This is a genomic window from Enterobacter sp. PTB (assembly GCF_051130085.1).
Lineage (GTDB): Bacteria > Pseudomonadota > Gammaproteobacteria > Enterobacterales > Enterobacteriaceae > Enterobacter > Enterobacter ludwigii.
Window position 1 is genome coordinate 1 of record NZ_JBDKEE010000011.1, and the last position, 56,343, is coordinate 56,343.

Here is a 56,343-nt window from a genome sequence, read left to right on the forward strand (position 1 = left end):
GCCGATGGTAGTGTGGGGTCTCCCCATGTGAGAGTAGGGAACTGCCAGGCATCAATTAAAAGAACCCCGTACCGTATGGTGCGGGGTTTTTTGCTTTGGTTTTTTCCCGCCGCCGGAGACGGCATCAGACTGCACACCGCCACACCAGCCAACGACCCTTAGTCTTTATCCTATAACTTACCTTGCTAACAGAAAATGTGATCTTACTCTCAATGTTATTTATAACAAAATAATAACATTTGCTTTACAAGATCGTGAGTTCTCAGGACTCAGCATGCCGTTTTTATGGCAGGAGCATAATCACAATGACAGAAAGCATAACATCGAACGGGACGCTGGCTGCCAGTGATTCCCGTAGAAGGGTATGGGCAATCGTCAGTGCCTCTTCAGGGAACCTGGTGGAATGGTTCGACTTTTACGTCTACTCATTCTGTTCACTTTACTTCGCACATATCTTCTTCCCGTCCGGCAACACCACCACACAGCTTCTGCAAACGGCTGGCGTATTTGCTGCGGGCTTCTTAATGCGCCCCATTGGTGGATGGTTGTTTGGACGGATCGCAGACCGTCGAGGACGTAAGGCATCCATGCTGATTTCGGTCTGCATGATGTGCTTTGGCTCGCTGGTGATCGCCTGTCTTCCCGGTTATGACGCTATCGGGACATGGGCGCCGGCTCTTTTGCTACTGGCTCGTCTGTTCCAGGGACTTTCTGTTGGAGGAGAATACGGTACCAGCGCCACTTACATGAGTGAAATTGCCCTTGAGGGCCGGAAAGGGTTTTACGCCTCTTTCCAGTACGTCACGCTTATTGGTGGCCAGCTTCTGGCCATTCTGGTGGTGGTTATTCTGCAGCAGGTGCTTACCGACAGCCAGCTTCATGAGTGGGGATGGCGAATTCCTTTCGCGATGGGCGCTGTACTGGCGGTCGTCGCACTCTGGTTGCGTCGTCAGTTGGATGAAACCTCGCAAAAAGAGGTCCGGGCGCTGAAGGAGGCGGGGTCGTTTAAAGGGCTGTGGCGTAACCGCAAAGCTTTCCTGATGGTTCTCGGGTTCACCGCGGGCGGTTCTCTCAGCTTTTACACCTTCACCACCTACATGCAAAAATATCTGGTGAACACCACGGGCATGCACGCCAACGTCGCCAGCGCTATCATGACCGTCGCGTTGTTTGTCTTTATGCTGATTCAGCCACTTATTGGCGCGCTCTCCGATAAAATAGGGCGTCGCACATCAATGCTGATCTTTGGCGGCATGTCCGCGTTATGTACTGTTCCCATTTTAACTGCGCTTCAGCACGTTTCCTCACCGTACGCCGCCTTTGGTCTGGTCATGCTGGCGATGGTTATTGTCAGTTTTTACACATCGATCAGTGGGATCCTGAAGGCTGAGATGTTCCCGGCACAGGTACGCGCTTTGGGGGTAGGGCTTTCTTATGCGGTCGCCAATGCACTGTTCGGTGGCTCTGCGGAGTACGTCGCGCTGTCGCTTAAATCATGGGGAACGGAAACAACCTTCTTCTGGTACGTGACGGTGATGGGGGCACTGGCCTTTATTGTCTCCCTGATGCTGCATCGAAAGGGTAAAGGTATTCGTCTCTAATAGCGAGCCATCTGCCACACGGCATAGCCGGTCGTGGCACCGGCTACGTCCCAGGCAAAGTCTTTCCAGCTCCAGCCGCTCCCCGCGGGGCGGCTATCCCACAGTTCTTTTGAAGCCCCAAGGCTTACAGAGAACATCAGGCCGATTGCCGCACTACGATCCCGACTGTACCCTTGATGTTGTGCATACTCATTACCGGCAGCGGACAACATTGCGGAGGCGAGAAAGTGTTGCGCTTTATCCTGCCCGGACCAGCTATCGTTAGCCATGTGGCTACAGCCACTGAGAAAGAGAGCACTCAGCAAGAGAAGAACACGCATTAGCGGACTCCAAAAAAAAGCCCTGTCGCTGACAGGGCCTGGACATCACAGAATACGGCTGATAAGTCTGTCAATACGGATTCGACGCAGGCGACGAATAAGCTTGCGGACTTTCACCGGGTAATCGGCAATGCTCTGCAGTTCGCGGTAATGCTGAACCACAGTGGTATGCGTCCGAATAAGCTCGAGCTCACGTTCACGACTGGTCGCTAACTCATGTTTCGGGTCATGGATCAGGATGGCATTTTCGAGATCCAGACGCCAGGCGCGAGGGTTCAGGTTATTGCCCGTAAGCAGCATCCATTCATCGTCGACCCACATTCCTTTCAGATGATAACTGTTGTCTTCATCTTTCCACAGACGCACGACCAGCTGGTCAGTGTTAACGTAATACTGTAAACGGCTCAGGAAACGGCGCAGGTTAATCTCATAGAGATAAGGGAGGGCACCGATAATCTTGAACGGTTGATCTTCAGGAATAAAGAAGTCGTTAGCCGTTTTGTCACCGACGATAATTTCAACTTTTTTACCATCACGCAGCAGCTGAATGATATTACGCACCAGCACGGCGGGAAGGTTGAAGTAAGGGGTGCAGATGATGAGTTTCTGCTCCGCACACGGCATCAGGTGGAAAATCGTTTTGTTCAGCAGGCTTGATTTGCCTAACCCCACCAGCGGTGTAACGGACAGCTCTTCGTTATTGGCATCGCCCTGGAAATGGTAGACCGCATCACGCAGTTCCTGGCGGAACGCGCGGATATCATTTTTAATTTCCGGGCTTTTAGGACGGTGTGGATCGTCAAGACGATTTACGCCGCGACCCTGTACTAAGTTCTTATCAACCCAGTTAAACATGATATCCGCCATCTGCGGATTACGAACCAGATGGTAACGGTCATATCGATATTTATCGAGCTGATGGAGGTAAACATCATTCAGGCTCGCGCCGCTGTACAGCACGCTGTCATCAATGATGAACCCTTTGAAATGAAGGACGCCGAGCGCTTCCCGGGTATTTACAGGTACGCCGTAAACGGGCACATCGACGCCAGGATTTTCCTGCGCCGTGCGGCAATACCAGTCAGCATTGGTGTTTGAAGCAGCAGCGCCTATACGGCCACGCTGAGCGCGGTGCCAGTCGACCAGCACGCGAACATCCAGTTCCGGACGTTGACGCTTGGCTTCATAGAGCGCATTTAAGATCGCGCGCCCACCTTCATCTTGTTCAAGATACAGGGCCACAATGCAAATGCGACGCGTAGCGCCGGCAATCTTTTCCAGAAGCGTCTCCCGAAAATGGGCGGGAGCGTAAAAGAACTCTACATCATCAACTGACTGAGAAATCTTCGGTAGTTGAGCAAGGTGTTGTTGATGTTTATTACGCTTAAATTTTGACAACATCACAGTGCGTTTCTTCTCTGTTCATTGAAGGGTTGTCTGTACCATGCAAACAACATAAGCGGACAATGATACCACCAGTCCCGTCCAAAGTGGGTAACATTTCCAGTAGCTTACTCGGCTTTATCCGCTGATATCAGGCTCAGGGATAAGGCCACAATACCTTCGTCCAGCTGAATATCAACGTCAAATCCAAGTTTTCGCGCCAGGGTCACCATACCGCGATTGTTAGGCATAGTAATGCCATTGAGGCGTAACAATCCGTGATCTCGCGTATAACTGATGAGTTTTTCCAGCAGCCGTCGCCCCAGACCCAACCCTTTCAGATCGGAGCGCACCAGCACAGCAAACTCCGCATCAACATTATCCGGGTCGGAAATAGCACGCGTAACGCCGAGGATCTCATCGCCCTTATCGGAACGACGAACGGCGACAAATGCCATTTCTCGATCGTAGTCGATTTGGGTCATATTGGCTAAATCATCGTGGGTAAATTCGTTGATTTCGCTAAAATAGCGATAGTAAAGATCCTCTTTCGTTACCTGAGAGATGAACGTGCGCAGCTGCGGTTCATCTTCCGGCAGGATAGGGCGGAACAACACGCGCTCCCCGTTTTTCATCTCCACCCACTCCTCCAGCTGCAGAGGATACGGACGGATCGCAAGGCGGCTCTCCCTGTCACCCTCGAAAGGCGCGATATCCAGCGTGACGTCCAGGGCCGTAAACTCACTGCCGGAGGCGAGCAGCGGGTGGATGTCCAGCCGCTGGATCTCCGCGCAATCAACAATCAGGTTAGACACCTGCACCAGGAACTGACTCAACCCGGCAATATCAAGAGGGCGCAGCGCGCTTCGGCCCCGTATTTTTTTGCTTTTGATGGCCTGAATGATCAGATAACGCGCCAGGTTCATGTTCAGTGGTGGCAAAGCCACGACCGCCTGCTCCTCAGGACGCCACTCGACGCCGCCTTCCCCCAGCATGATAAGCGGGCCAAAGACAGGATCGTATTCAACCACCACGCGCAGCTCCTGAGCGCCCGCGCGATTAGCCATGCTTTGCACCAGCAACCCGTGGATCCGCGCCTGAGGCCAGGCCATTTTGACCCGGTCGAATATGGCATCAGCGGCTTGCTGTACCTCGGTCGCAGTCCGCAGGTATAACATCACCCCCTGGACATCAGACTTATGCGGGATGTCCGGTGAGCGAAGCTTGAGGGCAACGGGATAGCCAATCTGTTCGGCAATATGCACGGCTTCGGCGCTGTCGCCGGCAATCCAGGTGGGCAGGGTTTGCATCCCGTAGCTGCCCAGAATCGGCTGCACTTCGTGCGTATCAAGCGAGGTGGCTCCCTCTTCGATAGCCTGCTGTAAAAGCCGGTGAACATCCGCCGTGTTCGCCGTCAGGTTCCCCGGTAAAGCCGGGGTTTCACGAAGCTGCTTCTGGTTGCGGCGATACTCCACCATATGCATAAACGCCGTAATCGTGCCTTCCGGAGTGCGGTAGGTGGGCAGACCGGCTTCACTGAACAGGCGTCGTGCCTCCTGGGAAGAGAACTCACCGCACCAGTTGGTCAGCAGGGTGACATATTTACCACGAGGATGGTTCCGGACGGCGTCAATCAGTGCGCGCGCGCTTTCACTCCCGGGAGCGACCGCGCTGGGGGAGTGAATAATCATCAGCGCGTCGAAATCCTGGCTATCCAGTAAAAGGGAGATCGCCCTGATATAGTGATCGCTACTGGCGTCATCGCGCAAATCGAGGGGATTGCCTGGGCTAACGCTTGCCGGCAGCGCCTCTTTCAGGCGTTGTAGCGTCTCCTCACCCAGGGTGGCCAGCTTGCCATTGCGCAGCCACAGTTCATCCAGTGCAAGTGCGGCAGGAGCCGCGCCATTACTGACAATCATTAACTTCTCACCGCGTAACGGACGCATATGGCTTAACGTCTCGACGGCGGAAAAAAGCTCGTGTGTATCCTGAACCCGTAGCAAACCTGCGCGTTGAATCGCGGCATCCCAGGCGGGATCCATGCCGGAATGCGACTGCAGCAGACGCTGAGCGGCGGGGCTACGCCCGCTTTTAATCACCAGAATCGGCTTGTTACGGGACGCGCTACGGGAAGCCGACACAAAACGACGGGCGTCGCTCAGGTGCTCAAGATAAAGAAGAATGGCGCTGGTTTTGCTGTCGCGAGCCAGAAAATCGAGCAGTTCATCAACGTCGATGTCCAGGCTGTCACCCAGAGCAATGAAGTAGGAAAACCCCATCTCACGCTGTTGTGCCCAGTCGAGGATCGTGTTCGATACCGCAGCCGATTGCGAAATGAAAGCGAGTTTGCCTTTGCGGATAGGGACCGGGGAGAAGCTGGCATTCAGCCCCTGCCACGGGGCGAGCAGGCCCAGACTGTTTGGCCCAAGAATGCGCATCTGGTAGCGACTGGCGCATGCCAGAAGCTCCGGCTGCTGTTCGGGCGGAGACGAGAGAATAATGCAGGTTTTACATCCTTTCCTGCCGAGCGACTCCAGCAGGGCTGGATTACGTTTCGCATTTGTACACAGGATGGCAAGGTCCGGTATGAAAGGCAGGCTCTGCACGTCCGGCCATGCCAGCACCCCCTGAACAGCCTTATAGGCAGGCGTCACGGGCATGACGGGGCCATTAAATCCGCCGGCCAGCAGGTTACGCATCATCAGATAGCCTGCGCGATCCGGTTTCATTGATGCGCCGATAACGGCAATGGATTTAGGACGAAGTAGCGCTTCTAACCCTCGCTGGCTCATGCAGGCCTCCTGTGAATGCAAGCGACCTGATGATTTTAAACGTTTTCTGTCTCCGTTGCTGTGACGCTGCCCTTATGAACGGTTTTTCCTGCCAGGTAGCGTTCACGAAAGCGGGAGAAATGGCTCCCCAGCGCACCTGCCGCGACGGTATCTCCCGCTAAATCCAGAAGGGCAATCGCCACTTCAGCGGTACAGTACTGCCCGTCAGCATGCGCTTCTCGCAGGCGGTAGGCCGAGACGCGTGAAAGGTCGACCGAAATCACCGGCAATGAATCGAGATAAGGACTTTTGCGGAACATTTTTCGCGCTTCGGTCCAGGTTCCGTCCAGCATAATAAACAGCGGCGGTTTACCAGATGGCGGTGCCGAAAGCACCTGGCGATCTTCGCCAGCATACGAGGCCGGAAATACGACCATTGGCTGATAGTCCGGGTTTGCCACTAAGTCGAGCAGGGCTTGAGGCGGTTCCGTGCGTGACCACTGAAATGCCGCGGTATCCGGCAGAATGTCGGCAATAAGGCGTCCGGTATTGCTGGGTTTCATTGGTTCGGTATCGAACATGACCAGGCAAAAACGACTCTTCGCCGTGCTCGGCGCAAGGGTCTCGCACAGACAAACTTTTAGCGGCAGCAGACAACGCTGACAGCGGCGAACACGATTGCCGCGGGCAAGAAAAGGGCGAGTCGCGCGGGCCAGGCGTGCGGCGCGCAGTTGAAGAACAGCGTTATCAGTCATGGGCGAAGTGCAGGAAAAACCCTATTTTCGCAGAGGAAGGAACGGGGCACAAGATGCGCCCCGTTAATGTTACAGCGATTCGTTTAACCAGCTATCAAACGGTGCTTTAGGAACGGCACCGTTAAGCATGTCGATCACTTCACCATTTTTGAAAATCATGATGGTTGGGATGCTGCGAATGCGAAAGCGTGCGCTCAGCTCACGTTCTGCTTCGGTATTGACCTTAACAAAACGCATTTTGCCGCTGCGTTCTTCGGCAACATCTTCGAAGACTGGCGCGAAGCTACGGCACGGACCACACCACGGTGCCCAAAAATCGACAACCACCGGAAGATCGTCCTTGAGGAGTTTGTCCAGCGTAGCACCCGTAGCGTTGATAACATCGCCATCAAACAGTTCATGGCCACAACGCCCGCATTTCGCACCATCTTCAATCCGATCGTCCGGAATGCGATTAAGAGCCTGACAGTTGGCACATACGGTATTCATAACTAACCTCTGATAGAGCCGTGGGACAGCGGCAGAATGCCGATAATGTTTCTAATATGTTACATATTATCATTCAGCCTGTTTGAAACGACAATGCGTTTTATTCAATGAGAACAATAGTCACAGGCTTTTGTACGAATTTATGGCTATGAGCTTGCACATCGGGTAATCTGCGCGCTTCGCGCAGCGCTGGTGGAGAAAAGCATGAACGACGAAATGAAAAACAAAAGCGGCAAGGTCAAAGTGATGTATGTCCGCAGTGATGATGACTCTGATAAACGCACCCAAAATCCGCGTACCGGAAAAGGTGGCGGGCGTCCGGCGTCTTCTCGTGCAGACGGTGGCCGTCGCCCCGCCCGCGATGACAGAAATAACCGCGGTGATGACCGCAAACGTGACGATCGCAAACGCGATGATTTCTCGCGCGAGGGTTCATCCCCCTGGCGTACCGTTTCTCGCGCCCCTGGTGAAGAGGCGCCTGAAAAAGCCGATCACGGCGGTATCAGCGGGAAAAGCTTTATTGACCCGGAAGTGCTGCGCCGTCAGCGTGCAGAAGAGACCCGAGTCTATGGCGAGAACGCCTGCCAGGCGCTGTTCCAGAGCCGTCCTGAGTGCATCGTTCGCGCATGGTTTATCCAGAGTGTAACCCCACGCTTTAAAGAAGCGCTGCGCTGGATGGCGGCAAACCGTAAAGCCTACCATGTGGTGGATGACGCTGAGCTGACGAAAGCATCAGGCACTGAACACCACGGTGGCGTGTGCTTCCTGATCAAAAAACGTAACGGGACTACCGTACAGCAGTGGGTTAGCCAGGCGGAAGCCGATGACTGCGTGCTGGCGCTTGAAGATGTGGGCAACCCGCATAATCTGGGTGCAATGATGCGTAGCTGCGCGCACTTTGGCGTGAAAGGCGTGCTGTTACAGGATGCCGCGCTGCTGGAATCGGGTGCCGCGATCCGTACCGCAGAGGGCGGGGCAGAGCATGTTCAGCCGATCACCGGCGACAGCGTTCTGGATGCTATTGAGCAGTTCCGTAATGCGGGATATGCCATCGTCACAACCTCCAGCCATGCCGCTACGCCGCTGTTTAAAGCGACACTGCCGCGTAAAATGGTGCTGGTGCTGGGTCAGGAGCGTGATGGCCTGTCGGATGCTGCGCTTTCCAGCGCGGATCTGAGCGTCTCTATCGACGGTACAGGCAATGTTGAAAGTCTGAACGTTTCCGTTGCGACTGGCGTACTGCTGGCGGAATGGTGGCGTCAGAATAAAGCATAAGACTGTGCGTCGGATGTGCCCGCTAAAACGGGCACATCCGATGCGTTACTCACTCTCAGCCGGTAACACTGGCATCCAGTCAATTGGCATTTCGCCACGTTTTTCCAGCCACTCGTTCGTCAGAACAAAATGATTACAACCAAAGAAACCACGATGCGCTGACAGCGGTGACGGATGCGGTGCCTTCAGGACATGATGACGCTGCCTGTCGATAATCGCCCCTTTCTTCTGCGCGTGGGAACCCCACAGTAAAAACACCACCCCTTCACGATGCTCGTTGATAAGGCTGATGACTTTATCGGTAAAGGTTTCCCAGCCCAGGCTGGCGTGAGAATGTGCCTGACCGGCACGTACGGTGAGTACCGTATTCAGTAACAGCACGCCCTGGCGCGCCCAGCTTTCCAGATAACCATGAGTGGGCCGGGTAAACCCGGGCACGGTCTTTTCGAGTTCTTTGTACATGTTCAGAAGCGAAGGGGGGATAGCAACCCCAGGACGTACAGAGAAAGCAAGCCCGTGAGCCTGTCCCGGTCCGTGGTAAGGATCCTGACCGAGGATAACAACTTTCACATCGCTGAGTTCGGTATAGCGAAACGCGTTGAAAACATCTTTTTGTGGCGGATAAATCGTCTGGCCAGACTGCCGCTCTGCCGCAACGGTGCTGAGGGTGTTAATAAAATAGGGCTGCTGTTTCTCTTCTGCCAGCACATCGTGCCAGGTCAACGGTGTCGTCATCTCGCTCTCCTGCGAATCACATTCTGCGCCTAGCTTAACCGCTAAAACCCGGGGTGCAAAATCCCAGGCATAAAATCACCGTAAGTCATTCAATTTATTTTGAATAGATGCGAAAGGAGTTGAGCTGGCAAAGCAATGAAATTGATCTGGAACAATAAAATCAAACCACACTCTTTGTGTGGTTGGTATTTTTGTTGATTTAAATCAATAAATGACCGGGGTGCGAGTGATATATATACACACAAGAAACAATGGTTTTACCAATTGGCCGCGCGAGGCCGACACCAGTTAATGTAGCCTAAGGGAGGCAACACATGATTACAGGTATCCAGATTACTAAAGCTGCAAATGACGACCTGCTCAACTCTTTCTGGCTGCTGGACAGCGAGAAAAATGAAGCGCGCTGTGTAGTAGCGAAAGCGGGTTTTGCTGAAGATGAAATCGTTCCGGTGAACAAACTGGGCGAAATCGAATACCGTGAAATCCCAATGGAAGTAAAACCGGAAGTGCGCGTTGAAGGTGGTCAGCACCTGAACGTGAACGTGCTGCGTCGTGAAACGCTGGAAGATGCGGTTAAGCACCCGGAAAAATACCCACAGCTGACCATTCGTGTATCAGGTTATGCAGTACGTTTTAACTCTCTGACCCCGGAACAGCAGCGCGACGTTATTGCGCGTACCTTTACTGAAAGCCTGTAAGGTTTCAGTCTCGGGGGTGGAATAAAAAAGCCGGGGTTTTCCCCGGCTTTTTTTACTCTTCAGTTTTCGTCTCTGGTGCGGCAGAGCTTGGTTTACGGCGCTTACCAATATTCTTGGTATCGCGGTGGCGCTGCTTCACGCGCGGCTTCTCTTTTTCTTTCTCTTTTTTCTCAGCACGTTTTGCGAGCGCTTTTTTAGACGGTTTGCCCGTCATTTTTTCACTCGGTGCACGTGTGGTCGGGCGAAGCTCATCAATAACGCGTGCTTTCAGTGGCTCATCAACGTAGCGGCCAATTTTCTGCAGCAGCAGGTAGTCATGCGCTTCGACCAGAGAGATCGCGATACCTTTGCGTCCGGCACGGCCGGTACGGCCAATGCGGTGCAGATAGGTGTCGCCGCTGCGTGGCATATCGAAGTTAATGACGTGACTGACGTCCGGAATGTCGATCCCGCGTGCAGCAACGTCTGTTGCGACCAGCACGTTCACGCGACCATCAGTCAGACGTTTAATCCCTTCGGTACGCTTAACCTGCGCCATCTCGCCTTCGAGATAGCAGTTATTGATCCCGGCATTACGCAGCATTTCAGCCAGTTCATGCACACGCTCGCGCTTACGCACAAAGACGATGGTACGGGTGGCATCGTCCTGCTTCAGCAGGTGCTTAAGTAACTCAACCTTGTGTTCAAGGTTATCTGCACGGTAATACCACTGGTGGATCTTCTTGCGCTCGCGCGTGGACGGCGTCGCGGAAACTTCCACCGGATCTTCAAGCAGGCGCTCTGCGAAGTCTTTGATCGCGTCCCCTTCAAGGGTGGCAGAGAACAGCATCGTCTGGTTACGCCAGCGTGTCTCACCCGCGATATGTTCGATATCCTGCGCGAAGCCCATGTCCAGCATGCGGTCAGCTTCATCCAGAATCAGTGTTTCTACCGCGCGGCAGTCGAAGTTCTCTTCTTTAATGTACTGCAGCAGGCGACCGGTCGTCGCAACGACGATGTCCTGATTTTCGCTGAACACTTCGGCGTGGTTCATATACGCAACGCCGCCAGTGATCGTGGCGATATCCAGATGGGTATTGGCCGCCAGCTCGCGGGCGTGATCGGCAACCTGCATCGCCAGCTCGCGCGTCGGCGTCAGGATCAAAATACGCGGCGGGCCTGATTTTTTACGTGGAAAATCGAGCAGATGCTGCAACACAGGCAGCAAGTAAGCTGCTGTCTTCCCCGTGCCGGTTGGCGCAGAACCGAGCACATCGCGGCCCTCAAGCGCAGGCGGAATGGCCGCTGCCTGAATGGCGGTCGGGCGTGTAAAGCCTTTGCTCTCAAGTGCATTGAGCAGGCTTTCATCGAGTTCAAGTTCGGAAAAAGTCGTTACAGTCATGTTCTACCTCTGTGTGGGGCGCTGATTATAGACGTTACGGCTGTAATCTTCATCTGTTTGTATGGATATCGCTTTGCGGCCACTTCGCTTTCCCCTATGCTACTCCAGTTTCACTTAGAAGGTTGCCCTGACATGTCTCAACTCAAAGCGCAGTTGCGCCGCGATGGTTTTACGTTTAAACAATTTTTTGTCGCTCACGATCGCTGTGCCATGAAAGTCGGTACAGACGGTATTTTACTGGGTGCCTGGGCACCTGTCGCAGGTGTAAAGCGTATTCTGGATATTGGGACGGGCAGCGGACTGTTGGCGCTGATGCTGGCGCAACGTACCGAAGCGCATGTCACCATAGATGCGGTGGAGCTGGATGCGCAGGCGGCAGAGCAGGCGAGTGAAAATACGGCTGAATCTCCGTGGGCCGCCCGGATTAACGTTGAATGTGCAGATGTGCTCGACTGGACGCCGGAGCAAACCGCGCGTTACGACCTGATTGTCAGCAATCCTCCCTACTACGCGCCCGGAGTTGAGTGCGGAACGCCTGAGCGTGAACAGGCCCGTTATACCGGCTCTCTCGACCATAAGGCGCTGCTGATCAGTGCCGCAGAGCTTATTTCAGAAGAAGGGTTTTTCTGCGTGGTTCTGCCAGAAAGCACCGGCAATGCGTTTATTGGCATAGCGCAAGAGATTGGCTGGAAATTACGTTTACGCACCGATATTGCGGATACCGAAGGGCGATTGCCGCACCGCGTGCTGCTGGCGCTCTCACCCAAAGAAGGTGAATGCTTTAACGACCGAATGGTGATCCGTGGGCCAGACCAGCGTTATTCCGAAGATTACACCGCTCTGACCCAGGCGTTTTATCTGTTTATGTGAACCTGCGGGGAGAGGATCGACGGGCCGGACTCGGCCAGCTGATCGGGGTAGTCGAGGGTATAGTGCAAACCGCGGCTCTCTTTGCGCATCATCGCGCAGCGAACAATCAATTCGGCAACCTGAACCAGATTGCGCAGCTCCAGCAGATTATTGGATACGCGGAAATTGGCATAATATTCATCGATTTCCTGCTGCAGCATCGTGATACGGCGTAATGCGCGTTCAAGACGTTTCGTGGTCCGCACAATCCCGACGTAGTCCCACATAAACAGCCGCAGTTCGTGCCAGTTATGCTGAATAACGACCAGCTCATCCGGGTTCTCCACGCGGCTTTCATCCCAGGCAGGCAGATTTTCTGTCTGACGGGCGTAAGGCATGCGCTTCGTGATATCTTCCGCGGCAGACCAGCCGTAAACCAGACACTCCAGCAGTGAGTTCGACGCCATCCGGTTCGCGCCATGAAGCCCGGTATAACTTACTTCACCGATAGCATACAGGCCATCCACGTCGGTGCGACCGTGATCGTCAACCATTACGCCCCCGCAGGTATAGTGGGCGGCAGGCACGATGGGCACCGAATCGCGGGTTAAATCAATCCCCAGACCCAGCAGCTTTTCGTAGATCATCGGGAAATGCTGGCGGATAAACTCTGCCGGCTTATGGCTGATGTCCAGATACATGCAGTCCACGCCAAGACGCTTCATTTCATGGTCGATGGCGCGGGCAACGATATCGCGCGGTGCCAGCTCGCCCCTGGGGTCAAAGTCCGGCATAAAGCGGGAGCCGTCAGGACGTTTCAGGTATGCGCCTTCACCGCGCAGGGCTTCCGTCAGCAGGAAATTACGCGCCTGAGGATGGAACAGGGCGGTCGGGTGAAACTGGTTGAATTCAAGGTTTGCCACGCGACAACCGGCGCGCCAGGCCATGGCGATCCCGTCTCCGGAGGCAATATCGGGGTTGGTGGTATACTGATACACTTTGGATGCACCGCCAGTCGCCAGCACCACGGCCTTCGCCTGACAGGTCTCAACCTTCTCTTTATTGCGATTCCAGACCCAGGCACCCACGACACGACGTGTACCCGGAAGGCCAATCTTGTCGGAAATAATCAGGTCAACGGCATTGCTGCGCTCAAGGACCCGAATGTTAGGATGGCTGAGGGCTTTACTGACCAGCGTGGTTTCGACTTCTTTACCGGTAGCGTCTGCGGCATGCAGGATACGGCGGTGGCTATGCCCGCCTTCGCGGGTCAGGTGGTAGCTCTCTTCACCGTTTGGCTGCACCTGTGTATCAAATAATACGCCCTGATCGATCAACCACTGCACGCAATGACGGGCATTACTGGCCACAAACTCTGCGGCATGCGCATCCACGATCCCGGCCCCGGCAATCAGCGTATCGTCGACATGCGACGCAATGCTGTCTGTCTCATCAAACACGGCGGCAATACCGCCCTGGGCATAAAACGTAGAACCTTCACTTATCGGCCCTTTGCTCAGAACGATTACGCTCTGATGTTCGGCCAGACGCAGTGCCAGGGAGAGACCGGCAGCGCCGCTACCGATGATCAGTACATCACAATGCAGTTCAGGTGTTGTGTTCATGATTTTTGTTTAATTTACTAAACAGTGTTTGGTCAGAATAGCATCCGAATGCGAGATATCGCACGTTTTTTTTGATGTGAGTTGTAACCGCTAAACTCGAGGCGGAGGATTAAAACCACGTAAAAGAAAGAAAATATTTTGCGAAGCAGATCGTTAGCGTCAGATTTTGTGGTGAAATAAAGACTGGGTTGCGTTACTCTTCTGGCGGGAAAAGAGATGTTTCTTGTCATAAAGTGGTGCGTATCGTGAACAGACTTATAATGAGAGAAAATGAACAGTCTGCGGCGCGATGAACAAAAACAAAGGCGTTACGGAACTTATTGAAGATCAGACACTCTAATTCGGTGCTTGCTCAAAGTGCGGTTTTTTAAGAGTGGCGTTTCGATAACGCGTGGAATTTAGGTTTGGGGAGACATTACCTCGGATGAGCGAGCAGTTAACGGACCAGGTCCTGGTTGAACGGGTCCAGAAGGGAGATCAGAAAGCCTTTAACTTACTGGTGGTGCGCTACCAGCATAAGGTGGCGAGCCTGGTTTCCCGCTATGTACCGTCAGGCGATGTGCCTGATGTAGTACAAGAGTCTTTTATTAAGGCCTATCGCGCGCTGGATTCATTCCGGGGAGATAGTGCTTTTTATACCTGGCTGTACCGTATTGCGGTCAATACGGCAAAGAATTATCTGGTCGCTCAGGGCCGCCGTCCGCCTTCAAGTGATGTGGACGCAATCGACGCCGAAAACTTCGAAAGTGGCGGTGCGCTGAAAGAAATTTCGAACCCTGAGAACTTAATGTTGTCAGAAGAACTGAGACAAATCGTTTTTCGCACGATCGAGTCGCTCCCGGAAGATTTACGCATGGCAATTACGTTACGGGAGTTGGATGGTCTGAGCTATGAAGAGATAGCCGCCATCATGGATTGTCCGGTCGGCACGGTACGTTCACGTATTTTCCGTGCGCGAGAAGCAATTGATAATAAAGTTCAACCGCTTATCAGGCGTTGACGATAGCGGGATACTGGAAAAGGTATTAGGCATGCAGAAAGAAAAACTTTCCGCTTTAATGGATGGTGAAACGCTGGATAGTGAGCTGCTCAACGAGCTGTCTCATTCTCCCGAAATGCAAGAGACCTGGGAGAGTTACCATCTCATCCGTGACACCCTTCGCGGTGACACCGGCGAGGTTCTCCATTTCGATATCTCAGCTCGCGTGATGGCGGCCATTGAAAATGAGCCTGTCCGTCAGACCACTCCGCTGATTCCTGAAGCTCAACCTGCGCCTCACCAGTGGCAGAAAATGCCGTTCTGGCACAAGGTGCGTCCGTGGGCCAGCCAGCTCACCCAAATGGGTGTGGCTGCATGCGTATCGCTTGCAGTTATCGTTGGCGTCCAGCACTATAATACTCAGTCTGAAACTAATCAGCAGCCAGAAGCGCCAGTGTTCAACACACTGCCGATGATGGGCAAAGCCAGCCCGGTAAGTTTGGGTGTTCCGGCTGATGCATCCGCCAGCGGCGGCCAGCAACAGCAGGTTCAGGAGCAACGCCGTCGCATTAATGCGATGTTGCAGGATTACGAGTTGCAGCGTCGTCTGCACTCTGAACAGCTTCAGTTTGAGCAGGCACAAACCCAGCAAGCGGCTGTGCAGGTGCCCGGAAACCAAACTTTAGGAACGCAATCGCAGTAATGAAGCAACTTTGGTTCGCCATGTCTCTGATGGCGGGTAGCCTGTTCTTCTCTGCCAACGCCTCGGCTGATGTTTCATCCGGGGCGTTGTTGCAGCAAATGAATCTGGCCAGCCAGTCACTCAATTACGAGTTGGCATTTATCAGTATCAATAAGCAGGGCGTCGAGTCGTTACGATACCGCCATGCCCGTCTTGATAACCAGCCACTCGCCCAGCTTTTACAGATGGATGGCCCGCGTCGGGAAGTTGTCCAGCGTGGTAACGAAATCAGTTATTTCGAACCCGGTCTGGAGCCTTTCACACTGAATGGCGATTATATCGTCGATTCTCTGCCATCGCTTATCTACACCGACTTCAAACGTCTTGCGCCTTACTATGATTTCATTTCGGTAGGGCGTACGCGCATTGCGGACAGACTGTGCGAAGTAATCCGCGTTGTTGCCCGTGACGGAACGCGTTACAGCTATATCGTCTGGATTGACGCCGAAACCAAGCTGCCAATGCGTGTAGACCTGCTTGACCGTGATGGTGAAACGCTGGAACAGTTCCGCGTTATCTCCTTTAGCGTAAACAATCAGGTGGGTAATAGCATGCAGAATCTGGCGAAAGCCAGCCTGCCGCCACTGCTTTCGGTACCGGCGGGTGATTCCGTCAACTTCAACTGGGTTCCTTCCTGGATCCCGCAAGGGTTTAGCGAAGTCTCCAGCAGCCGTCGACAACTGCCAACCATTGAAACACCGGTTGAATCGCGTCTTTATTCCGATGGTTTGTTCAGTTTCTCGGTGAACATTAACCGCGCATCGGCAAACAGTTCTGAACAAATGCTTCGTACCGGACGCAGGACGGTCAGCACCACGGTTCGCGATAACGCAGAGATCACCATTGTGGGTGAATTACCGCCACAAACGGCGAAGCGTATTTCCGACAGCATTAAATTCAGGACTGCACAATGATTAAAGAGTGGGCTACGGTCGTATCGTGGCAGAATGGCATTGCGCTGGTGAGCTGTGATGTTAAGGCCTCATGCAATAGCTGTGCTTCCAGAGCCGGTTGCGGTAGCCGCGTGCTGAATAAGCTCGGGCCGCAAACCTCGCATACCATTTCCGTGCCAAGCGATCGGCCGCTGATGGTGGGGCAAAAGGTGGAGCTGGGAATTGCAGAAGGTAGCTTGCTCACGTCCGCCATGTTGGTTTATCTCTCTCCGCTGGTGGGGCTGTTTGTTATGGGCGGCGTATTCCAGATGCTGTTTGGTACCGATGTGGCCGCCATGTGTGGTGCGGCATTGGGCGGCGTAGGGGGATTCTGGCTGGCCAAAGCTCTCTCCCCGAAGCTTGCCGCACGCGAAGAGTGGCAGCCTGTTATTCTCAGCGTTGGGCTGGCACCCGACCAGCTTCGTGTTGAGACGCTCTCTTCTGAGGCCCGGTGATCCATCGGGCTTTGTCCTTTTTTACGTCCTAAAACAGAAAACGTCATTTCTTCACGCTATACCTGGCGCTAAGTACATTTCCAGGTAACGGGGATGTAGTGTAGAATGCGGCGTTTTCGCACTGAAAAACGTCAGGCTAAGAACAGCGGCCTCCAGGAATTCGTAAGGCATAATTATTTAACTATATGAAGAACATACGTAACTTTTCGATCATTGCTCACATTGACCACGGTAAGTCGACGCTGTCTGACCGTATTATCCAGATTTGCGGTGGCCTGTCTGATCGTGAAATGGAAGCCCAGGTTCTGGACTCCATGGACCTGGAACGCGAACGCGGTATCACCATCAAAGCGCAGAGCGTTACGCTTGATTACAAAGCGGCTGATGGCGAAATCTACCAGCTGAATTTTATCGACACCCCAGGCCACGTTGACTTCTCCTATGAAGTTTCACGCTCGCTGGCGGCCTGTGAAGGCGCGCTGCTGGTTGTGGATGCCGGGCAGGGCGTTGAAGCCCAGACTCTGGCAAACTGCTACACCGCGATGGAAATGGATCTCGAGGTTGTGCCGGTTCTGAACAAAATTGACCTGCCAGCTGCCGATCCTGAGCGCGTAGCGGAAGAGATTGAAGATATTGTCGGCATCGACGCGACCGATGCGGTGCGCTGCTCCGCTAAAACGGGCGTGGGCGTGACCGACGTGCTGGAACGCCTGGTGCGTGATATCCCGGCACCAGAAGGTGACCCGGATGCCCCGCTGCAGGCGCTGATCATCGACTCCTGGTTTGATAACTACCTGGGCGTTGTCTCGCTGGTGCGTATTAAAAACGGCACCATGCGTAAAGGCGACAAAATCAAGGTAATGAGTACTGGCCAGGTTTACAACGCTGACCGTCTGGGTATCTTCACGCCAAAACAGGTTGACCGTACCGAGCTGAAATGTGGCGAAGTAGGCTGGCTGGTCTGCGCCATTAAAGACATCCTCGGCGCGCCAGTGGGTGATACCCTGACCGGTGCACGTAACCCGGCAGACAAAGCGCTGCCAGGCTTTAAAAAGGTTAAACCGCAGGTTTACGCGGGTCTGTTCCCGGTCAGCTCTGACGACTATGAAAACTTCCGCGATGCGCTCGGCAAGCTGAGCCTCAACGATGCTTCCCTGTTCTATGAACCAGAAAGCTCCACGGCGCTGGGCTTCGGCTTCCGCTGCGGCTTCCTTGGTCTGCTGCACATGGAGATCATCCAGGAGCGTCTGGAGCGTGAATACGATCTGGATCTGATCACCACGGCACCGACCGTTGTGTACGAAGTGCAGACCACCAACAAAGAGATCGTCTACGTCGATAGCCCGTCCAAGCTGCCGCCGCTGAACAATATCGAAGAACTGCGCGAGCCCATTGCAGAGTGTCATATGCTGCTGCCGCAGGAGTTCCTGGGTAACGTTATTACGCTGTGTATTGAGAAGCGTGGCGTACAGACCAACATGGTTTACCACGGTAATCAGGTTGCGCTGACGTACGAAATCCCTATGGCGGAAGTGGTCCTCGACTTCTTCGATCGTCTGAAGTCTACCTCTCGTGGCTATGCGTCACTGGATTACAACTTCAAACGCTTCCAGGCGTCTAACATGGTGCGTGTGGACGTGCTGATCAATGGCGAGCGTGTGGATGCGCTGGCACTCATCACTCACAACGACAATGCGCCATACCGTGGCCGTGAGCTGGTTGAGAAGATGAAAGAGCTGATCCCGCGTCAGCAGTTTGATATCGCGATTCAGGCCGCCATCGGTAACCATATTATTGCCCGTTCTACTGTGAAACAGCTGCGTAAAAACGTTCTGGCGAAATGCTACGGCGGTGACGTCAGCCGTAAGAAAAAGCTGCTGCAGAAACAGAAAGAAGGTAAGAAGCGTATGAAGCAGGTCGGTAACGTCGAACTGCCGCAGGAAGCATTCCTTGCCATCCTTCATGTTGGTAAAGACGGCAAATAACCCTAAGGAGTTGGCATGGCGAACATGTTTGCCCTGATTCTGGTCATTGCTACCCTGGTGACAGGTTTGTTGTGGTGTCTGGATAAGTTTATTTTCGCCCCAAAACGCCATGAACGTCAGGCTGCCGCACAGGCAGCCACTGGCGATGGGCTGGACGCGAAAACCCTGAAGAAAGTCGGCCCGAAACCGGGCTGGCTGGAAACCGGGGCATCGGTATTTCCGGTGCTGGCGATTGTGCTGGTTGTCCGCTCGTTTATTTACGAGCCGTTCCAGATCCCGTCTGGTTCAATGATGCCAACGCTGCTGATTGGCGATTTTATTCTGGTTGAGAAGTTTGCCTACGGGATTAAAGATCCGATCTACCAGAAAACGCTGATCGAAACCGGTCATCCGAAACGTGGCGACATCGTAGTGTTTAAATACCCGGAAGATCCGCGTCTGGATTACATCAAGCGTGCAGTGGGTCTGCCGGGTGATAAAGTCACCTACGATCCGGTGGCGAAAGAAGTTACCGTTCAGCCTGGCTGCAGCTCCGGTACCGCGTGTGAAAACGCGCTGCCAATCACTTACTCAAACGTTGAGCAAAGTGATTTTGTGCAGACCTTTGCTCGCCGTAACGGCGGTGAAGCGACCAGCGGTTTCTTCCAGGTGCCCAAAGGCGAGACCAAAGAGGACGGTATTCGCCTGGTTGAACGTAAAGAGACGCTGGGTGATGTGACCCACCGTATCCTCACCGTGCCAATCGCGCAGGATCAAGTGGGGATGTACTACCGGCAGCCGGGCCAACAGCTGGCCAGTTGGATCGTACCACCGGGACACTACTTCATGATGGGTGATAACCGCGATAATTCCGCGGACAGCCGTTACTGGGGCTTTGTGCCGGAAGCGAATCTGGTAGGTAAAGCGACCGCTATCTGGATGAGTTTTGAGAAGCAGGAAGGCGAATGGCCGACCGGCGTTCGCCTGAATCGTATCGGCGGGATCCATTAATTCTCATTAAATGAACGCGTAGCCGCGTTAATTAGCGGCTACGTGAATTATTTCAGCGATAAATCTCTTTGGACTAACGACATCCCCTGTCGTTGTGTATAGAATATTCCCCCGAAGTTTAAGGTTGGCCCTGCAAGGGTGCCACGGCACACGAAACCGCGTTGGTCTTCTCAGGTCGGTTTCGTGTGCTGCATTTTTGACGCATTCATTTACTGGTATCGCATGAACCCCATCGTAATTAATCGGCTTCAACGGAAGCTGGGCTACACTTTTCATCATCAGGAGTTGTTGCAACAGGCATTAACCCACCGCAGTGCCAGCAGCAAGCATAATGAGCGCCTCGAGTTCCTGGGTGACTCTATTTTAAGTTTCGTGATCGCGAATGCGCTTTATCACCGTTTCCCACGTGTGGACGAAGGTGATATGAGCCGCATGCGCGCGACGCTGGTTCGGGGTAATACCCTGGCGGAAATCGCTCGTGAATTTGAACTGGGCGAATGTCTGCGACTTGGGCCGGGTGAACTGAAAAGCGGCGGCTTCCGTCGTGAATCTATTCTTGCCGACACGGTCGAAGCATTAATTGGTGGTGTGTTCCTGGACAGCGATATTCAGACCGTAGAAAAGCTGATCCTTAACTGGTATCAAACCCGTCTGGACGAAATCAGTCCGGGCGATAAACAAAAAGATCCGAAAACGCGTCTGCAGGAATATTTGCAGGGTCGCCACCTCCCGCTGCCATCCTATCTGGTGGTGCAGGTGCGGGGTGAAGCGCACGATCAGGAATTTACCATCCATTGCCAGGTCAGTGGCCTGAGTGAACCGGTGGTCGGCACAGGTTCTAGCCGTCGTAAGGCTGAACAGGCTGCCGCCGAACAGGCGTTAAAAATGCTGGAGCTGGAATGAGCGAAGAAAAAACGTATTGCGGGTTTATTGCCATCGTCGGACGTCCGAACGTTGGCAAATCTACCCTGTTGAATAATCTGCTTGGGCAGAAAATTTCCATTACTTCCCGTAAGGCGCAGACCACGCGTCACCGCATCGTCGGTATCCACACGGAAGGCGCCTATCAGGCGATCTACGTTGATACCCCGGGCCTGCACATGGAAGAGAAGCGCGCCATCAACCGCCTGATGAACAAGGCGGCGAGCAGCTCGATTGGCGACGTAGAGCTGGTGATTTTCGTGGTGGAAGGCACCCGCTGGACGCCTGACGACGAAATGGTGCTGAACAAACTGCGCGACGGTAAAACGCCGGTGATCCTTGCGGTCAACAAAGTGGACAACGTGCAGGAAAAAGCCGATCTGCTGCCGCACCTGCAGTGGCTGGGAAGCCAGATGAACTTCCTTGATATCGTCCCGCTGTCTGCCGAGACCGGTCTGAACGTCGATACTATCGCAGGCATCGTGCGCAAACATCTGCCGGAAGCGATTCATCACTTCCCGGAAGATTACATCACCGATCGTTCTCAGCGCTTTATGGCCTCTGAGATCATCCGTGAAAAACTGATGCGTTTCCTTGGCGCGGAACTGCCGTACTCCGTAACGGTTGAGATTGAACGTTTTCAGACCAACGAACGCGGCGGCTATGACATCAACGGCCTGATCCTCGTTGAGCGCGAAGGGCAGAAGAAGATGGTGATCGGCAACAAAGGTGCCAAGATCAAAACCATCGGCATTGAAGCGCGCAGAGACATGCAGGACATGTTTGAAGCCCCGGTTCACCTTGAACTGTGGGTGAAGGTGAAATCAGGCTGGGCCGATGATGAGCGTGCATTGCGCAGCCTCGGTTACGGCGACGACGTCTAAGACTGAACATCGTGGATGGATGGCAGCGTGCCTTTGTCCTCCATAGCCGTCCGTGGAGCGAGACCAGCCTTATGCTGGACGTTTTCACGGAAGAGTCGGGCCGTGTGCGCCTTGTTGCTAAAGGCGCACGTTCCAAACGCTCCGGCCTGAAGGGTGCCTTACAGCCTTTCACTCCGCTGCTGGTACGCTTCGGCGGGCGTGGGGAAGTCAAAACCCTGCGCAGTGCCGAGGCCGTCTCTCTGGCGCTCCCCCTTTCTGGTATCACGCTGTACAGCGGTCTCTATGTCAACGAACTCATCTCACGTGTTCTGGAGCATGAGACTCGCTTCTCTGAACTTTTCTTTGATTACCTGCACTGTATCCAGGCGCTGGCCGGCGCAACCGGTACGCCCGAACCTGCCCTGCGTCGTTTTGAGCTGGCGCTGCTTGGACATCTGGGCTACGGGGTCGATTTTTTGCATTGTGCAGGGAGCGGAGACGAGGTAGAGGATGCGATGACCTATCGCTACCGTGAAGAAAAAGGTTTTATCGCCAGCGTCGTGATAGATAACAGCACTTTTACCGGGCGACAGCTTAGAGCGCTGTATACGCGCGAGTTTCCCGATCAGGATACCCTTCGCGCAGCAAAACGCTTTACCCGGATTGCGCTCAAGCCGTATCTTGGCGGCAAGCCCTTAAAGAGCCGCGAATTGTTCAGGCAGTTTATGCCGAAACGTTAACGTATCAGACCCTCGCTCCAGCCCTCTCACTGAGGGAGAGGGAGGCAGGGACACGAACTAAAATACCGAGGATTGTCATGGCTGAATTACTGTTAGGCGTCAACATTGATCACATCGCCACGCTGCGTAATGCACGCGGCACGGCTTATCCCGATCCGGTTCAGGCGGCGTTCATCGCTGAGCAGGCTGGCGCCGATGGCATTACCGTTCACCTGCGTGAAGACCGCCGTCATATTACCGACCGCGATGTGCGCATTCTGCGTCAGACGCTGGACACCCGCATGAACCTGGAGATGGCGGTCACGGAAGAGATGCTGACGATTGCCTGCGAGACGAAGCCGCATTTCTGCTGCCTGGTACCGGAAAAACGTCAGGAAGTGACCACCGAGGGGGGCCTGGACGTGGCGGGTCAACGCGACAAAATGCGTGATGCCTGCAAGCGTCTGGCTGAGGCAGGTATCCTGGTCTCTCTGTTCATCGACGCCGATGTAGCACAGATCAAGGCGGCTGCCGAAGTGGGCGCGCCCTATATTGAAATTCATACCGGCTGTTACGCTGATGCGAAAGACGAAACTACGCAGGCCAAAGAGCTGGAGCGTATCGCCAATGCGGCCACCTATGCCGCGAGCCTGGGGCTGAAAGTTAACGCCGGGCATGGCCTGACCTACCATAACGTCAAGGCCATTGCAGCCCTGCCAGAAATGCATGAGCTGAATATCGGCCACGCTATTATTGGCCGTGCGGTAATGAGTGGCCTGAAAGAGGCGGTCTCAGAAATGAAACGCCTGATGCTGGAAGCGCGTCAGTAATGGCTATTCTGGGCTTAGGCACCGATATCGTTGAAATAGCCCGCATTGAAGCGGTGATCGCCCGTAGCGGCGATCGCCTGGCACGACGCGTGCTGAGCGATAACGAATGGGCCATCTGGGAGACGCATCAGCAGCCGGTACGTTTTCTGGCCAAGCGCTTTGCCGTCAAAGAGGCGGCAGCCAAAGCCTTCGGCACCGGTATTCGTAACGGTCTGGCGTTTAATCAGTTTGAAGTGTTTAACGATGAGCTGGGTAAACCACGCCTGCGTTTATGGGGTGAGGCGCAAACGCTGGCAGAGAAACTCGGCGTAAATCACATGCACGTGACGCTCGCCGATGAACGCCACTACGCCTGCGCGACGGTGATTATCGAAAGTTAAAGTTTGTCCGCGTGATGCAGCAGGACAAACTTATCCCAAAGCTGCTCTTCACTCTCGACGTGTGCCGGATCCTTCAGGATGGTATTGGGGATTGGGCACACTTTCTGACAGGTCGGCGTTTCGTAGTGGCCGATGCATTCGGTGCAGCGGTCGCTGTTAATCTCATAAATGCTCTCGCCCATCGAAATCGCCTGGTTCGGGCATTCCGGTTCGCACATATCGCAATTGATGCATTTTTTGGTGATTAACAGCGCCATCAGGAAATTCTCAGAAACAACACAAACAGGGCGGGCATTATACGCTCATTACCTGTTCAAACCAGTTTTTTTACCAGCTCTTCACTGTGCCGGATACGCTCTGGCGCGTGCTCCAGATCCTGTTGCACCAGGGCCATAAACAGCAGGTCGGTCAACATCATTTGCGCACTTGTCGAGGAGATCGCCGCGCTGCGCGTGGCCTGCTCTTCCGCGATAGTATATAAACAGCGCGTAGCCCGCTGCTGCAGCGCGTTGGGAGTAAACCCGGTGATGGCCAGAATCTTACCGCCTACGCGTAAGACTTCATCGGTAGCCATATTGATCTCGCGGCGTTCGCCGGAATAGGAGATCGCCAGCAGCAGATCGTTAGCATCCATCGCCTGCACGGTCGCCAGCAGGGCGTGCATATCCTGCTCGACAATGGCGTTGTAACCTATTTTTGTCAGCTTCCAGCCAAAGTTACGTGCCACCAGTCCGGACGCGCCTATCCCGGTCAAAATAATACGTCGCGCTGCACGCAACATCGCCACGCTTTCCAGTAATTTTTCTTCGGTATTCACATCAAGGGTGGCATGCATGGCCGCGACATTCTCTTTGATGAGCTTCTCTCCCACCAGACGCATCGGGTCATCGCCTCGAATCTGATTATGCACCGGCATCGACTGCGGATTGGGGTTACTCACCAGCGCTTCGCTAATCGCCAGCTTGAGAGCCGGGAAGCCTTTAAAGCCAATCTTCTGGGCAAATTTCACCACGCTCGACTGACTCACTCCGGCCTCACTCGCCAGCTGCTGCGAGCTGAGATGGCGGGCATGGTCGGGCTGAGAGAGCAGAAAATCCGCCAGCTTTTTGTCGCTTTGAGCAAAGCCTGCATAACGCTGACGAATGCGAATTAAACAGTTCATAGGTTCTCCTGGCGAAATTGTGATTGTCTGCGCAAATACGAATTTTGCTCGCCTGAATGAATTTTATATTCCATTATAGTGAGATTTTTATGAATTAAAAATTCTTGAGGTACAAAAGATGAATCTTGGCTCACTTGTTTCTGAAACGCGTAACCCACAAACCATGGATCTGGATGCGCTCAGCACCCTGGAGCTGGTTAACCGTTTTAATCAACAGGATACGCTGGTCGCGCAGGCAGTGAAAGAGACATTACCGGAGGTGGCGAAAGCCGTCGATGCGGCGGCGGAAGCACTGAAGGCCGGTGGTCGCATTATCTACATGGGCGCCGGAACCAGCGGGCGTCTTGGTGTGCTGGATGCCTCTGAATGTCCGCCAACGTTTGGTGTGCCGCACGGTCTGGTGGTCGGGTTGATTGCTGGCGGCCCTGGCGCGCTGCTGAAAGCCGTGGAAGGAGCGGAAGACAACAAACAGCTCGGCGAGGATGACCTGAAGGGGCTAAATCTGACCGCTCAGGATCTGGTTGTTGGGCTGGCGGCCTCCGGGCGTACGCCGTACGTTATCGGCGGCCTGGAGTATGCCAACAAGACGGGCTGCACCACGGTGGCGATTTCCTGTAATCCTGGCTCGCCGATTGCGCAGGTCGCTGCTATCGCTATCTCTCCGGTTGTCGGCCCGGAAGCGTTAACCGGCTCTACGCGCCTGAAATCCGGCACCGCGCAAAAGCTGGTGCTCAACATGATCTCCACTGGCGCCATGGTGAAGTTTGGCAAGGTTTATCAGAACCTGATGGTGGATATGCAAGCGACCAACGTCAAGCTGGTGGACAGAGCCTGCCGTATGGTCATGGAGGCGACGGGAGCAAGCCGCGAAGAGGCGGAAGCAGTACTGAAACAAACCGATCACGATGTTAAACCGGCCATTCTGATGATCTTGAGCGGACTGGACGCTGCGGCCGCCAGAGCAAGGCTCAATGCCCATAACGGGTTCTTACGGGCGGCATTAGAAAACTAACAGAGGCGTGTATGGACAAAACAGCAGCGCTCGCCAGCGATATCCTGCAGGGGATCGGTGGGGAAAAAAATATTCAGCGTCTGGAAAACTGCATGACGCGCGTGCGCGTCGAGGTGCATAACGACGAGCAGCTTGATGTGCCGCGTCTGAAGCAGCTTTCCGGCGTGAGTGGTTACGTTAAACAGGGGCAACAGCACCAGCTGATTGTCGGGCCGGGAAAGGCGGCGCAGGTTGTGGATGCCATGCGTGCGCTGATGGTCGGCGGCGAGAGCGTGGCGATCGATGACGTCGAACGTACGAAGGCGCAGGCAAAGGCCCGATACAAAGCCCCCATGAGCGATGCGCTGCGACAACTGGCCAACGTCTTTATTCCGCTGATCCCGGCGTTTATTGCCTCTGGCTTAATCACCGGGATCATCAATATTCTTAAGCGTCCGGATATCGTAGGGGACTTCGCGACCCACTACCCTAATTTATTAGGCATTCTCGGTATTTTCGGCAGCGCCGTGTTTGCCATCATGAACATTCTGGTGGGGGTCAACACCGCGAAGGTCTTTGGCGGCTCGCTGGCCATGGGCGGGGTGATGGCAGGTATTCTGTCCAGCCCACAACTGGCGCAGATAACCCTGTTTGGTGAGGCGCTCCAGCCTGGCCGCGGCGGGGTGATTGCCGTGCTGCTGGTGGTCATCCTGATGTGCTGGATCGAGAAGAAACTGCGCACTCTCCTGCTTGGATCAATTGAGCTGATCCTCAATCCACTGTTAACGACGTTGATCACCGGCAGCGTGGCTATTGTGGCGTTGCAACCGCTGGGGGGCTGGATCTCTGAGGCCATCGCCCATGGCGCATCGCTGGCTATCGATCGTGGCGGTCTGTTAGTGGGGGCCGTGCTGTCAGGTACCTTCTTGCCGCTGGTACTGACCGGTCTGCATCAGGGGCTGGTGCCGATCCACGTCGAGCTGGTGCAGGCGCACGGTTACAACGCGCTGCTGCCCATCCTGTCGATGGCTGGCGTGGGGCAGGTCGGGGCGGCGATTGCCGTACTGATGAAAACCCGCAACGCGCGGCTGAAAAAAGTGATCAAAGGTGCGTTGCCGGTCGGATTACTCGGAATTGGCGAGCCGCTGATTTTCGGCGTCACGCTGCCGCTGGGGAAACCGTTCCTCGGTGCTTGCCTGGGAGGGGCGGTAGGCGGAGCGCTGATCAGCTACTGGAAAGTGGCAACGGTGATCACCTTCGGGATCTCCGGGCTGCCGCTGGCGCTCACCATCGTGACCGGAAAAGTTATGCTCTATCTGTTAGGCTATCTGGTAGCGGTGATCGCCGGGTTCCTGTTTACCTGGCTGTTAGGATTCAACGATCCAGAGGAGTAAGGTTTGGCAAATCACGAGCGTCGCGTTGTTTTTTTCGACCTGGACGGTACGCTGCATCAGCAGGATATGTTTGGTACGTTTATGCGCTACCTGCTGCGGCGTCAGCCTTTGAATGCGCTGCTCGTATTACCTCTCTTACCCGTAATTGGCATTGCGCTGCTGCTAAAAGGTCGGGCAGCGCGCTGGCCAATGAGCCTGTTGCTCTGGGGCTGTACCTTTGGGCGCAGCGAAGCGCGGCTTAAACAGCTTCAGCAGGACTTTGTGCACTGGTTTCGCGGGCATGTGACCGCGTTTCCGGTTGTTCAGGCAAGGCTCACCAGCTATCTCGACGCGAACGATGCCGACATCTGGTTGATTACCGGATCCCCGCAAGCGCTGGTGGAACAGGTCTATTATGATACCCCGTGGCTGCCGCGGGTGAATCTTATCGCCACGCAAATTACCCGCGGGTACGGTGGATGGGTACTGACCATGCGCTGCCTGGGACATGAAAAGGTGGTGCAACTGGAGAAGCGAATCGGTACGCCACTGCGTCTTTACAGCGGCTACAGCGACAGCAAGCAGGACAACCCGCTGCTCTATTTTTGCCAGCATCGCTGGCGCGTCACGCCCGCAGGCGAACTTCAGCAACTCGAATAGTCTTATCTATAGCGGGTGTGTATAATGCCGCCCGCTTTTAGACTGGAGTATCAACCGTTGTGCAACCCTGAACGCGATCATGAATACTGGATGCGCCATGCGCTTACGCTTGCCCAGCGCGCCTGGGACGAGGGGGAAGTGCCCGTGGGTGCTGTGCTTGTCCACAATAACCAGGTGATAGGGGAAGGGTGGAACCGCCCGATTGGCCGTCACGATCCGACTGCGCACGCTGAAATCATGGCCCTTCGTCAGGGCGGAATGGTGCTGCAAAACTATCGTCTGCTTGATACCACGCTGTATGTCACGCTTGAGCCGTGCGTTATGTGTTCCGGCGCGATGGTGCATAGCCGTATCGGCACGCTGGTCTTTGGCGCGCGGGATGAAAAAACCGGAGCGGCCGGTTCGCTGATGGACGTACTGGGACACCCGGGAATGAACCACCAGGTGCAGACTATCGGTGGGGTACTTGCACCAGAGTGTGCGGGGCTATTAAGTGATTTCTTTCGAATGCGCCGTCAGCAGAAAAAGCAACAAAAGGCAGAATTGAAGTTGTCGGGCGAGTAAGTTCGTCCGGTGCCACCACCGGATAACTCTGGGCCAGCTGATTTGCCTCTGCCGCCTCTTTTTCCTTCTCCAGCAGATAACCCACCAGGCTAATCTGATATTTACGGATATTTTCCACGTAGGCGTAGGCTTCATGCCCGCGCGCGTAACCGTAGGTCAGCTTGTTGTACCACGGCTTCTGGCTCAGCAGCGGCAGGCGCTGTTTTACATCTGACCAGCTGTCCGGGTTACCTTTCGTTTTCGCCGTCAGCGCGCGCGCGTCAAGCATATGCGCGTAACCCATGTTGTAGGCTGCCAGCGCAAACCAGATCCGTTCCTCTTCAGGCACCGTCTCCGGCACTTTGCCCATCATGTCCTGCAGATACCGTGCGCCGCCGCTGATGCTCTGTTCTGCATCGGTGCGGTCGGTCAGCCCAAGGCTCTGAGCGGTATTTTTAGTGAGCATCATTAAGCCGCGAACGCCAGTGGGCGAGGTGGCCTGAGTATCCCAGTGGGATTCCTGATAAGAGATCGCTGCCAGTAATCGCCAGTCGATCTCCTGGGCATACTTCTCAAATAACGGCTGCAGGTCTGGCAGCACGCTATCGACTGCGCGCAAGAAGCTTCGGGTGTCGACGTAATCAAAATCGTCACCGTGGCCGAGGTATTTCTCTTCCAGACGCGCCAGCGTACCGTCTTCATTGATGGTGTTGAAGAAATCGAGCATCGCCGCAGAGAGGGTCTGATCGTCATCAAGCTGGCTAAACCAGGTCACCGGCTGTTCGTCTGTCACGTCCAGCGCCACCGCGATTTCGGGGTGCACGCGCTGGAAAAGGCTGATCGCGACCGAATCAGCGATGGTGTAGGGCAGTTTTTTATCTTTTACCTGGTCCAGCAGCTCAGTCGTACCGAGCTTAGGATCAACCGTCCAGCTCAGGTCCGGGAATTTCTTCTCCTTGAGCTCACGCAGATCGTCAATCACGACGTGGCCCGGGGCGATGGTCAACTGTTGAGCATTAATCGCCGCCAGCGTTCGCGGGCGCAGGCTCCCGACCCGGTAGACCAGCTGTTGCGAAACGGAGTAGTAGGTTGGGCCTGGCTGATAGTTCTTGCTGCGCTCGCTGTTGTACACCAGCCCGGCCGCAAGGATATCGGCATCGTTGTTATCCAGGTCATCAAACAGCTGGCTGATATTCTGACGGACGGTAATTTTGAGCTTCACGCCAAGATAGTCGGCAAACTGCTGCGCCAGTTCATAATCCAGGCCAATCGTTTTGCCGTTAATGTCGCTGTAAATCAGCGGCGAGTTGAGGGTACTGACGCGCAATTCCCCCCGCTCCTGTATGGCGGCGATACGGTTTTCGGCTTTACCGAACCAGGGGATGGAAGGCCAGAGGGCCACTGCCAGCAGCAACGTTACAATGCCGATGAGCAGATAATTAATCTTTAATTTTTTCAATTAGTTAATTCTCTGCGACGCCGGGTGCCTCAGTATGCTGTAGCCATGTTAAGAATAAGGTTTGCCATTGAATGAGCGGCATTTTGCGTAAAGTTACGCCACTTGGCAACAAATTAGAGAGAGAGGTCACATCTATTGTTAAACGTAAACGTTGATTTTATTTCGACGCAAACGGTTTCGTCGACGCTCAGGATTCTCTATAATGACGCCCGTTTTCCCCCTTGCGCACACTGTAAGCGCCCCGGCGCTTCGAAGACGAGAGACTTATGATGGAAATTCTGCGTGGTTCGCCTGCACTGTCTGCCTTCCGTATCAATAAACTGCTGGCACGTTTTCAGGCAGCCGACCTTCCGGTAAGCAATATTTACGCTGAGTATGTCCATTTTGCTGACCTGAATGCACCCCTGAATGCAGAGGAGCGAGTACAGCTGGAACGCCTGCTCAAATATGGTCCAAGCCTGAGCAGCCATACGCCAACCGGCAAACTGATCCTTGCGACGCCTCGTCCAGGCACCATCTCCCCCTGGTCTTCCAAAGCCACCGACATCGCCCACAACTGTGGTCTGAACCAGATTAACCGTCTGGAGCGCGGCGTGGCGTACTACGTTGAAGCGTCTACCCTGACCGATGCGCAGTGGCAAACCGTTGCCGCTGAGCTGCACGATCGCATGATGGAGAGTGTCTTTGCCTCTCTGGACGATGCGCAGAAACTCTTCTCCCACCATCAGCCTGCGCCGGTACAGAGCGTCGATTTGCTGGGGCAGGGCCGTCAGGCGCTGATTGACGCCAACCTGCGTCTCGGTCTGGCACTGGCAGAAGACGAAATTGACTACCTGCAGGATGCGTTTGTTAAGCTGAACCGCAACCCGAACGACATCGAACTTTACATGTTCGCTCAGGCAAACTCTGAGCACTGCCGTCACAAGATTTTCAACGCCGACTGGATTATCGACGGTGAAGAGCAGCCGAAGTCGCTGTTCAAAATGATCAAAAACACCATGGAAAAAACGCCTGACCACGTGCTGTCTGCCTACAAAGACAACGCCGCGGTGATGGAAGGTTCTGACGTGGGCCGCTTCTTCGCCGATCGCGAAGCAGGGCGCTATGATTTCCATCAGGAGCCGGCGCATATCCTGATGAAAGTCGAAACGCATAACCACCCGACGGCGATCTCGCCGTGGCCGGGTGCGGCGACCGGGTCTGGCGGGGAAATCCGCGACGAAGGCGCAACCGGACGGGGTGCTAAACCAAAAGCCGGTCTGGTGGGTTTCTCCGTCTCCAACCTGCGCATCCCGGGCTTTGAGCAGCCGTGGGAAGAGGATTTCGGCAAGCCGGAACGTATTGTGACCGCGCTGGATATCATGACCGAAGGCCCACTGGGCGGGGCGGCGTTCAACAATGAATTTGGACGTCCTGCGCTGAACGGTTACTTCCGTACCTACGAAGAGAAAGTGGAGAGCCACAACGGCGAAGAGCTGCGCGGCTATCACAAACCGATCATGCTGGCTGGCGGAATCGGTAACATTCGCGCCGATCACGTGCAAAAAGGCGAGATCGTAGTCGGTGCGAAGCTGATCGTCCTGGGTGGCCCGGCTATGAACATCGGCCTGGGCGGCGGGGCTGCCTCCTCTATGACCTCCGGTCAGTCTGATGCGGATCTCGATTTTGCATCCGTACAGCGTGATAACCCGGAGATGGAACGCCGTTGCCAGGAGGTCATTGACCGCTGCTGGCAGTTGGGTGATGCCAACCCCATCCTCTTTATTCACGACGTAGGCGCGGGTGGTCTGTCCAACGCCATGCCGGAGCTGGTCAGTGACGGTGGTCGTGGCGGTCGTTTCAACCTGCGCGACATCCTGAGTGATGAGCCAGGCATGAGCCCGCTGGAAATCTGGTGTAACGAATCCCAGGAACGTTATGTTCTGGCCGTCGCTGCCGATCAGTTGCCGCTGTTTGACGAGCTGTGCCGCCGCGAGCGTGCCCCGTATGCCGTCATCGGTGAAGCGACCGAAGAGCTGCACCTGTCCCTGAGCGACACCCATTTCGACAACCAGCCGATCGATCTGCCGCTGGACGTGCTGCTCGGTAAAACGCCGAAGATGACCCGCGACGTTGAGACCCGTAAAGCAGCTGGCAAAGCGCTGGATCGTCAGGGCATTACCGTGGCTGACGCGGTCAATCGCGTTCTGCACCTGCCGGCCGTGGCGGAGAAAACCTTCCTGGTCACTATCGGCGACCGTACCGTGACCGGTATGGTGTCGCGCGATCAGATGGTTGGCCCGTGGCAGATCCCGGTGGCTAACTGTGCCGTCACCACCGCGAGTCTCGACAGCTACTACGGTGAAGCGATGGCGCTGGGCGAACGTACCCCGGTCGCTCTGCTGGACTTCGCCGCGTCTGCTCGCCTGGCCGTTGGTGAAGCACTGACCAACATTGCCGCAACGCAGATTGGCGACATTAAACGTATCAAACTTTCCGCGAACTGGATGGCCGCAGCGGGCCACCCGGGCGAAGATGCGGGCCTGTATGAAGCCGTGAAGGCGGTGGGTGAAGAGCTCTGCCCGGCACTTGGCCTGACCATTCCGGTGGGTAAAGACTCCATGTCGATGAAGACCCGCTGGCAGGAGGGTAACGAGCAGCGCGAGATGACCTCTCCGCTATCGCTGATCATCTCCGCGTTTGCCCGCGTAGAAGACGTGCGCCATACCGTGACGCCACAGCTGGTGACTGAAGATAACGCCCTGCTGCTGATTGACCTGGGTAAAGGCCATAACGCGCTGGGAGCGACCGCGCTGGCGCAGGTTTATCGCCAGCTGGGTGATAAGCCGGCAGATGTACGTGATGTGGCGCAGTTAAAAGGTTTCTACGACGCCATCCAGGCCCTGGTGGCACAGCGTAAACTGCTGGCCTACCACGACCGTTCCGACGGCGGCCTGCTGGTTACTCTGGCTGAGATGGCCTTCACCGGCCACTGCGGCGTCGAAGCGAACATCGCGACGCTGGGCGAGGATCGTCTGGCGGCGCTGTTTAACGAAGAACTGGGCGCGGTGATTCAGGTGCGTGCCGCAGATCGTGACGTGGTTGAAAGCGTACTGGCTCAGCACGGCCTGGCAGACTGCGTGCATCATCTGGGTAAAGCCGTGCAGGGCGACCGTTTTGTCATTGAAGCGGATGGCCACGCGGTGTTCAGCGAGAGCCGTTCTACCCTGCGTATGTGGTGGGCTGAAACCACCTGGCAGATGCAGCGCCTGCGTGACAACCCGGAGTGTGCCGATCAGGAACACAACGCGAAGGCTAACGACAACGATCCTGGCCTGAACGTGAAGCTCTCCTTCGACATCAACGAAGATATCGCCGCGCCGTACATTGCGACCGGCGCGCGTCCGAAAGTGGCCGTACTGCGTGAGCAGGGCGTCAACTCCCACGTTGAGATGGCTGCTGCCTTCTACCGTGCGGGTTTTGATGCCATCGACGTTCACATGAGCGACCTGCTGGCCGGGCGTACCGGTCTGGAAGATTTCCAGGCGCTGGTCGCCTGCGGTGGTTTCTCTTACGGCGACGTGCTGGGTGCAGGTGAGGGTTGGGCGAAGTCCATCCTCTTCAACAGCCGTGTCCGCGACGAGTTTGAAACCTTCTTCCACCGTCCGCAAACGCTGGCGCTGGGCGTATGTAATGGCTGTCAGATGATGTCCAACCTGCGCGAGCTGATCCCCGGTAGCGAAGCCTGGCCGCGCTTTGTGCGTAACCAGTCCGACCGCTTTGAAGCGCGTTTCAGCCTCGTGGAAGTGACCCAAAGCCCGTCTCTGCTGCTGCAGGGCATGGTAGGGTCGCAGATGCCAATCGCCGTTTCCCATGGCGAAGGCCAGGTTGAAGTGCGCGATGCAGCTCATCTGGCTCAGCTTGAAAGCAAAGGCCTGGTGGCGCTGCGCTTTGTCGATAACTTCGGCAAGGTGACAGAATCCTACCCGGCTAACCCGAACGGTTCGGTGAACGGTATCACTGCGGTGACCAGCGAAAGCGGTCGTGCGACCATTATGATGCCGCACCCGGAACGTGTGTTCCGTACCGTGAGCAACTCCTGGCACCCGGAAAACTGGGGCGAGGACAGCCCGTGGATGCGTATCTTCCGTAATGCGCGTAAACAGCTAGGTTAAGCGTACCGCTACTCCCACAGCAGGCCCGGTAAGCGAAAACGCCACCGGGCTTTTTTGTGCCTGTCGCAAAACCGCGACAATCCGCTATTCGTGGTGTCTCCAAAAGGAGACATTTAACCCATTGAATTATATAGGGTGTGGTAGGTTGTCGTTAAGGTGTTGCTTTTTAGCGACACTTAGCCTGGAAATCATTCAGCGGGCAATTAACGGCATAATTGCATAAAATAGATAAATATCAATAAGATAATTTATTGTTTTGCATTATGGCACGAGTGTTGCATAATATTAATCAGTGGCTCATTCACCTTCTTATGTCAGCCCCTTCGGGACGTGCTACATAAACTTCGAATGACGCACAAAAAGGTGCCTGCCGTCCAACTACTGATCATAGCGTTGCTTTATCAGGCCAGGGCGAAACGTCGAGTTAGGCACCGCCTCATTCCATGACAAAGCCGGGTTTTTACCCGGCTTTGTTGTATCTGAAGGGCAGACTCAGTTACGCTCTCCTTAAACCCCGATAAAGAGAGTAATGCGTTGAAACGCTGGCCCGTTTTTCCTCGTTCCCTGCGACAGCTTGTCATGATGGCCTTTCTGCTAATCCTGCTGCCTTTGCTGATCCTGGCATGGCAGGCGTGGCAGAGTCTCAACGCGCTGAGTGCGCAGGCGGCACTGACTAACCGCACGACGCTGATCGACGCCCGACGCAGTGAAGCGATGACTAACGCCGCGCTGGAGATGGAACGCAGCTATCGCCAGTACTGCGTGCTTGACGATCCTACTCTGGAAAAGGTCTATCAGAATCAACGTAAACGCTACAGTGAAATGCTGGACGCCCATGCAGGGGTGCTGCCGGACGATAAGCTTTATCAGGCGTTACGTCAGGATTTGAACGATCTGGCGCAACTGCAGTGTAAGAACAGCGGCCCGGATGCCGCAGCGGCTGCCCGTCTTGAAGCCTTTGCGAATGCCAATACCGAGATGGTGCAGTCTACCCGCACGGTTATCTTCTCGCGCGGGCAACAGCTGCAGCAGGAGATTGCGGAACGTGGCCAGTTCTTTGGCTGGCAGGCGCTGGTGCTGTTCCTCGTCAGCCTCGGCCTGGTTCTGCTCTTTACCCGCATGATCATCGGCCCGGTGAAGGGTATCCAGCGCATGATTAACCGCCTGGGCGAGGGGAAGTCTCTCGGGGATACGGTCGCCTTTAAAGGCCCGCGCGAGTTGCGCTCCGTTGGCCAGCGCATTATCTGGCTTTCTGAACGTCTGGCATGGCTGGAATCCCAGCGCCATCAGTTCTTGCGCCATATTTCCCATGAGCTTAAAACGCCGCTTGCCAGCATGCGAGAAGGAACGGAACTGCTGGCGGATGAAGTGGCGGGGCCGCTTACGCCCGAACAGAAAGAGATTGTCGACATCCTGGATGCCAGCAGCCGCAATCTGCAAAAGCTGATTGAGCAACTGCTGGACTACAACCGCAAGCTGGCGGATGGCGCGGTGGTGCTGGAAAACGTTGATATTGCGCCGCTGGTGGATATGGTGATCTCCGCCCATAGCTTGCCAGCAAGAGCTAAAATGATGCATACCGGGGTGGAGCTCAGTGAGCCAACCTGCCTCGCGGAACCGATGCTGTTGATGAGCGTTCTGGATAATCTTTACTCCAATGCGGTGCACTATGGTACTGAATCCGGTAACATTTATATCCGAAGTTATACGAATGGTTCACGGGTGTTTATTGACGTCGCTAACACCGGCATTCCAATCCCTGATGACGAAAAAACCATGATCTTTGAACCCTTTTTCCAGGGAAGTCATCAGCGGAAAGGGGCGGTAAAAGGAAGTGGGCTGGGCCTGAGTATTGCCCGGGACTGCATACGACGCATGCAGGGTGAGCTGAAAATTGCCACGGACGAACGGTCAGATGTTTGCTTCCGTATTGAACTGCCCCTGAGCCGGAAAAATCAATGAAATGAATCTATGCCTGGTGAGTATGTCACACGTCTTTTCCCGCGCCGTGCGCGCGGTGTTTTCCAGCAATATGTTTCGCCTGAGCCTGCCCTGTTTATTTCTGGCGGGCTGTGTTTCCCATGTGCCGCAAAGTGCGATTAGCGATAAACAACAAGATAAATGGCCAGATAATCAGCTGGCAGATTTTCTGTCGACCCGCTGTGACGACATCTGGAATCTGTCGGGGCATGACGTCGAGAGCAATCCGCTGTTCTGGCTACGTGGAATAGATTGCGCCCAGCGTCTGGCGCCGGTTGAGGCGCGCTCGCAAGCGGCGATGCTCAATGACGATACCTGGCAGGACGCGTTCAAGCGTGGAATTTTACTCGCGGATGCGAAAATCACCCCCGTTGAGCGTCGCACCAACGTCACGCGGCTGGACACGTTTGTTGGAAATCTTCCGGCGCAGGTGCGCCCGGTGTATCAGCTCTGGCGTGATGGTCAGGCGTTGCAACTGCAGTTGTCTGAAGAGCGTTTTCGCTACAGCAAATTACAGCAATCCACCGACAGCGAGCTAGATACGCTGCGCCAGCAGGAGCAGCACTTGCGTGCTCAACTGGATACCACGACGCGCAAGCTTGAAAACCTGACCGACATCGAAAGACAGCTCTCGACGCGTAAACCGGCCGGAAATTATCTGCCTGACGCGCCAAAAGGGTCAGCCGCGACGCCAGACGGTGATGCGCAGAAACAAGAGGATGTGAAGCCATGACAAGCCGAAAACCTGCCCATCTCTTACTGGTGGATGACGATCCGGGGCTGTTAAAGCTGCTGGGGATGCGTCTGGTCAGTGAAGGCTACAGCGTGGTGACGGCGGAAAGCGGGCAGGAGGGGCTGAAAGTCCTGAGCCGCGAGAAGGTTGATCTGGTGATTAGCGACCTGCGAATGGATGAAATGGATGGCCTGCAGCTGTTCGCGGAGATCCAGAAGCAGCAGCCTGGCATGCCGGTGATCATCCTGACGGCGCATGGATCAATTCCGGATGCCGTTGCCGCGACGCAGCAGGGGGTATTCAGCTTCCTCACCAAGCCGGTAGATAAAGATGCCCTCTATAAGGCTATCGACAGCGCGCTTGAGCACGCGGCTCCGTCGAATGATGAAGCGTGGCGGGAGTCTATCGTCACCCGCAGCCCGAGTATGCTGCGTCTGCTCGAACAGGCCCGGATGGTGGCACAGTCAGACGTTAGCGTGCTGATTAACGGCCAGAGCGGTACCGGGAAAGAGATCCTTGCCCAGGCTATCCATAACGCCAGCCCGCGCAGCAAAAACGCCTTTATCGCGATTAACTGTGGTGCGCTCCCTGAACAACTGCTTGAGTCTGAACTGTTTGGTCATGCCCGCGGGGCGTTCACCGGGGCGGTGAGCAGCCGGGAAGGGCTTTTCCAGGCGGCAGAAGGCGGCACACTTTTCCTGGACGAGATTGGCGATATGCCGGCACCGCTGCAGGTCAAATTGCTGCGTGTTTTGCAGGAGCGAAAAGTGCGCCCCCTCGGCAGTAACCGCGATATCGATATTAACGTGCGTATCATTTCGGCCACGCACCGCGATTTACCAAAAGTCATGGCGCGCAACGAGTTTCGTGAAGATCTCTACTACCGTCTGAACGTGGTGAACCTGAAAATTCCGGCACTGGCCGAACGGGCGGAAGATATTCCGCTGCTGGCAAACCATCTTTTGCGTCAGGCGGCCGATCGGCATAAGCCTTTTGTCCGGGCGTTTTCCACCGATGCGATGAAACGGCTGATGGCTGCAAGCTGGCCGGGCAACGTGCGCCAGCTGGTGAACGTTATTGAACAGTGCGTGGCGCTTACTTCGTCACCCGTCATTAGCGACGCGCTGGTGGAGCAGGCGCTGGAAGGGGAAAACACCGCGCTGCCGACGTTTGCAGAGGCGCGTAATCAGTTCGAGCTGAACTATCTGCGCAAGCTCCTGCAGATAACCAAAGGCAACGTAACCCATGCGGCGCGTATGGCCGGGCGCAACCGTACCGAGTTCTACAAGCTGCTCTCCCGCCATGAGCTGGAAGCAAACGATTTTAAAGAGTAGTACCGCAAAATCTGAATGAGTATGATACTGTGAGCAACCGATTACGAAGCAGCTTACAGGCAAGAGTTTAAGGACCCACCATGAAAAAGATTGATGCGATTATTAAACCTTTCAAACTGGATGATGTGCGTGAAGCGCTGGCGGAAGTGGGCATCACCGGGATGACAGTGACGGAAGTGAAAGGTTTTGGTCGCCAGAAGGGCCACACCGAACTTTACCGTGGCGCAGAGTACATGGTGGACTTTCTGCCAAAAGTGAAAATTGAAATCGTGGTGAGCGACGATATCGTGGATACCTGTGTGGATACCATTATCCGTACGGCGCAGACCGGCAAAATTGGCGACGGTAAAATCTTCGTCTTTGATGTGGCACGCGTGATCCGTATCCGTACCGGTGAAGAAGACGACGCCGCGATTTAATCGTCAGTACCTGATTCCTGATTCAGCCGGGTGGCGCTATGCTTACCCGGCCTGCAAAAACTCACCGGCCGGGAAAGTGTAGCGCCATCGGGCGATTACAGTACTTTATGCGGCCCGAAACATTCGTAATGAATGTTGTCTTTATTCACACCCAACTCCACCAGCTGCTTCGCGGCATACTGCATAAACGCTACCGGTCCGCAGACGTAAAACTGCATCTCCGGCGCGCTGAATGCCCCTTCGTGCTGACTCAAATTCATCAGACCTTCGCTGTCAAAGCGTGCGGCTGCACGGTCGGCATCCGTCGGCAGACGATACCAGGTATGGGCGGTAAAGCGTGGCAGACCGGAAGCCAGCGCATTCACTTCATCGGCAAACGCATGCACTTCACCGTTCTCGGCGGCGTGGAACCAGTTTACCTGCGCGCTGTGGTTTGATTTAGCGAGGGTGTCGAGCATCGCCAGCATTGGCGTCTGGCCCACCCCGGCTGAGATCAGGGTGACCGGCGTATTCGCCTCAACCGCCATAAAGAAATCGCCCGCAGGCGCGGCCAGATGAACCACATCACCCACGTTAGCCTCGTTATGCAGCCAGTTTGATACCTGGCCACCATCTTCGCGTTTTACGGCAATGCGATAACGTTTACCGTCTGGTTTGCGGGTCAGGGAGTACTGGCGAATCTCCTGGTGCGGGAAACCTTCAGGCTTCAGCCACACGCCCAGATACTGCCCCGGCTGATAATCAGCGACCGGCTTGCCATCCACCGGCTCGAACTCAAAACTGGTGATGAGCTGGCTGCGCGGCGTTTTCTCGACGATACGGAAAGCGCGGGTACCTTCCCAGCCGCCTGCCTTACTGGCGTTTTCGCTGTAGATCTGTGCTTCACGGTTAATGAACACGTTTGCCAGCACGCCGTAGGCTTTTCCCCACGCGTCCAGCACCTCCTGACCCGGGCTAAACATCTCATCCAGTGTGGCCAGCAGATGGCCGCCGACGATATTGTACTGCTCCGGTTTGATCTGGAAGCTGGTGTGCTTCTGCGCAATTTTTTCCACGGCAGGCAGCAACGCCGCCAGGTTTTCGATATTACTGGCGTAGGCTGCGATGGCGTTGAACAGGGCTTCGCGCTGATCGCCGTTACGCTGGTTGCTCATGTTGAAAATCTCTTTCAACTCCGGGTTATGCGTAAACATACGATCGTAGAAATGGGCGGTGAGTTTCGGGCCGGTTTCGACCAGCAGGGGAATAGTGGCTTTAACTGTGGCGATGGTTTGAGCGTCGAGCATAGCAGCGTCCTTCAGTGGTGTTTTTAATGATGTATTTTAAATGCATCTTATAAAAAATACCCCTGCGTTGTAAATGGTTCTTTGCAACGTGAAAAATATGCATCACAAACCTGAAAAGAAATCCGTTGAAAATGATGAGGGCTTTATTCCTCAAACCCTTGCGTGGCGGGCAGGAAAACGTTTGCGTAAAATCGTTTGTCAAGACCTGTTATCACAGAACTAATCAGTTATACTGTTGCCCGTCGTCCAACAGGACTGCCTTTTCAGGCCAAAATTTTATTGTTAGCTGAGTCAGGAGATGCGGATGTTAAAGCGTGAAATGAACATTGCCGATTATGATGCCGAACTGTGGCAGGCTATGGAGCAGGAAAAAGTACGTCAGGAAGAGCACATCGAACTGATCGCCTCCGAAAACTACACCAGCCCGCGCGTAATGCAGGCGCAGGGTTCTCAGCTGACCAACAAATACGCTGAAGGTTACCCGGGCAAACGCTACTACGGCGGTTGCGAGTACGTTGATATCGTTGAGCAACTGGCCATCGATCGCGCTAAAGAACTGTTTGGCGCCGACTACGCTAACGTACAGCCGCACTCTGGCTCTCAGGCTAACTTCGCGGTCTACACCGCGCTGCTGCAACCGGGCGATACCGTTCTGGGTATGAACCTGGCGCAAGGCGGCCACCTGACTCACGGCTCTCCGGTTAACTTCTCTGGCAAACTGTACAATATCATTCCTTACGGCATTGATGAGTCCGGTAAAATTGACTACGAAGACATGGCGAAGCAGGCGCAGACCCACAAACCGAAGATGATTATCGGCGGTTTCTCTGCTTACTCCGGTATCGTTGACTGGGCAAAAATGCGTGAAATCGCAGACAGCATCGGTGCTTACCTGTTCGTTGACATGGCGCACGTTGCCGGCCTGATTGCTGCAGGCGTTTATCCGAACCCGGTTCCGCATGCTCACGTTGTAACCACCACCACGCACAAAACCCTGGCGGGCCCACGCGGTGGCTTGATCCTGGCAAAAGGTGGCGACGAAGAGCTGTACAAAAAGCTGAACTCTGCCGTATTCCCAAGCGCGCAGGGCGGCCCACTGATGCACGTTATCGCGGCGAAAGCGGTGGCGCTGAAAGAAGCGATGGAGCCAGAGTTTAAAGTTTACCAGCAGCAGGTTGCTAAAAACGCCAAAGCGATGGTGGAAGTCTTCCTGAACCGCGGTTACAAAGTGGTTTCCGGTGGTACTGAGAACCACCTGTTCCTGCTGGACCTGGTTGATAAAAACCTGACCGGTAAAGAAGCTGACGCTGCCCTTGGCCGTGCCAACATCACCGTGAACAAAAACAGCGTGCCAAACGATCCGAAGAGCCCGTTCGTGACCTCCGGTATCCGTATCGGTTCTCCGGCTGTTACTCGCCGCGGCTTTAAAGAAGCGGAAGTGAAAGAGCTGGCAGGCTGGATGTGTGACGTTCTGGACAATATCAATGACGAAGCGGTTATCGAGCGCGTTAAAGGTAAAGTTCTGGAAATCTGCGCACGCTTCCCGGTATACGCTTAATCTTTCTGTTTGCAGAAATAAAAAAGGCCGCGATTGCGGCCTTTTTTATGGGTTAACGCCGGTCAAGGGAGAGGGCTCCCGGTCCCACTATCGCCAGTAAAATAAACGCTCCGGCAATACTGATATTCTTGTAGAAGTTAATCATATTCGGCATGACGGCATCACCGGTCATATCCCAGTAGTGGTGGCCGATTATCGCGGTACCCAGCGTGTAAAATACAAAGAGTACGGCAACAGGGCGGGTGAAAAAGCCCAGCACGATCAGGATGGCGGCAGGCACCTCCATTACCACCGCAATAATGGCCGCCAGCATGGGCATGGGTGTACCCAGCGACGTCATATATTGTACGGTCCCGCTAAACCCCGTCAGTTTTGGATAGCCGAAGATAATAAACAGTACGACAAGCGCGATACGACCTATTAACAGCAACAGGTGACGTGCCTGGCCGAAATCTAAATAGCGAAGTGAGTTCATGGCAGAAATACCTCTGCAAGTGGAGTAATTTAAACGTAATACACATTTTCATTCCCTGCCATAAGTCAGATGACTGCACAATATGTTAAATTTTCGTTAATTTATAGCAGGCTATCTACTTGCTTAATTTTTGTATTCTCGCCAGACTATGGCCTCCATTTCGGGAGGGATTCATGGTCTTGCATTCCACGCGCTGGCTGGCGCTCAGTTATTTCACCTATTTCTTTAGCTACGGTATTTTTCTGCCTTTCTGGAGCGTCTGGCTCAAGGGGATCGGCCTGACGCCCGAGACCATAGGTATCCTGCTTGGCGCTGGTCTGGTGGCACGTTTCCTGGGAAGCCTGCTGATCGCACCGCGCGTCAGCGATCCCTCCTTGCTGATTAAGGCGGTACGCATTCTGGCGCTGTTGACGCTGGTCTTTGTCGCCTGTTTCTGGGTGAGCCACCAGTTTGCATGGCTGATGGTGGTGATGGTCGGTTTTAACCTCTTTTTCTCGCCGCTGGTTCCGCTGACGGATGCCCTGGCAAACACCTGGCAAAAACAGATAACGATGGATTATGGCCGCGTGCGGCTGTGGGGCTCAATTGCCTTTGTCATCGGCTCTGCAGTGGTGGGTAAACTGGTTAGCCTTTACGATTACCGTGCGATCCTTGCGCTGCTGAGTATCGGCATTGCCTCCATGCTGCTGGGGATGCTGTTGCGTCCATCGGTAATGCCGCAAGGTGAGGGCCGTCATCATGAAAGCGCCGGCTGGCCGGCCTGGCGAAGCCTGGTGGCACAAAGCTGGCGTTTCCTGGCCTGCGTCTGTCTGCTGCAGGGCGCGCACGCGGCGTACTATGGTTTCAGCGCCATCTACTGGCAGGGGGCAGGGTACTCCGCATCTGCAGTGGGTTACCTGTGGTCGCTCGGTGTGGTCGCTGAGGTGATTATCTTCGCGCTGAGCAAAAAGCTGTTCCGGCGCTTCGGCGCGCGCGATCTGCTCCTGCTTTCTGCTGTCTGTGGTGTCGTACGGTGGGGCATTATGGGCTGGACGACGGAGCTGCCGTGGCTGATCGTGGCGCAAATTCTGCACTGCGGTACCTTCACGGTATGTCATCTGGCGGCCATGCGCTATATCGCCGCGCGTGAAGGCGGGGATGTCATTCGGTTGCAGTCGGTTTATTCGGCGGTGGCGATGGGCGGCAGCATTGCGGTGATGACGGTCTTTGCGGGCTTCCTTTACCAGCATCTGGGACACGGGGTCTTCTGGGTCATGGCGCTTGTCGCCCTACCGGCGATGTTCGTTCGCCCTAAAGTCGCCGCGCGCGCGTAGCTACGATTCCAGCATGGCGCGAATATGTTCTTGCTGCTGCGTGTTCAGCGTCTCAACGGCGTGGATCAGCGGTGGTGAGAACAGGGGCAGGGCGGTCGGATAAGGGGTGATGACCAGCGCCGCTTCGCGCGGTGCCCCCTCTTTCTGATAGGCCTGCAGCGTCTGATATCGAATGTTGAGCGGCAGCAACGTCAATTCGCGCAGTTGCTGCTCTATCACGTCCTCACAGGATTTATCCTCTCCCGTCAATAACACCACCTGCTTCTCATGCAGATCGGTCTCCTGCATCAGCCAGGCGCCGAAAATGACCGCCACCAGGCTCATCTCTTCATCAGAAAAACGTAGCCCGAATTCCGCTTCCAGCTCAAACAACGCCTCTTTGGTGGTGCGTAACAGGCGGGGGTAGAGACGATGGATCTCTTCCGGCAGGCTATTGTCGATGCCTATCTCAAACAGCGAACGGTCCAGCGCCTGGGCCAGATGAATATAAAGCTGGTCGGTCAGCCCCTGTTCATCGCTGAAGTTCATCCCGGTTTGCGCCCGAAAACGGGCGACCATGCGCACAATCGCCCGACGCAGACGCTGATCCTGCTGATGCTTATCAAGCACAGGGTCAGGGGTGCGCAGCATCATAAACAGCAGTGCAAGAAACAGTTGTTCATCGCTGTGGGTCCCTTGTGGCACACGGCGTTTCCAGTGACGAACAATCTCCTGAGCGGTGAAATATTCCCCTCTTGATTGCGTCCAGTTACGCTGTACCGATGAAAACTGCGGGGTATTCCCCAGATGATGCTGCATCAGGCAATACTGCAGATAGAGCTGTAAAAACTGTACGTCCCGGCAATCAAACGGCCGCTGAAGCTTACGCGAGCAGAAGCTGATCAACGCCCGCAGGTTGGTATCGTCATAGAGAGGACGGGCAATGCCCTGCTGTTTAAGCGCGATTTTCAGCGCGGGGGTAAACTGATGCGAAACGAATTGCGGACACAGCCGCATAGCCCTGCGCAGCCAGTGCAGCAGGCATAAACGTTGATTCAGGGCTGAGCCTTCAATCCGGTAGCTGCCGTCATGGTACGTGACGATGTCGAGCCGGTGATAGCGCTGGATTTCATCGCGCGTCTCGGCTATATCTTGCCGTGCCATAGCGTCGTCCACGCCATTGGCAGCGATAATGCTCTGTGCGGTAACGGCAGCATCGGGCAGGTAAAGCATTAAAAGCACCTGGCAGCGGCGCTGCGAACTGGAAAGCACAGATGGAATTTCAAGCGTCGTCATCATCTGTCGGGTATCCAGTGGGAATGTTTGATAAGAATAGCTAAAGGATGGGCGCTGAAAAGCGCGCCGGCAGGCCTTTCACTCAGGATTGCTGGCGAACATCACAGAATTTATGACGTGAGGAATTGATGCAAACAGTTAAACAAAGCGCAATGGCGTTATTTTTGACGGTGATCCCCTTTGCTGTCGTCGCGCATCCTCACAGTTTTATCAGCCTGAAAACCGAGCTGGTAACGGACGGAACGCAACTCAGTGGCTTGAAAATGCGCTGGACGATGGATGAAATCACCTCGGCTGACCTGCTGTACGATGCCGGGAATGCAAAACCCGGGGATGAAATCTGGAAAAAGCTGGCGGCGGAAGTGATGGCCAACGTGCTTGGTCAGCACTATTTCACCGAGTTCTGGCACAACGGACAAAAAGTGAAATTTATGAATCGGCCGACGGAATATGGCATGACCCGCGACGGACATCAGGCGGTACTGACGTTTGTCCTGCCGCTGGCGCATCCGCAGCCGCTGGCTGGGCAGACCTATACGTTTTCCACCTTTGATCCCACTTACTATGTCGATATGCATTACGCAGAGGAGAGTGATGTGACGCTACCGGCAGCCCTGCAAAAAACCTGCACGATGGCAATGCACACGCCAAAACCGAGCGAAGAGACGCTCAATTTTGCGGTCTCTCTCGATAAAGAAGATGCACCACCCGAAGACATGGAGCTGGGTAAACAGTTCGCACAGCAGGTGACGTTGCAATGTCAGTGATCGCGTCTCCGGCACGAAAATCACGCCGCTGGCTTCATCTCTGGCCGCTGGCGCTCTTTTTGCTGCTGGCCGTGTGCGGCGCGTTGTGGCTATGGCACGCCTGGCCGCAGGTGATGATGAAAAGCATTGTCTGGCAGCGCGAGGTCAACCAGCAGATGAGTGGCTTACTGAAGGCGGTGGCGGAGAACCCGACGAAGGCAGGCGGTTCTCTTCTGGCCTTCAGCTTTCTCTACGGTGTCCTGCATGCGCTGGGGCCGGGACACGGCAAAATCGTGATCGCGACCTGGCTTGCGACCCATCCGTCCAGGCTCAAATCAAGCATCGGGTTGACCCTCGCATCTTCGCTGCTTCAGGGCGGCGTGGCGATTGCGCTGGTGGTGATCGTCCTGTCGTTATTACGCCTTCCTGCTCGTCAGCTGCATATCAGCAGTTTCTGGCTGGAGAAGGGCAGTTACGCGCTGGTCGGTGTGCTGGGCTTGCTCCTGTGCTGGCGGGCACTGAAAAAACTGCGGGCTTTACTGCACAAACCCCAGTTCAGGGCTTTTACGCCGCACCATGAACACACTGCGAACTGCGGCTGTGGGCATCAGCATCTGCCGACGCAGGCGCAGCTACAGAACGGTGATGACTGGCGAGCGCGGCTGATGGTTGTGCTCTCAATGGGCATGCGTCCGTGTTCAGGGGCAATCATGGTGCTGCTGTTCAGTAAGGTGATGGGTGTATTTGGCTGGGGAATGCTCTCGGCATTGGCCATGGCGGCCGGGACGTCACTCACGATTTCGTCACTGGCACTGCTGGTGCACAGTTTCCGTCAACTGGCGGTCAAACTCAGCGGCAATAAAACGCCGGTGCTGTGGCGGCAGGTCGGATGGACAACGCTCGCGCTGGCGGGCGGGATGATTCTGCTGGTGGCTGCGGTAACGATGTGGATGAGCGCGGTGCCGGTGGGAAGGGGATTAAGGCCGTTTTAGTCAGGTACAGCATGGTGCCCTTTCCCGGCGGGAGAGGGCACCGCAGGCTGGATTAACGCTTCAGCGCGTCGCTCAGCTCATCACGCATGTTTGCCAGCATGGCTTTAACAACACGTGGGTTACCTGCAACGATGTTGCCAGTCGTCAGATGGTTGTGGCCGCCGGTGAAATCGCAAACGATGGCGCCTGATTCACGCGCGATCAGCTCGCCCGCTGCAAAATCCCATGGCTTCAGTGACAACTCAAAGTAACCGTCAACGCGACCGGTAGCCACATAGGCCAGGTCCAGCGCGGCAGAACCGGTGCGACGGAAGTCCGCGCATTCGGTGAACAGTTTGCCCAGGATATTCATGTAAGTGGTTGCGTGCTGCTTCGCCTTGAACGGGAAGCCAGTTGCCAGAATGGTACCGTCGAGGTCGCGTGCATTGCTGCAGCGCAGACGGTAGCCGTTCAGCTGTGCGCCCTGACCGCGGGTCGCGGTGAACAGTTCGTTACGCATTGGATCGTAAACCACGGCGACTTCTGTACGGCCTTTAATGCGTACTGCGATAGACACGGAGAAGTGTGGCAGACGTTTGACGAAGTTGGTGGTGCCATCCAGTGGATCGATAACCCATTGAACATCCTGATCGGTACCTTCAAGTTCACCGCTTTCTTCGGTGATGATGGTGTGCTGCGGGTAAGATTTGCGGATGGTATCGATAATAATCGCTTCAGCGGCTTTATCGACGTTGGTTACGAAATCATTGCTGCCTTTCTGGCTGGTTTCAACAGAATCTGGCGTTTCGTAGTGTTTGGCAATTACATTACCCGCCTTGCGCGCTGCGCGCACGGCGATGGTCAGCATCGGATGCATCGGTCTCTCTCACTGGATGTTAAAGAACGGGAAAATCGGCGCAGAGTATAGCAGCGAGATCGGAATATGTCTCTCGTTTATGATAATATGGCCGAATATTCTTCAGACACAGAATCCAGACATTAAAACTATGCTGCAAAACATTCGAATCGTGCTGGTCGAAACATCGCACACTGGCAATATGGGCTCCGTAGCCCGCGCTATGAAAACCATGGGCTTAACGAACCTGTGGCTGGTTAACCCACTGGTGAAACCCGACTCACAGGCTATCGCTCTGGCTGCGGGCGCCAGCGATGTCATTGGTAACGCGCAGATCGTGGATACCCTGGACGAAGCCCTGGCAGGGTGCAGTCTGGTGGTCGGGACCAGCGCCCGCTCCCGTACACTGCCGTGGCCGATGCTGGATCCGCGTGAATGCGGTCTGAAAAGCGTCTCTGAAGCCGAACAGGCTCCTGTAGCGCTGGTGTTTGGCCGTGAACGCGTGGGCCTGACCAACGATGAACTGCAGAAGTGCCATTACCACGTGGCCATTGCTGCTAACCCGGAATACAGCTCCCTGAACCTGGCAATGGCCGTTCAGGTGATTGCCTATGAAGTGCGTATGGCGTGGCTGGCGACGCAGGAAAAAGCAACGGCAGAGTCGCAGGAAGAGGCCGTCTACCCGCTGGTGGACGATCTGGAGCGCTTCTATGGTCACCTGGAGCAGACCCTGCTCTCTACCGGTTTCATCCGTGAAGGTCACCCGGGGCAGGTAATGAACAAGCTGCGCCGCCTGTTTACCCGTGCACGTCCGGAAAGCCAGGAACTGAACATTCTGCGCGGGATTCTGGCGTCGATTGAGCAAAAGAATAAAGAGTAGTGCCCATCCTGGTGATACGGCACGGAAGGTTAAATACCTGACTAAAACAGTCAAGTAAATAGTTGACCATTTTAGTCAGGAATGTCAGACTTGGCCCTGCTATGCAATACCCCCATTTTACTATAAAAAACCCCGGGCAGGGGCGAGTTTGAGGTTAAGTAAGACATGAGACTGACATCTAAAGGGCGTTATGCCGTGACCGCGATGCTGGACGTTGCGCTCAACTCCGAAGCGGGCCCGGTTCCGTTGGCTGATATTTCTGAACGACAAGGGATCTCCCTCTCCTATCTGGAGCAGCTGTTCTCCAGACTGCGTAAAAATGGACTGGTTTCCAGCGTTCGTGGCCCAGGCGGCGGTTATCTGCTGGGTAAAGACGCGGGCAGTATTGCAGTTGGCGAAGTGATCAGTGCCGTTGACGAATCCGTTGATGCGACCCGTTGCCAGGGTAAAGGCGGCTGCCAGGGCGGCGATAAGTGCCTGACCCACGCGCTGTGGCGCGACCTGAGCGATCGTCTGACCGGCTTCCTGAACAACATCACCTTAGGTGAACTGGTAAATAACCAGGAAGTTCTGGATGTCTCTGGCCGTCAGCACAGCCAGGACTCCCAACGCAGCACCCGCGGGCAGGACGCGATCGACGTCAAATTACGCGCGTAATAAAAAGATAAGTATTTCAGAATCAGGCCGGAGCGTTCGCTCGCTCCGTGTACTCGGTCGTACATCCAGCCGGTTGCCTGATTCCTTGCATTGAAGCGATGTACGGAGTTTATAGAGCAATGAAATTACCGATTTATCTCGACTACTCCGCAACCACGCCGGTGGACCCGCGTGTTGCCGAGAAAATGATGCAGTGTCTGACCCTGGACGGAAACTTTGGTAACCCAGCTTCCCGTTCACACCGTTTTGGCTGGCATGCTGAAGAGGCGGTAGATATCGCCCGTAATCAGATTGCTGACCTGGTGGGTGCCGACCCGCGTGAGATTGTATTCACCTCCGGTGCGACCGAATCCGATAACCTGGCGATCAAAGGTGCGGCCAACTTTTATCAGAAAAAAGGCAAGCACATCATCACCAGCAAAACTGAACACAAAGCCGTGCTGGACACCTGCCGTCAGCTCGAGCGTGAAGGTTTCGACGTGACTTACCTGGCACCACAGAGCAACGGTATCATCGACCTGAAAGAGCTCGAAGCGGCCATGCGCGATGACACCATTCTGGTCTCCATCATGCACGTAAACAACGAAATTGGCGTTGTGCAAGATATCGCGACCATCGGCGAAATGTGCCGTGCGCGCGGCATCATCTACCACGTAGACGCCACCCAGAGCGTGGGCAAACTGCCTATCGATCTGAGCCAGCTGAAAGTGGACCTGATGTCCTTCTCCGGCCACAAAATCTATGGCCCGAAAGGTATTGGTGCACTGTACGTTCGTCGTAAACCGCGTATCCGCATCGAAGCACAGATGCACGGTGGCGGTCACGAGCGCGGTATGCGTTCCGGTACGCTGCCTGTTCACCAGATCGTGGGTATGGGCGAAGCTTACCGTATTGCGAAAGAAGAGATGGAAACCGAGATGGCGCGCCTGCGCACGCTGCGTAACCGTCTGTGGGATGGCGTGAAAGATATGGAAGAAGTGTATCTGAACGGCGATCTCGAACAGGGCGCACCAAACATTCTCAACGTCAGCTTCAACTATGTTGAAGGTGAATCGCTGATTATGGCGCTGAAAGACCTGGCGGTTTCTTCCGGTTCTGCCTGTACGTCTGCAAGCCTGGAGCCATCCTATGTGCTGCGCGCACTGGGCATGACTGACGAGCTGGCACACAGCTCTATCCGTTTCTCTTTAGGTCGTTTCACTACCGAAGAAGAGATTGACTACACCATCAAGCTGGTTCGCAACTCCATCGGTCGTCTGCGTGACCTTTCTCCACTGTGGGAAATGTTCAAGCAGGGCGTGGATCTGAACAGCATTGAATGGTCACATCACTAATCGGTACATAAGGAGAATTCAACATGGCATACAGCGAAAAAGTTATTGATCATTACGAGAACCCGCGCAACGTTGGCTCTTTTGACAACAGCGACGAAAGCGTAGGTAGCGGTATGGTCGGTGCGCCAGCGTGTGGCGACGTGATGAAGCTGCAGATTAAAGTCAACAATGAAGGTATCATTGAAGACGCGCGCTTCAAGACCTACGGCTGCGGTTCTGCTATCGCCTCCAGCTCCCTGGTCACCGAATGGGTGAAGGGCAAGTCCCTGGACGAAGCACAGGCAATCAAGAACACGGATATTGCTGAAGAACTCGAACTGCCACCCGTGAAAATTCACTGTTCTATCCTGGCAGAAGACGCGATCAAAGCCGCCATTGCGGATTACAAAAGCAAACGTGAAGCAAAATAATTGAGGTTTGAGTATGTCGATTACCCTTAGCGACAGCGCTGCCGCGCGAGTAAGCTCTTTTCTGGCGAACCGTGGTAAAGGCTTTGGCCTGCGACTGGGCGTACGTACCTCCGGCTGTTCTGGTATGGCTTACGTACTGGAGTTTGTTGACGAACCGGCGTCTGATGACACCGTATTTGAAGACAAGGGCGTGAAGGTGGTGGTCGATGGCAAAAGCCTGCAATTCCTCAATGGCACTCAGCTGGACTTTGTAAAAGAAGGCCTGAACGAAGGGTTCAAATTCACGAACCCGAACGTCAAAGACGAGTGTGGTTGCGGCGAAAGCTTCCACGTTTAACCGCGCGTCATCCGAAACCCCACCGCAGGACTCCTGTGCGTGGGGTTTGTTCTAACAGGCTACCCCTGAGATTGTTATGGATTACTTCACTCTCTTCGGACTACCCGCTCAATACCCGATTGATCTGCAGGCGCTGACGATCCGCTTCCAGGATCTGCAGCGTCAGTATCATCCGGATAAATTCGCCAGTGGTACTCAGTCAGAGCAATTGGCTGCGGTATCGCAATCTGCGACCATCAATCAGGCCTGGCAGACGCTGCGCCACCCATTGTCTCGCGCTGAGTATCTGCTCTCGCTTCATGGCTTTGATCTGGCGAGTGAACAGCACACCGTGCGTGATACGGCGTTTTTGATGGAACAGCTGGAACTGCGTGAAGAGCTGGATGAGATTGAACAGGCCAAAGATGAAGCGCGTCTGGAAAGCTTCATCAAGCGCGTAAAAGGCATGTTCGATACCCGCCATCAACTGATGGTGGAGCAACTGAACAACGAGACCTGGGATGTGGCGGCAGACACTGTGCGCAAACTCCGTTTTCTCGATAAACTGCGAAGCAGTGCTGAACAACTCGAAGAAAAGCTGCTCGATTTTTAATTTCGGAAGCAATTATGGCCTTATTACAAATTAGTGAGCCTGGCTTAAGTGCCGCACCGCACCAGCGTCGTCTGGCGGTAGGTATTGATCTGGGCACCACCAATTCTCTCGTGGCGACCGTGCGAAGCGGCCAGGCGGAAACGCTGGCTGACGAGCAGGGCCGTCATCTGCTGCCTTCCGTGGTCCACTACCAACAGCAGGGCCACGCGGTTGGCTACGACGCACGCGCGAACGCCGCGCGCGATCCGGCAAACACCATCAGTTCCGTAAAACGCATGATGGGCCGCTCCCTCGCCGATATTCAGACCCGTTATCCGCATCTGCCGTATCAGCTGCAGGCCAGTGAAAACGGCCTGCCAATGATTGCCACGGCAGCGGGGCTGCTGAACCCGATCCGCGTTTCTGCTGATATCCTCAAAGCGCTGGCGGCGCGTGCTACGGCAACGCTCGGCGGCGATCTCGATGGCGTGGTCATTACCGTTCCGGCCTACTTTGATGATGCACAGCGTCAGGGCACCAAAGACGCGGCGCGTCTGGCGGGACTGCACGTTCTGCGCCTGCTGAACGAACCGACGGCGGCCGCCATAGCCTACGGCCTGGACTCCGGTCAGGAAGGGGTGATTGCGGTTTACGATCTGGGTGGCGGGACCTTTGATATTTCTATCCTGCGCTTAAGCCGTGGGGTGTTTGAAGTGCTGGCTACCGGCGGTGATTCTGCGCTGGGTGGCGATGACTTCGACCATCTGCTGGCCGATTTCATTCGTGAACAGGCGGGTATTCCCGATCGCAGCGATGCACGCGTGCAGCGTGAACTGCTGGACGTGGCCATCGACGCGAAAATCGCGCTGAGCGATGCGCAGTCTGTCACCGTCAACGTGGCGGGCTGGCAGGGGGAAATCACCCGGGAACAGTTTAACGACCTGATCGCGCCTTTGGTGAAACGCACTCTGCTGGCCTGCCGTCGCGCACTGAAAGATGCGGGCGTTGAGGCTGACGAGGTGCTGGAAGTGGTCATGGTTGGCGGCTCCACGCGCGTACCGCTGGTGCGTGAACGGGTGGGTGAATTCTTTGGCCGCACGCCGCTGACGTCCATCGACCCGGATAAAGTGGTTGCCGTGGGCGCGGCTATCCAGGCGGATATTCTGGTCGGCAACAAGCCGGACAGCGAGATGTTGCTGCTGGATGTTATTCCGCTCTCCCTGGGTTTAGAAACCATGGGGGGACTGGTGGAGAAAGTCATTCCGCGTAACACCACCATTCCGGTGGCGCGTGCACAGGAATTCACCACCTTCAAAGACGGCCAGACCGCGATGTCCATCCATGTGATGCAGGGCGAGCGCGAGCTGGTGCAGGACTGTCGTTCACTGGCGCGCTTTGCGCTGCGCGGTATTCCTGCGCTGCCTGCGGGCGGTGCGCATATTCGCGTTACCTTCCAGGTGGATGCGGACGGCCTGCTGAGCGTCACGGCGATGGAGAAATCCACCGGCGTTGAGTCGTCTATCCAGGTGAAGCCGTCCTACGGCCTGACCGATGGTGAGATCGCCTCCATGATTCAGGATTCAATGAGCTACGCCGAACAGGATGTGAAGGCGCGTATGCTGGCAGAACAGAAAGTTGAAGCCGCACGCGTGCTGGAAAGTCTGAACGGTGCGCTCGCTGCCGACGCCGCGCTGTTAAGCGCCGCTGAGCGTCAGGTGATTGACGAGGCTGCCGCGCGCTTAAGTGCAGTGGCCGAAGGCAATGATGCTGATGCAATAGAAGAAGCCATTAAAAACGTTGATAAACAAACCCAGGACTTTGCTGCTCGCCGCATGGACAAATCTGTCCGCGTCGCGCTGAAAGGCCAGTCCGTGGACGAGGTTTAATATGCCAAAGATTGTTATTTTGCCTCATGCGGACCTCTGTCCGGATGGTGCTGTTCTGGAAGCGAAGACCGGTGAGACCATTCTCGATGTTGCCCTGCGTAACGGTATCGAAGTGGAACACGCCTGTGAAAAATCCTGTGCCTGCACAACCTGCCACTGCATCGTGCGTGAAGGTTTTGACTCTCTGGCCGAGAGCACCGAAGATGAAGACGACATGCTGGATAAAGCATGGGGTCTGGAGCCAGACAGCCGTTTGAGCTGCCAGGCTCTGGTGACCGATGAAGATCTGGTCGTGGAATTCCCACGCTACACCATTAACCACGCACGCGAGCACTGATATGGGACTGAAGTGGACTGACAGCCGTGAAATCGGCGAAGCGCTCTACGACGCTAACCCGGATCTCGATCCTAAAACCGTACGCTTCACCGATATGCATCAGTGGATCTGCGATTTAGACGATTTTGACGACGATCCAAACGCATCCAATGAAAAAATTCTGGAGGCGATTCTGTTAGTCTGGTTAGATGAAGCAGAATAAATCACCTTACGGGCTGCCTTCAGGCGGCCCGTTTGCTAATAAGGATAAATAAAATGACCGAAGCGATGAAGATTACGATCTCGAATCAGCCTGCTGACGCGCGCTGGGGCGAGAAAGCCACCTACAGTATCAACAACGACGGTATTACCCTGCACCTGACTGGCAACGATGATTTGGGTCTGATCCAGCGCGCGGCGCGCAAAATTGATGGTCTGGGCATTAAACATGTCACCCTGGACGGCGAAGGCTGGGATATCGACCGCAGCTGGGCATTCTGGGCGGGTTACAAAGGACCGAAAGGCAGCCGTAAAATCGAGTGGGCGACGCTCGACGAAGCGGGTCAGAAAGAGCTGGAAAGCCGTCTGACCATTATCGACTGGGTGCGCGATACCATTAACGCCCCGGCAGAAGAGCTGGGTCCTGAACAACTTGCGCAGCGCGCCGTTGACCTGCTGTGCGGCGTGGCCGGCGACAAAATGTCTTACCGCATCACCAAAGGTGAAGACCTGCGCGAGCAGAACTATATGGGGATCCACACCGTGGGTCGCGGTTCCGAGCGTCCTCCGGTATTGCTGGCGCTGGATTACAACCCAACCGGTGATAAAGCAGCACCGGTATTTGCCTGCCTGGTCGGGAAAGGCATCACGTTCGATACCGGCGGTTACAGTCTGAAGCAGAGCGCGTTCATGGACTCCATGAAGTCCGATATGGGCGGTGCGGCAACCATCACCGGCGCGCTGGCGTTTGCCATTACGCGCGGTCTGAACAAGCGCGTGAAGCTTTACCTGTGCTGTGCGGACAACATGGTGAGCGGTAATGCCTTTAAGCTCGGCGACATCATTCGCTACCGTAACGGTAAAAACGTGGAAGTGATGAACACCGATGCGGAAGGTCGTCTGGTGCTGGCCGATGGTCTCATCGACGCGTCTGCGCAGAAGCCAGAGCTGATTATCGACATGGCGACCCTGACCGGTGCGGCGAAAACCGCGCTGGGCAACGACTACCATGCGCTGTTCAGCTTTGACGACAAACTGGCAGCTCGCCTGCTGGCAAGCGCGGCCGCGGAGAACGAACCGTTCTGGCGTCTGCCGCTGGCCGAATTCCACCGCAGCCAGCTGCCGTCTAACTTCGCCGAACTGAACAACACCGCGAGCGCAGCCTATCCGGCGGGTGCGAGCACGGCGGCCGGCTTCCTGTCTCACTTCGTTGAGAACTATCACGAAGGCTGGCTGCACATCGACTGCTCCGCAACCTACCGTAAAGCGGCCGTTGAGCAGTGGTCTGCAGGGGCAACGGGACTGGGCGTGCGTACTATCGCGAACCTGCTGACTGCCGAGTAATTGTTTTTGTCCGGCGGCGCTGTGCTTGTCCGGGCCTACGGTTTTGTAGGCCTGTTAGCCTTGCGCCAGCCGACATTATGTTGAAGTAGCCAAACTATGTCTGAAACGAAAAACGAATTAGAAACTCTGCTGGAACAGGCGGCGACCGAACCTGCCCACCGTCCGGCATTTTTCCGCACGTTGCTGGAGTCCACCGTCTGGGTTCCGGGTACCGCAGCGGAAGGCGAACAGGTTGTTGAAGACAGCGCGCTGGACCTGCTCCACTGGGAGAAAGACGACGGCACGTCGGTGATCCCGTTCTTCACCTCGCTGGAAGCGCTGCAGCAGGCCGTTGAAGACGAGCAGGCGTTCGTGGTGATGCCGGTGCGCACTCTGTTCGAAATGACGCTGGGCCAGACCTTGTTCCTCAACGCCAAACTGCCAACCGGGAAAGAGTTCACCCCGCGTGAAATCAACCATCTGATTGGCGAGGAGGGCAACCCGCTCAGTACGCAGGAAGTGCTGGAAGGGGGCGAAACGCTGCTGTTGTCTGAAGTAGCCGAACCCCCTGCGCAGATGATTGATTCGCTGACCACGCTGTTCAAAACCCTCAAACCCGTGAGGCGCGCGTTCCTCTGCTCTATTAAAGAGAGCACGGATGAACAGCCGGTACTGCTGATTGGCATTGAAGCAGACGGCGATATCGAGGAGATTATTCAGGCTGCGGGCAGTGTTGCCACCGATACGCTGCCGGGTGATGAGCCGATCGATATCTGTCAGGTGAAGAAGGATGAGAAGGGCATCAGCCACTTTATTACCGAGCACATCACGCCGTTTTACGAGCGTCGCTGGGGCGGATTCCTGCGCGATCTCAAAACCACCCGCATTATCTGATTACGCGGGGTGATTTTTCACCCCGTCGCTTCCAGCAGCAGTAAATCCATTAGCAGGACCAGATTCGACTCAAACGACGTTACGCCAGCGGCTTCTGCGGCGTAATGTACCGCCTCGTCATATAAAGCAAAGTGCAAATCTGCCATTCCCGCCAGCGTATTGGCCGAAGCGCGCGTAAAAGCCACGACCGTCATCCCCACGTTTTTCGCGATCCGCGCTTTATCCAGCACCTGTTCGGTTTCACCGCTGCGTGAGACGGCGATAAACACCTGATACCGCGCAGCGTTGCTGAGGAAAATGTTTCGGCTATCGCCCGGCCCGGAAATAAACGCCGTTTTACCCAGCACCTGCAATTTCTTGGTGAGGTACTCGGCGAAGAGATAAGAGAAGCCGGCGCCATAAAGAAAGAAGCTCTCTTTCTGGCGCAGTAACGTCGAAAATTGCGCGCGCTTCTCCTGCGTTACCCACTGAAAGGTTTGCTGATAGTTCGCGATAAATTGACTGAAAAGCGCCGGCAGTTCGGGGCGCTGTTGTGCCTGCGCGGCGATAT

55 protein-coding genes (1 of these 55 only partly in view) are annotated in these 56,343 nt (G+C 55.1%); 39 read left to right on the forward strand and 16 right to left on the reverse strand.

Translation table 11 applies throughout. From position 1 onward, the window contains the following. Positions 1–305 precede the first annotated feature (305 nt). Positions 306–1,601, forward strand: a complete 1,296-nt coding sequence (locus tag AAIR21_RS14725; RefSeq protein ID WP_020882991.1) for an MFS transporter — start codon at positions 306–308, stop codon at positions 1,599–1,601. Here AAIR21_RS14725 and AAIR21_RS14730 read toward each other — a convergent pair. The 5 genes from AAIR21_RS14730 to trxC all read right to left on the reverse strand — a co-directional run bounded on the left by AAIR21_RS14730 (position 1,598) and on the right by trxC (position 7,319). Further along, on the reverse strand, positions 1,598–1,921 hold the full coding sequence (locus AAIR21_RS14730; protein WP_020882992.1) for a YfiM family lipoprotein: 324 nt from the start codon (positions 1,919–1,921) through the stop codon (positions 1,598–1,600). The two genes, AAIR21_RS14725 and AAIR21_RS14730, sit on opposite strands and share 4 nt — an antisense overlap. Positions 1,922–1,966: 45 nt before the next feature. Then, positions 1,967–3,322 (reverse strand): CDP-diacylglycerol--serine O-phosphatidyltransferase, encoded by a 1,356-nt coding sequence (pssA, locus tag AAIR21_RS14735; protein WP_020882993.1) that lies wholly within the window; start codon positions 3,320–3,322, stop codon positions 1,967–1,969. A 110-nt stretch (positions 3,323–3,432) separates the two neighbouring features. Beyond that, complete coding sequence (locus AAIR21_RS14740; RefSeq protein WP_020882994.1) at positions 3,433–6,096, reverse strand: bifunctional acetate--CoA ligase family protein/GNAT family N-acetyltransferase; 2,664 nt, start codon at positions 6,094–6,096, stop codon at positions 3,433–3,435. 35 nt (positions 6,097–6,131) lie between these two features. Further along, positions 6,132–6,830: a tRNA-uridine aminocarboxypropyltransferase gene (tapT, locus tag AAIR21_RS14745; protein WP_020882995.1), complete on the reverse strand. Its 699-nt coding sequence runs from the start codon at positions 6,828–6,830 to the stop codon at positions 6,132–6,134. A gap of 69 nt (positions 6,831–6,899) precedes the next feature. Then, a complete protein-coding gene (gene trxC / locus AAIR21_RS14750) occupies positions 6,900–7,319 on the reverse strand; it encodes a thioredoxin TrxC (RefSeq protein ID WP_014171226.1) in 420 nt (139 codons plus the stop codon). Positions 7,320–7,523: 204 nt separating this feature from the next. Between trxC and AAIR21_RS14755 the strand changes: the two genes are divergently transcribed. After that, positions 7,524–8,594 (forward strand): tRNA/rRNA methyltransferase, encoded by a 1,071-nt coding sequence (locus tag AAIR21_RS14755; RefSeq protein WP_020882996.1) that lies wholly within the window; start codon positions 7,524–7,526, stop codon positions 8,592–8,594. A 45-nt stretch (positions 8,595–8,639) separates the two neighbouring features. Here the strand turns inward: AAIR21_RS14755 and ung are convergent, their stop codons facing one another. Continuing rightward, positions 8,640–9,329, reverse strand: a complete 690-nt coding sequence (gene ung, locus AAIR21_RS14760) for a uracil-DNA glycosylase (RefSeq protein WP_020882997.1) — start codon at positions 9,327–9,329, stop codon at positions 8,640–8,642. Positions 9,330–9,643: 314 nt separating this feature from the next. Between ung and grcA the strand changes: the two genes are divergently transcribed. Next, positions 9,644–10,027: an autonomous glycyl radical cofactor GrcA gene (grcA, locus tag AAIR21_RS14765; RefSeq protein WP_013098327.1), complete on the forward strand. Its 384-nt coding sequence runs from the start codon at positions 9,644–9,646 to the stop codon at positions 10,025–10,027. 52 nt (positions 10,028–10,079) lie between these two features. Here grcA and srmB read toward each other — a convergent pair whose 3' ends face one another. Beyond that, on the reverse strand, positions 10,080–11,408 hold the full coding sequence (gene srmB / locus AAIR21_RS14770) for an ATP-dependent RNA helicase SrmB (RefSeq protein ID WP_020882998.1): 1,329 nt from the start codon (positions 11,406–11,408) through the stop codon (positions 10,080–10,082). A 132-nt stretch (positions 11,409–11,540) separates the two neighbouring features. Between srmB and trmN the strand changes: the two genes are divergently transcribed. After that, on the forward strand, positions 11,541–12,278 hold the full coding sequence (gene trmN / locus AAIR21_RS14775) for a tRNA(1)(Val) (adenine(37)-N(6))-methyltransferase TrmN (RefSeq protein WP_020882999.1): 738 nt from the start codon (positions 11,541–11,543) through the stop codon (positions 12,276–12,278). Here the strand turns inward: trmN and nadB are convergent. Then, positions 12,263–13,882: an L-aspartate oxidase gene (gene nadB, locus AAIR21_RS14780; RefSeq protein ID WP_020883000.1), complete on the reverse strand. Its 1,620-nt coding sequence runs from the start codon at positions 13,880–13,882 to the stop codon at positions 12,263–12,265. The two genes, trmN and nadB, sit on opposite strands and share 16 nt — an antisense overlap. A 424-nt stretch (positions 13,883–14,306) precedes the next feature. Between nadB and rpoE the strand changes: the two genes are divergently transcribed. From rpoE to acpS, 11 genes are all read left to right on the forward strand, one after another. Further along, a complete protein-coding gene (gene rpoE / locus AAIR21_RS14785) occupies positions 14,307–14,882 on the forward strand; it encodes an RNA polymerase sigma factor RpoE (RefSeq protein ID WP_006176728.1) in 576 nt (191 codons plus the stop codon). A 31-nt stretch (positions 14,883–14,913) separates the two neighbouring features. Next, the gene (rseA, locus tag AAIR21_RS14790) at positions 14,914–15,564 is read left to right on the forward strand and encodes an anti-sigma-E factor RseA (protein WP_025203448.1); all 651 of its coding nucleotides are present in this window, start codon (positions 14,914–14,916) and stop codon (positions 15,562–15,564) included. After that, complete coding sequence (gene rseB, locus AAIR21_RS14795; protein ID WP_047955969.1) at positions 15,564–16,517, forward strand: sigma-E factor regulatory protein RseB; 954 nt, start codon at positions 15,564–15,566, stop codon at positions 16,515–16,517. Before rseA ends, rseB begins: the two co-directional genes overlap by 1 nt. Then, on the forward strand, positions 16,514–16,990 hold the full coding sequence (gene rseC / locus AAIR21_RS14800) for a SoxR-reducing system protein RseC (RefSeq protein ID WP_014171217.1): 477 nt from the start codon (positions 16,514–16,516) through the stop codon (positions 16,988–16,990). The genes rseB and rseC overlap by 4 nt, the downstream gene beginning before the upstream one ends. A 185-nt stretch (positions 16,991–17,175) precedes the next feature. Continuing rightward, positions 17,176–18,975 carry a translation elongation factor 4 gene (gene lepA, locus AAIR21_RS14805; RefSeq protein ID WP_014171216.1) on the forward strand — a complete coding sequence of 600 codons (1,800 nt, stop codon included), beginning with the start codon at positions 17,176–17,178 and terminating at the stop codon, positions 18,973–18,975. 15 nt (positions 18,976–18,990) lie between these two features. Continuing rightward, the gene (gene lepB, locus AAIR21_RS14810; RefSeq protein ID WP_183516100.1) at positions 18,991–19,965 is read left to right on the forward strand and encodes a signal peptidase I; all 975 of its coding nucleotides are present in this window, start codon (positions 18,991–18,993) and stop codon (positions 19,963–19,965) included. A 222-nt stretch (positions 19,966–20,187) separates the two neighbouring features. Continuing rightward, positions 20,188–20,868 carry a ribonuclease III gene (gene rnc / locus AAIR21_RS14815; protein ID WP_003860711.1) on the forward strand — a complete coding sequence of 227 codons (681 nt, stop codon included), beginning with the start codon at positions 20,188–20,190 and terminating at the stop codon, positions 20,866–20,868. Beyond that, positions 20,865–21,770: a GTPase Era gene (gene era / locus AAIR21_RS14820; protein ID WP_014171212.1), complete on the forward strand. Its 906-nt coding sequence runs from the start codon at positions 20,865–20,867 to the stop codon at positions 21,768–21,770. Before rnc ends, era begins: the two co-directional genes overlap by 4 nt. 11 nt (positions 21,771–21,781) lie before the next feature. Then, complete coding sequence (gene recO / locus AAIR21_RS14825) at positions 21,782–22,489, forward strand: DNA repair protein RecO (RefSeq protein WP_025203449.1); 708 nt, start codon at positions 21,782–21,784, stop codon at positions 22,487–22,489. 77 nt (positions 22,490–22,566) lie between these two features. Beyond that, positions 22,567–23,298 (forward strand): pyridoxine 5'-phosphate synthase, encoded by a 732-nt coding sequence (gene pdxJ, locus AAIR21_RS14830; protein WP_014171210.1) that lies wholly within the window; start codon positions 22,567–22,569, stop codon positions 23,296–23,298. Beyond that, on the forward strand, positions 23,298–23,678 hold the full coding sequence (gene acpS, locus AAIR21_RS14835) for a holo-ACP synthase (protein WP_014171209.1): 381 nt from the start codon (positions 23,298–23,300) through the stop codon (positions 23,676–23,678). The genes pdxJ and acpS overlap by 1 nt, the downstream gene beginning before the upstream one ends. Here acpS and AAIR21_RS14840 read toward each other — a convergent pair. Together AAIR21_RS14840 and AAIR21_RS14845 are read right to left on the reverse strand one after the other, a co-directional pair. After that, positions 23,675–23,935, reverse strand: a complete 261-nt coding sequence (locus tag AAIR21_RS14840; RefSeq protein ID WP_020883006.1) for a YfhL family 4Fe-4S dicluster ferredoxin — start codon at positions 23,933–23,935, stop codon at positions 23,675–23,677. The genes acpS and AAIR21_RS14840 overlap by 4 nt on opposite strands. 56 nt (positions 23,936–23,991) lie before the next feature. After that, the gene (locus tag AAIR21_RS14845; RefSeq protein ID WP_047743097.1) at positions 23,992–24,840 is read right to left on the reverse strand and encodes a MurR/RpiR family transcriptional regulator; all 849 of its coding nucleotides are present in this window, start codon (positions 24,838–24,840) and stop codon (positions 23,992–23,994) included. 118 nt (positions 24,841–24,958) lie between these two features. On the opposite strand from AAIR21_RS14845, the gene murQ reads away from it, so the two are divergent. From murQ to tadA, 4 genes are read left to right on the forward strand one after another with little or no spacing between them, the layout of a single operon-like run. Next, the gene (murQ, locus tag AAIR21_RS14850; RefSeq protein WP_014171205.1) at positions 24,959–25,852 is read left to right on the forward strand and encodes an N-acetylmuramic acid 6-phosphate etherase; all 894 of its coding nucleotides are present in this window, start codon (positions 24,959–24,961) and stop codon (positions 25,850–25,852) included. Positions 25,853–25,863: 11 nt separating this feature from the next. Next, positions 25,864–27,225 carry a PTS transporter subunit EIIC gene (locus tag AAIR21_RS14855; protein ID WP_183516101.1) on the forward strand — a complete coding sequence of 454 codons (1,362 nt, stop codon included), beginning with the start codon at positions 25,864–25,866 and terminating at the stop codon, positions 27,223–27,225. Between the two features lie 3 nt (positions 27,226–27,228). Continuing rightward, positions 27,229–27,864 (forward strand): phosphatidylglycerophosphatase C, encoded by a 636-nt coding sequence (gene yfhb, locus AAIR21_RS14860; protein WP_020883009.1) that lies wholly within the window; start codon positions 27,229–27,231, stop codon positions 27,862–27,864. Between the two features lie 24 nt (positions 27,865–27,888). Beyond that, a complete protein-coding gene (tadA, locus tag AAIR21_RS14865) occupies positions 27,889–28,428 on the forward strand; it encodes a tRNA adenosine(34) deaminase TadA (protein WP_020883010.1) in 540 nt (179 codons plus the stop codon). On the opposite strand, the gene mltF is transcribed toward tadA, so the two are convergent. Then, positions 28,316–29,866: a membrane-bound lytic murein transglycosylase MltF gene (gene mltF / locus AAIR21_RS14870; protein ID WP_014171200.1), complete on the reverse strand. Its 1,551-nt coding sequence runs from the start codon at positions 29,864–29,866 to the stop codon at positions 28,316–28,318. The genes tadA and mltF overlap by 113 nt on opposite strands. Positions 29,867–30,132: 266 nt before the next feature. Here mltF and purL point away from each other — a divergent pair, with 266 nt between their 5' ends. From purL to glnB, 5 genes are all read left to right on the forward strand, one after another. After that, entirely contained in the window at positions 30,133–34,020 is a 3,888-nt protein-coding gene (gene purL, locus AAIR21_RS14875) for a phosphoribosylformylglycinamidine synthase (RefSeq protein WP_183516102.1), read from the forward strand. Positions 34,021–34,554: 534 nt separating this feature from the next. Then, entirely contained in the window at positions 34,555–35,982 is a 1,428-nt protein-coding gene (gene qseE, locus AAIR21_RS14880; RefSeq protein WP_047955966.1) for a two component system sensor histidine kinase QseE/GlrK, read from the forward strand. Position 35,983: 1 nt separating this feature from the next. Beyond that, positions 35,984–36,733 (forward strand): two-component system QseEF-associated lipoprotein QseG, encoded by a 750-nt coding sequence (gene qseG, locus AAIR21_RS14885; protein WP_025203454.1) that lies wholly within the window; start codon positions 35,984–35,986, stop codon positions 36,731–36,733. Beyond that, positions 36,730–38,067, forward strand: coding sequence for a two-component system response regulator GlrR (gene glrR, locus AAIR21_RS14890; RefSeq protein WP_183516103.1), 1,338 nt, complete (start codon positions 36,730–36,732; stop codon positions 38,065–38,067). Before qseG ends, glrR begins: the two co-directional genes overlap by 4 nt. A gap of 80 nt (positions 38,068–38,147) precedes the next feature. After that, the gene (gene glnB, locus AAIR21_RS14895; RefSeq protein ID WP_003860685.1) at positions 38,148–38,486 is read left to right on the forward strand and encodes a nitrogen regulatory protein P-II; all 339 of its coding nucleotides are present in this window, start codon (positions 38,148–38,150) and stop codon (positions 38,484–38,486) included. Positions 38,487–38,581: 95 nt separating this feature from the next. Here the strand turns inward: glnB and hmpA are convergent, their stop codons facing one another. After that, on the reverse strand, positions 38,582–39,772 hold the full coding sequence (gene hmpA, locus AAIR21_RS14900) for an NO-inducible flavohemoprotein (RefSeq protein ID WP_025203455.1): 1,191 nt from the start codon (positions 39,770–39,772) through the stop codon (positions 38,582–38,584). Between the two features lie 304 nt (positions 39,773–40,076). On the opposite strand from hmpA, the gene glyA reads away from it, so the two are divergent. After that, the gene (glyA, locus tag AAIR21_RS14905) at positions 40,077–41,330 is read left to right on the forward strand and encodes a serine hydroxymethyltransferase (protein WP_020883014.1); all 1,254 of its coding nucleotides are present in this window, start codon (positions 40,077–40,079) and stop codon (positions 41,328–41,330) included. A gap of 52 nt (positions 41,331–41,382) precedes the next feature. Here glyA and AAIR21_RS14910 read toward each other — a convergent pair whose 3' ends face one another. Beyond that, positions 41,383–41,805, reverse strand: a complete 423-nt coding sequence (locus AAIR21_RS14910) for a DoxX family protein (RefSeq protein ID WP_014171191.1) — start codon at positions 41,803–41,805, stop codon at positions 41,383–41,385. Positions 41,806–41,978: 173 nt separating this feature from the next. On the opposite strand from AAIR21_RS14910, the gene AAIR21_RS14915 reads away from it, so the two are divergent. Further along, entirely contained in the window at positions 41,979–43,118 is a 1,140-nt protein-coding gene (locus tag AAIR21_RS14915) for a 3-phenylpropionate MFS transporter (protein ID WP_183516104.1), read from the forward strand. Here the strand turns inward: AAIR21_RS14915 and csiE are convergent, their stop codons facing one another. Further along, a complete protein-coding gene (gene csiE / locus AAIR21_RS14920) occupies positions 43,119–44,396 on the reverse strand; it encodes a stationary phase inducible protein CsiE (protein ID WP_149376308.1) in 1,278 nt (425 codons plus the stop codon). Positions 44,397–44,521: 125 nt separating this feature from the next. Here csiE and AAIR21_RS14925 point away from each other — a divergent pair, with 125 nt between their 5' ends. Both AAIR21_RS14925 and AAIR21_RS14930 read left to right on the forward strand, forming a co-directional pair. Further along, entirely contained in the window at positions 44,522–45,160 is a 639-nt protein-coding gene (locus tag AAIR21_RS14925; protein WP_020883017.1) for a DUF1007 family protein, read from the forward strand. After that, on the forward strand, positions 45,151–46,131 hold the full coding sequence (locus AAIR21_RS14930) for a nickel/cobalt transporter (RefSeq protein ID WP_185791060.1): 981 nt from the start codon (positions 45,151–45,153) through the stop codon (positions 46,129–46,131). The genes AAIR21_RS14925 and AAIR21_RS14930 overlap by 10 nt, the downstream gene beginning before the upstream one ends. A gap of 52 nt (positions 46,132–46,183) precedes the next feature. Here the strand turns inward: AAIR21_RS14930 and suhB are convergent, their stop codons facing one another. Further along, positions 46,184–46,987, reverse strand: coding sequence for an inositol-1-monophosphatase (suhB, locus tag AAIR21_RS14935; protein ID WP_020883019.1), 804 nt, complete (start codon positions 46,985–46,987; stop codon positions 46,184–46,186). Positions 46,988–47,117: 130 nt separating this feature from the next. On the opposite strand from suhB, the gene trmJ reads away from it, so the two are divergent. The 11 genes from trmJ to sseB all read left to right on the forward strand — a co-directional run bounded on the left by trmJ (position 47,118) and on the right by sseB (position 55,793). After that, a complete protein-coding gene (gene trmJ, locus AAIR21_RS14940) occupies positions 47,118–47,846 on the forward strand; it encodes a tRNA (cytosine(32)/uridine(32)-2'-O)-methyltransferase TrmJ (RefSeq protein ID WP_025203460.1) in 729 nt (242 codons plus the stop codon). 165 nt (positions 47,847–48,011) lie between these two features. Further along, the gene (gene iscR, locus AAIR21_RS14945) at positions 48,012–48,503 is read left to right on the forward strand and encodes a Fe-S cluster assembly transcriptional regulator IscR (protein WP_020883021.1); all 492 of its coding nucleotides are present in this window, start codon (positions 48,012–48,014) and stop codon (positions 48,501–48,503) included. 119 nt (positions 48,504–48,622) lie between these two features. After that, positions 48,623–49,837 carry a cysteine desulfurase gene (gene iscS / locus AAIR21_RS14950; RefSeq protein ID WP_020883022.1) on the forward strand — a complete coding sequence of 405 codons (1,215 nt, stop codon included), beginning with the start codon at positions 48,623–48,625 and terminating at the stop codon, positions 49,835–49,837. A 23-nt stretch (positions 49,838–49,860) separates the two neighbouring features. Next, a complete protein-coding gene (gene iscU, locus AAIR21_RS14955) occupies positions 49,861–50,247 on the forward strand; it encodes a Fe-S cluster assembly scaffold IscU (RefSeq protein WP_003860661.1) in 387 nt (128 codons plus the stop codon). Between the two features lie 13 nt (positions 50,248–50,260). Continuing rightward, on the forward strand, positions 50,261–50,584 hold the full coding sequence (gene iscA / locus AAIR21_RS14960) for an iron-sulfur cluster assembly protein IscA (protein WP_003860659.1): 324 nt from the start codon (positions 50,261–50,263) through the stop codon (positions 50,582–50,584). 76 nt (positions 50,585–50,660) lie between these two features. Next, positions 50,661–51,176, forward strand: a complete 516-nt coding sequence (gene hscB, locus AAIR21_RS14965; RefSeq protein ID WP_014171181.1) for a co-chaperone HscB — start codon at positions 50,661–50,663, stop codon at positions 51,174–51,176. A gap of 14 nt (positions 51,177–51,190) precedes the next feature. Next, complete coding sequence (gene hscA, locus AAIR21_RS14970) at positions 51,191–53,041, forward strand: Fe-S protein assembly chaperone HscA (RefSeq protein WP_020883023.1); 1,851 nt, start codon at positions 51,191–51,193, stop codon at positions 53,039–53,041. Between the two features lies 1 nt (position 53,042). After that, the gene (gene fdx / locus AAIR21_RS14975) at positions 53,043–53,378 is read left to right on the forward strand and encodes an ISC system 2Fe-2S type ferredoxin (RefSeq protein WP_014171179.1); all 336 of its coding nucleotides are present in this window, start codon (positions 53,043–53,045) and stop codon (positions 53,376–53,378) included. 1 nt (position 53,379) lies between these two features. Further along, positions 53,380–53,580 carry a Fe-S cluster assembly protein IscX gene (gene iscX / locus AAIR21_RS14980; protein WP_014171178.1) on the forward strand — a complete coding sequence of 67 codons (201 nt, stop codon included), beginning with the start codon at positions 53,380–53,382 and terminating at the stop codon, positions 53,578–53,580. A 53-nt stretch (positions 53,581–53,633) separates the two neighbouring features. Then, positions 53,634–54,920 (forward strand): aminopeptidase PepB, encoded by a 1,287-nt coding sequence (pepB, locus tag AAIR21_RS14985; protein WP_020883024.1) that lies wholly within the window; start codon positions 53,634–53,636, stop codon positions 54,918–54,920. A 96-nt stretch (positions 54,921–55,016) separates the two neighbouring features. Continuing rightward, on the forward strand, positions 55,017–55,793 hold the full coding sequence (gene sseB, locus AAIR21_RS14990) for an enhanced serine sensitivity protein SseB (protein WP_014171176.1): 777 nt from the start codon (positions 55,017–55,019) through the stop codon (positions 55,791–55,793). Between the two features lie 17 nt (positions 55,794–55,810). Here the strand turns inward: sseB and AAIR21_RS14995 are convergent, their stop codons facing one another. Further along, on the reverse strand, positions 55,811–56,343 hold the 3' portion of the coding sequence (locus AAIR21_RS14995) for a MurR/RpiR family transcriptional regulator (RefSeq protein ID WP_014171175.1). The gene runs 238 nt beyond the window's last position; only the last 533 of its 771 coding nucleotides appear in the window; the start codon falls outside the window, past its right edge — the gene reads right to left on this strand; the stop codon is at positions 55,811–55,813.

Excerpts from the sequence above, each read along its gene's own strand:
- AAIR21_RS14725 (WP_020882991.1), top strand. The coding sequence starts at position 306 with ATGACAGAAAGCATAACATCGAACGGGACGCTGGCTGCCAGTGATTCC.
- AAIR21_RS14730 (WP_020882992.1), bottom strand. The coding sequence starts at position 1,921 with ATGCGTGTTCTTCTCTTGCTGAGTGCTCTCTTTCTCAGTGGCTGTAGC.
- pssA (WP_020882993.1), bottom strand. The coding sequence starts at position 3,322 with ATGTTGTCAAAATTTAAGCGTAATAAACATCAACAACACCTTGCTCAA.
- AAIR21_RS14740 (WP_020882994.1), bottom strand. The coding sequence starts at position 6,096 with ATGAGCCAGCGAGGGTTAGAAGCGCTACTTCGTCCTAAATCCATTGCC.
- tapT (WP_020882995.1), bottom strand. The coding sequence starts at position 6,830 with ATGACTGATAACGCTGTTCTTCAACTGCGCGCCGCACGCCTGGCCCGC.
- trxC (WP_014171226.1), bottom strand. The coding sequence starts at position 7,319 with ATGAATACCGTATGTGCCAACTGTCAGGCTCTTAATCGCATTCCGGAC.
- AAIR21_RS14755 (WP_020882996.1), top strand. The coding sequence starts at position 7,524 with ATGAACGACGAAATGAAAAACAAAAGCGGCAAGGTCAAAGTGATGTAT.
- ung (WP_020882997.1), bottom strand. The coding sequence starts at position 9,329 with ATGACGACACCGTTGACCTGGCACGATGTGCTGGCAGAAGAGAAACAG.
- grcA (WP_013098327.1), top strand. The coding sequence starts at position 9,644 with ATGATTACAGGTATCCAGATTACTAAAGCTGCAAATGACGACCTGCTC.
- srmB (WP_020882998.1), bottom strand. The coding sequence starts at position 11,408 with ATGACTGTAACGACTTTTTCCGAACTTGAACTCGATGAAAGCCTGCTC.
- trmN (WP_020882999.1), top strand. The coding sequence starts at position 11,541 with ATGTCTCAACTCAAAGCGCAGTTGCGCCGCGATGGTTTTACGTTTAAA.
- nadB (WP_020883000.1), bottom strand. The coding sequence starts at position 13,882 with ATGAACACAACACCTGAACTGCATTGTGATGTACTGATCATCGGTAGC.
- rpoE (WP_006176728.1), top strand. The coding sequence starts at position 14,307 with ATGAGCGAGCAGTTAACGGACCAGGTCCTGGTTGAACGGGTCCAGAAG.
- rseA (WP_025203448.1), top strand. The coding sequence starts at position 14,914 with ATGCAGAAAGAAAAACTTTCCGCTTTAATGGATGGTGAAACGCTGGAT.
- rseB (WP_047955969.1), top strand. The coding sequence starts at position 15,564 with ATGAAGCAACTTTGGTTCGCCATGTCTCTGATGGCGGGTAGCCTGTTC.
- rseC (WP_014171217.1), top strand. The coding sequence starts at position 16,514 with ATGATTAAAGAGTGGGCTACGGTCGTATCGTGGCAGAATGGCATTGCG.
- lepA (WP_014171216.1), top strand. The coding sequence starts at position 17,176 with ATGAAGAACATACGTAACTTTTCGATCATTGCTCACATTGACCACGGT.
- lepB (WP_183516100.1), top strand. The coding sequence starts at position 18,991 with ATGGCGAACATGTTTGCCCTGATTCTGGTCATTGCTACCCTGGTGACA.
- rnc (WP_003860711.1), top strand. The coding sequence starts at position 20,188 with ATGAACCCCATCGTAATTAATCGGCTTCAACGGAAGCTGGGCTACACT.
- era (WP_014171212.1), top strand. The coding sequence starts at position 20,865 with ATGAGCGAAGAAAAAACGTATTGCGGGTTTATTGCCATCGTCGGACGT.
- pdxJ (WP_014171210.1), top strand. The coding sequence starts at position 22,567 with ATGGCTGAATTACTGTTAGGCGTCAACATTGATCACATCGCCACGCTG.
- acpS (WP_014171209.1), top strand. The coding sequence starts at position 23,298 with ATGGCTATTCTGGGCTTAGGCACCGATATCGTTGAAATAGCCCGCATT.
- AAIR21_RS14840 (WP_020883006.1), bottom strand. The coding sequence starts at position 23,935 with ATGGCGCTGTTAATCACCAAAAAATGCATCAATTGCGATATGTGCGAA.
- AAIR21_RS14845 (WP_047743097.1), bottom strand. The coding sequence starts at position 24,840 with ATGAACTGTTTAATTCGCATTCGTCAGCGTTATGCAGGCTTTGCTCAA.
- murQ (WP_014171205.1), top strand. The coding sequence starts at position 24,959 with ATGAATCTTGGCTCACTTGTTTCTGAAACGCGTAACCCACAAACCATG.
- AAIR21_RS14855 (WP_183516101.1), top strand. The coding sequence starts at position 25,864 with ATGGACAAAACAGCAGCGCTCGCCAGCGATATCCTGCAGGGGATCGGT.
- tadA (WP_020883010.1), top strand. The coding sequence starts at position 27,889 with ATGCCGCCCGCTTTTAGACTGGAGTATCAACCGTTGTGCAACCCTGAA.
- purL (WP_183516102.1), top strand. The coding sequence starts at position 30,133 with ATGATGGAAATTCTGCGTGGTTCGCCTGCACTGTCTGCCTTCCGTATC.
- qseG (WP_025203454.1), top strand. The coding sequence starts at position 35,984 with ATGAATCTATGCCTGGTGAGTATGTCACACGTCTTTTCCCGCGCCGTG.
- glrR (WP_183516103.1), top strand. The coding sequence starts at position 36,730 with ATGACAAGCCGAAAACCTGCCCATCTCTTACTGGTGGATGACGATCCG.
- glnB (WP_003860685.1), top strand. The coding sequence starts at position 38,148 with ATGAAAAAGATTGATGCGATTATTAAACCTTTCAAACTGGATGATGTG.
- hmpA (WP_025203455.1), bottom strand. The coding sequence starts at position 39,772 with ATGCTCGACGCTCAAACCATCGCCACAGTTAAAGCCACTATTCCCCTG.
- glyA (WP_020883014.1), top strand. The coding sequence starts at position 40,077 with ATGTTAAAGCGTGAAATGAACATTGCCGATTATGATGCCGAACTGTGG.
- AAIR21_RS14910 (WP_014171191.1), bottom strand. The coding sequence starts at position 41,805 with ATGAACTCACTTCGCTATTTAGATTTCGGCCAGGCACGTCACCTGTTG.
- AAIR21_RS14915 (WP_183516104.1), top strand. The coding sequence starts at position 41,979 with ATGGTCTTGCATTCCACGCGCTGGCTGGCGCTCAGTTATTTCACCTAT.
- csiE (WP_149376308.1), bottom strand. The coding sequence starts at position 44,396 with ATGATGACGACGCTTGAAATTCCATCTGTGCTTTCCAGTTCGCAGCGC.
- AAIR21_RS14925 (WP_020883017.1), top strand. The coding sequence starts at position 44,522 with ATGCAAACAGTTAAACAAAGCGCAATGGCGTTATTTTTGACGGTGATC.
- AAIR21_RS14930 (WP_185791060.1), top strand. The coding sequence starts at position 45,151 with ATGTCAGTGATCGCGTCTCCGGCACGAAAATCACGCCGCTGGCTTCAT.
- suhB (WP_020883019.1), bottom strand. The coding sequence starts at position 46,987 with ATGCATCCGATGCTGACCATCGCCGTGCGCGCAGCGCGCAAGGCGGGT.
- trmJ (WP_025203460.1), top strand. The coding sequence starts at position 47,118 with ATGCTGCAAAACATTCGAATCGTGCTGGTCGAAACATCGCACACTGGC.
- iscR (WP_020883021.1), top strand. The coding sequence starts at position 48,012 with ATGAGACTGACATCTAAAGGGCGTTATGCCGTGACCGCGATGCTGGAC.
- iscS (WP_020883022.1), top strand. The coding sequence starts at position 48,623 with ATGAAATTACCGATTTATCTCGACTACTCCGCAACCACGCCGGTGGAC.
- iscU (WP_003860661.1), top strand. The coding sequence starts at position 49,861 with ATGGCATACAGCGAAAAAGTTATTGATCATTACGAGAACCCGCGCAAC.
- iscA (WP_003860659.1), top strand. The coding sequence starts at position 50,261 with ATGTCGATTACCCTTAGCGACAGCGCTGCCGCGCGAGTAAGCTCTTTT.
- hscB (WP_014171181.1), top strand. The coding sequence starts at position 50,661 with ATGGATTACTTCACTCTCTTCGGACTACCCGCTCAATACCCGATTGAT.
- hscA (WP_020883023.1), top strand. The coding sequence starts at position 51,191 with ATGGCCTTATTACAAATTAGTGAGCCTGGCTTAAGTGCCGCACCGCAC.
- fdx (WP_014171179.1), top strand. The coding sequence starts at position 53,043 with ATGCCAAAGATTGTTATTTTGCCTCATGCGGACCTCTGTCCGGATGGT.
- iscX (WP_014171178.1), top strand. The coding sequence starts at position 53,380 with ATGGGACTGAAGTGGACTGACAGCCGTGAAATCGGCGAAGCGCTCTAC.
- pepB (WP_020883024.1), top strand. The coding sequence starts at position 53,634 with ATGACCGAAGCGATGAAGATTACGATCTCGAATCAGCCTGCTGACGCG.
- sseB (WP_014171176.1), top strand. The coding sequence starts at position 55,017 with ATGTCTGAAACGAAAAACGAATTAGAAACTCTGCTGGAACAGGCGGCG.